Below are 57,671 nucleotides of genomic sequence, written 5' to 3'. Positions count from 1 at the left end.
GGATGTGTTCCACCAGGCCACCTCATGGCTGGATGGCATCCACCGGCAGCTCACCCACGGTGGCGATGTGCATGTGGCGATGCAGACGTTGCATCGAGGGCTCTTCCTCCTGCGCCGCCAATGGAGCCGGAAGGACTGGCGCCACTTTTGCCTGGAGCACGCGCGGATTCACCCCCTGCGCGAGCTGCTGCACCAATGTCCCTTCACCCGCCACGGCTATGAGCGCCCGCGAGGCTATGCGGGCGACGCGGCGTTGATCGACTACCTCTACGCGGAGTGCGTGGGGGCCGAAGGGCACATGCAGCCGGGCGGCCACATCTACCGCTTCATGTACCAGCAGCCGAGCCCCCGGAGCGTCCGGGAGCGGCGCGTGTTGCTGGCGCGGGAGATCGACGCGGCGGCCACGCGCACGCACATGCCCCGCCTCCTCTCGGTGGCCTGCGGACACCTGCGGGAGTCCGAGCTGTCACACGCAGTGAAGGAGCACCACATCGGGGACTTCATCGCCTTCGATCAGGATCCGATGAGCCTGACGGAGGTGACGCGCCAGCACCCCAACAACGCCATCCGGCCCGTCTGCGGCTCGGTGCGCGCGCTGCTGACGGGGCGCACGGTGTTCGGCCACCTGGACCTCGCCTACTCGGCAGGCCTGTATGATTACCTGTCGGACAACACGGCCCGGCGCCTCACGCAGATCCTCTTCAACATGCTCAACCCGGGCGGGCGCCTGATGGTGGCCAACTTCGCCACCTGCCCCGAGGCCGGCTACCTGGAGGCCTTCATGGACTGGTGGCTCATCTACCGCGATGAGGACCAGATGCAGGCCCTCACCCTGGACATTGATCCCAACGAGATCGCCGCCACGAACATGTTCCGCGACAGCGAGCAGAACGTCATTTACCTGACGCTGGACCGGCGCTGAGCTCCGGGGGGCGCCGGGGGAGCGTCACGGTGAAGGTGGCGCCCTCACCGGGGACGCTCCGCACCTCCACGCGCCCGCCGAGCGCCTGGACGATTTCCCGCACCAGCCACAGGCCAATGCCGAACCCGCCGTAGTGGCGCACCGAGACGGCGCGCTCGAAGCGCTCGAAGATGCGGTGCGCGTCCTCGGGGGCGATGCCGATGCCCTCGTCCCGGACCTTGAGCACCGCCTGGCCCTCGTGCTCCTCGAGCACCACCTCGATGGGCTTGCCCGCCCCGTACTTCATGGCGTTGGTGAGCAGGTTGCCCACCACCTGCTCCAGCCGCATCGCGTCCCAGTGGCCCACCAGCCGGTCCACGGCGCGCAGCTCCACGGGGCACTCCGCGCGGGCCAGCGCCTCGCGCGAGCGCTCCAGCACCCCGCGCACCAGGGAGACCAGGTCCACGTCCTCGACCTTGCCGAGCAGCTGCCCCTGGGCCACGCGCGAGATGTCGAGCAGCTCGTTCACGAGCCGGCCCATGCGCTGGGTCTGCAGGTTGGCCGACTCCAGCTTGGTGCCCAGCCGCTCCGGGGACATCTGCGCGGTGCCCTGGCGCAGCTGAATCATCATCCCCTGGAGGTGGAGCTGGAGCGAGGTGAGCGGCGTCTTCAGCTCGTGGGCGGCGATGGACAGGAAGTCATCCCGGCGCCGCACGGCCTCCTGCTCCTCAAGGTAGAGCCGGCCCCGCTCCTCCGAGAGGGCCGCCATGCGCTCGAAGCCCTCCGCGTTCTCCAGCGCCACGCTGGCCAGCGTGGTGATGAAGCCCGTGAGCCGCTCCTCGTCCTCGCCGAACAGCTCGCCCACCCGCCGGTGGCTGGCGCACACGCACGCCACCGTCTTGCCGCGAATCTGCAAGGGGGCGCAGATGAGCGAGCGCACGCCCAGGAGCTCCATGCTCTCGCTCACGCCGCCCGGCAGCCCCTGGTCGAGGACGGCGGGGCGGCCCGTCTCCAGGGCCCGGGCAATGGCGGTGCGGCTCACGCCCGCGGTGAGCCGCACGTCCTCGGGCAGCACGGCGGTAGGGTCCAACACCACGCAATGCTCGGCGCGCAGCAGCTCCAGCATGGACTGGCGCACCGCCTCGAACACCGCCTCGCGCGTGAGCGCGGAGGCGATGCGCCGGCCCGCCTCCAGCACGCGCGGGAAGCGGTCCACGAGCGACAGCGTCTCCGGACGCTCGGGGGCGGCGCCCGGGGTGAGCGCCTCCTCCGTGAGCCCCTGCTCCATCTCCTGGAGCTCACGCGTGGCGAGCTTGAGGTCCTCGGTGGCGCTCGGCCAGCCCAGGGCCTTGCCCACCTGGCCCCGCGCCAGCAGCGTCTGCGCGCGCTCGTGGCGCATCTTCAGCTCCCGGGCCACCTCCAGGCTCTGCTCGAACCACTTCCGGGCGCGCTGGGGCTGGCCGGCCATGGCCGCGAGCAGGGCGCGCTCGCGCAGGGCGTGGGGCAGGTTGTTGCGGTAGGTGCGCGCGAGCGTGTGGGCGTGCCGGGCCACGCGCCCGGCGTAGCGCAGCAGCGAGGCGCGCCGCTGGGGGGCGAAGGCGGAGAGGCTCTCCACGTGCTTTCGCAGCGCGGTGGCCAGCAGCCCCGGCACGGGGGCCACGTACTCCGAGCGCAGGTGGGCGTTCTCGACGACCCGGCTGGCCTGCTCCAGGGTCATCACCGCGCCCTCCGGGTCGCCCTCGTGGAGCTGGCGCAGGGCCTCGGCCATGAGGGTGCCCGCGCGCGACTGAGGGTCCGCGCTGGGGTTGAGCAGCTCCTCCTCCAGCACGCCGCGCGGGATGCGGCCCCCCGAGGCCTTGCTCCAGGCCTCCAGGGCGAGCCGCACCGCGTACCGGTCCCCGATGGACTGGGCCGCCCGGTGCAGCTGCTGGGCGGAGCTGAGCGCCTCCTTCATCCGGCCCAGCCGGTAGAGCGCCATGGCCACCTGGAAGTGGGCGTTGTTCACCTCCCACCGGTCCCCGGTGCGCTCCAGCAGGCGGATGGCCTCGCTGCACCGCTCGATGCACTCCTCGAAGCGGCCGGAGCAGTAGAAGGCCAGGCCGTAGAAGTGCAGGGACTGGCCCTGGCCCCACACATCGCCCATCTGCTGGCGCATGCGCAGGGACTTGTCCACGTAGGCGATGGCGCGGCGGAACCAGGGCAGCACCGTGGCCACGGGCGAGTGCTCGGAGTAGGCCTGGGCCAGCTCGGGCGTGGGCGGGTAGCGCTCGGCGATGTTCAGCCCGCGCAGGTGCGCCCAGAGCACCGCCATGCGTCCGCGCTGGTACCAGTAGCCGTAGGCCATGCGGCTGTAGATGTGGACGGCGAGCAGGTCCTTGGCGCTGGCGGTGTCCTCCAGCGGGCGGCGGGCCAGCCACAGCCCGGGCACCAGGGTGTGTCCCGCCTGGACGCCCAGCTCCCACGCCGCGCCCAGGCCCAGCATGGCCTCGCTCTCGGGCACCCACCGCCCCAGCAGCCGCAGGCCCTTCTCCAGGGCCGCGTTGCCCTCGTCGGTGATGCCCCGCTTGAAGGCGAGCTCGCCCAGCTTGGACCACATGCGGGCCTGCTCCACGGGCTCGCCGGCCAGCTGCTGGGCCCGCTCCAGCTGCTGCTGGGCGGCGTCATACCGGCCGCGCAACATCATCACGTCGCCCAGCCCGGAGGCGATGCGGTAGCGGGTGTCCGCGCCGGCGCCCTCCGCGCCGCGCTCGGCGATGCGGTAGTTGATCTCCGCGGCCTCCAGGGCGAACTGCTGCCGGGCGCGCTCGGCGGCCACCAGTGCGTGGGGCAGGGCCAGGGCGCTCTCGCCCGCGGCGTCGAAGTGGTAGGCCAGCTCGAACGGGTCGGCCTGCTCGCTGGCGGCGATGGTGCGCGCCGTCAGCCGGTGCAGCGCCTGGCGCTCCTCGGGGCCCAGCAGCCCCAGCAGCGCCTCGCGCAGCTTGTCGTGGACGAAGGTGTACCTGCCCCGGTTCTCCTCCCAGAGCATGTGCCGGCGCCGGGGCTCGTCCAGCGCGGCGATGATGGGCTCGCGCGCCGAGCCCGACAGCGCCTCCAGCCGGTCCAGGCCGAAGCTCTTGCCCAGCACCGCGCCCACCGACAGCAGGCGCAGGGACTCCTCCGGCAGGAGCTTCAGCCGGCGCACCAGGAACGCGGCGGCCTGGCGCGAGGAGCGCACGTGCGCCATGGCGTCCGGGTTCACCTGCCAGCCCTCGGGGCCCGCCACGAGCGCGCCGTCCTCCACCAGCCCGTGGAGCACCGCGGAGGCCATGAACGGGTTGCCCTCGGACAGCCGGGCCACCAGCTCGGTGGCCTCCGGCGGCAGGGCCCCCGCCATGGACTCCGCCATGTGCGTCACCTCGGCGGCGCCGAAGGTGGCCAGGCGCAGGTGGGCACTGGGTTTGAGCCGCCGCAGCACGTGGCCCGCGTCCACCTCCTCGCTCCGGAAGGACACCACGAGCAGGATGTGGCTGCGGTTCTGCGGGAGCGACTGCTGCCAGTTGTCGAGCGCGCGCAGGGTCAGCTCATCGGCCCACTGCGCATCGTCGAGCAGCACGAGCGCGGGCTCGTCCGCGGTGCCCAGCGCGCCCAGCAGCGAGGTGAGGGCGCGGATGCCGCGGCTCTCGCCGAACGAATCCGGGCCCAGGTTCTGTTGGACTTGGGGGCCCAGGATGGGCTCGAGCTGGGGCAGGGCGGTGCGCAGCGCGGCCTCCTGGCCCGCGAGCCGCTGGCGCAGGGCGCTCACCAGCGCGGGGCGCTCCTGGGCCGCCGCGGCGATGCCCGCCGCCACCCCCGAGAAGAGCTGGAAGGGGTGCATGGCGGACTGGTCCACCGCCTGGCCCTGGAGGACCCAGGCCCGGTGGTTCACGGCGCGCGCGGCGAACTCCTCCAGCAGCCAGCTCTTGCCGCCGCCGGACTCGGCCTCGACGATGACCAGCCGCCCGGGCTCCGCGCGCGTGCGCTCCAGCTCGCGCTCCAGCACCGCCAGCTCCTCGTGGCGGCCCACGAAGGAGGGCTCGGTGAGGCTGCGGCGCTGGTCGTGGACGCCGGTGACGAGCTCGGGCTCCGCCTCGCCCTGCGAGAGCGCCTCATCCAGCGCGCGCAGGTCCGCCAGCGCGGACTCGGCGGACTGGTAGCGGTCCGAGGGGTCCGTCTGGAGCAGCCGCCCCACCAGCTCCTCCAGCGCGCGCGGCACCTCCACCCCGCCGCTGCGCAGCTTGGGGCGCGCGCCCAGGTGCTGGCGCAGCACATCGCCCACGGACGTGCCGTCGAACGCCGGGCGGCCCGAGAGCGCCTCGAAGAGGACGATGCCCACGGAGTACAAGTCCGAGGTGGTCTCCACCGAGCGGTTGAGCAGCCCGGCCTGCTCCGGCGAGAGGTAGCGCGCGGTGCCCACGGGCAAGTCCCTCAGCGACGGGTCCAACCGCTCGCTGCGCGCCAGGCCAAAGTCCACCAGCGTGGCGCGGTCCAGGGGGCTGCCCTCGACGATGATGTTGGAGGGCTTCACGTCCCGGTGAATCACCCCGTGGCGGTGCGCCTCGGCGAGCCCCGCGAGCAGACACTGGCCCAGCGTGAGCACCTCCGCGGGCGTGAGGCTGCCATGCTCCAGCCGCTCCTGGAGCGTCTCGCCGGGAAGGTAGGGCGTCACCCGGTAGATGAGGTCTCCGGAGGAGCCCAGGTGCAGCACGGGGGGGAGAAAGGGGCTGTGCAGCTCGCTCAGCACGGCGGACTCGTGCTCCAGCCGCACCCGGGCGGTGGAGACGAGCGAGGCCCGGGATGTCATCTTGATGACAACCTGCTCGCCGGTCCGGTGATCATTGCCCAGCCAGGTGGACACACCCCGGCCCGTCTTCAATCGCCGCAGCAGCTCGAAGCGATTGCCCAGGCGCCTGCCCGGGAGGGGCTCTCCGGGGACGGCGCCGGCCTGTGGAAAGCCCTCTGCCATGTAGTGCCCTCGCCCTCCCTCCGCCCTGCCGGGAGCAAAGCGGTCATGCCGTAAGCTTGGTTCCAGGACAGGCCCTGCCAAGGGGGCAGCGGCCGCTTCAGGGACCGGCTGCTCTGGCCTTCAACAATGCCAGGGGGTCTGACTCCCATTCCTGCGCACATCGCCCCATGGGCTGGCTGGGCAGCAGGCTTGCAGGCAGGCATGACGCGGCGCGTGCGGAGGAAAAGATGCGTCCGCCGGGCCAAACGCGCAATGCATGGAGGGAATTGCGGACGTGGGACAAGCAGGCGGCTTGACACCCTTGGGGGCCCCGTCCGAAAAGCCCGGCCCAAGGTGGCCCGCTGTTTTCCTTCCCCGCCGCCCGGGAGCCTGAGAGTGAAGCTCGCGACCCTCAAGGATGGAACCCGTGACGGGCGGCTCATCGCCGTCAAACGGGACAACTCGGTGTATGCGCTGGCCACCCACGTGGCCCCCACGCTCCAGGCCGCGCTCGATGACTGGGAGGCCCGGGAGCCGCAGCTGCGCGAGCTGGCCGCGCGGCTCGAGGCGGGCACGGTGGAGAGCCACCCCCTGGACGTCCGCGCGCTGCTGGCGCCGCTGCCCCGGGCCTACGAGTGGCTGGATGGCAGCGCGTTCCTCAACCACGTCCTCCTCGTGCGAAAGGCGCGCGGCGCCGAGCCCCCCGCCACGCTGAAGACGGATCCGCTCGTGTACCAGGGCGGCTCGGGGGAGTTCCTGGCGCCCACCGCGGACATCCCCCTGGCGGATGAGGCCTGGGGCATGGATTTCGAGAGCGAGGTCTGCGTCATCCTCGGGGACACGCCGCAGGGGACGAAGGCGGCGCAGGCGGGCCGGCACATCCGGCTGCTGATGATCTGCAACGACGTCTCGCTGCGCAACCTCATCCCGGACGAGCTGGCCAAGGGCTTTGGCTTCGTCCAGAGCAAGCCCGCCACGGCGTTCGGCCCCTTCGCCCTCACGCCGGATGAGCTGGGGCCCGCGTGGAAGGAGGGCCGGGTGCACCTGCGCCTGCGCTCCACGCTCAACGGCCAGCTCGTGGGCGACACCGAGGCGGGGGAGATGCACTTCTCCTTCCACGAGCTCATCCAGCACCTGTGCAAGACGCGGGGCTTCACCGCGGGCACCATCCTGGGCAGCGGCACGGTGTCCAACGAGGACCGGGCCCGGGGCATCTCCTGCCTGGCCGAGCGCCGGATGATCGAAGCCATCGACGAGGGCAAGCCCCGCACGCCCTTCATGAAGCCCGGGGACACCATCGACATCGAGATGCTGAACGCGGAGGGCCAGAGCCTCTTTGGCCGCATCTCGCAGAAGGTGGTGAAGCGGTGAAGCTCTACGGCTACTGGCGCTCGTCCTGCTCGTGGCGGGTGCGCATCGCCCTGAACTTCAAGGGGCTGCCCTACACCTACGAGGCGGTCCACCTGCTCAAGGACGGGGGCCAGCAGCACACGGAGGCGTACCGCGCCGTGAACCCCTTGCGCACGGTGCCCACGCTCGAGCTCCAGGAGGACGGGCAGGTGCGAAGGCTGGCCCAGTCCATGGCCATCCTCGAATACCTGGAGGAGCGCTACCCCACGCCCGCGCTGTTGCCCCAGGAGCCCTGGGCCCGGGCCCGCTGCCGGATGCTGGCCGAGAGCGTGAATTCGGGCATCCAGCCCCTGCAGAACACGGCGGTGATGCAGTTCGTCAAAGGCGAGCTGAAGGCGGACGAGCGGGCCTTCGCGGCGCACTGGAATGTCCGGGGGCTGACGGCCCTGGAGGCGCTGGTGAAGGAGACGGCGGGGACTTATTGCATCGGTGAGCAAGTGTCGTTGGCCGATCTCTTCCTCGTGCCGCAACTCTACGGCTCGCGCCGTTATGGGGTAGATCTCTCGCCGTACCCCACGCTCACCCGCATCGAGGCGGCGTGCGGACACCTTCCCGCCTTTCAGGCGGCCCATGCAGACCGGCAGCCCGACGCGGTACCTGCCTGAACGTTCTCTTCTTCTCTTCCAAGGAGCCGACCATGGCCAAGATCGAATCGCTGGGCATCAAGACCATCGAGAGCGTGCATTGGTATGTGCACGACCTGGAGCGCAGCCGCCGCTTCTACACGCAGGGGCTGGACTTCGCGGAGCTGGGCGTGTCCTCGCCCGAACTGGAGAAGGCAGGCAAGCAGAAGTCGGCCGTCTTCCAGGCCGGGGATGTCGTGCTCGTCGTCAGCCAGCCGGTGGGCGAGGGCGGCCGGGCCTGGCGCTACCTGCGCAAGCACCCGGACGGCATTGGCACCGTCACCTACGAGGTGGAGGACGTGGAGAAGGCGTTCCGCCTGCTGGAGGAGCGTGGGGGCACCTTCATCACGGAGATCCAGCGCTTCAATGACGAGCACGGCGGCCGGCTCGCCATGTTCTCCATCACCACGCCGTTCGGTGACACCACCTTCCGCTTCGTGCAGCGCGACGGCTACCGCGCGCTCTTCCCGGGCTTCGTGGCGCACCCCACGGCGAAGGGCGGCAAGAACCGCTTCGGCTTTGGCCACATCGACCACATGACGGCCAACTTCCAGACGATGCGGCCCATGCTCCTGTGGATGGAGCACGTGATGGGCTTCGAGTCCTTCTGGGGCATCGAGTTCCACACGGAGAAGGAGGGCACCGTCAAGAAGGACCACGGCTCGGGCCTGCGCTCCGCGGTGGTGTGGGATCCGAAGAGCGGGGTGAAGTTCGCCAACAACGAGCCGCTGCGGCCGTTCTTCAAGGCCTCGCAGATCAACGTCTTCAACGAGGACCACCGCGGCGATGGCGTGCAGCACCTGGCGCTCACGGTGAAGGACATCATCAGCTCCGTGAAGGAGATGCGCGATGCGGCGGGCATCCAGTTCATGCCCACGCCGGGCTCGTATTACGATCTGCTGCCCGAGCGCATCCAGCGCATGGGCATCAAGAAGATCGACGAGGACATCAACACGCTGCGCGACCTGGAGATCCTCATCGACGGGGACAAGGAGCACAGCTACCTCCTGCAGATCTTCATGAAGGAGGCGGCGGGCCTCTACAAGGACCCCGCGGCGGGCCCGTTCTTCTACGAGATCATCCAGCGCAAGGGTGACAAGGGCTTTGGCGGCGGCAACTTCCGCGCCCTGTTCGAGAGCATCGAGCGCCAGCACAAGGCCGAGGGGCGGATCTAAGCCATGTTCGAGCGCCGCGTTGCTGGGAAGGTGCCCCGCAAGCACCACATCCAGTTCCGGGATGAGCAGGGGGCGCTCCTGTTCGAGGAGTGCTTCACGCGCGACGGGTTCGAGGGGCCGTACACCATCGCCTACCACCAGAAGGCGCCGCACACGCAGAGCCTGGCGGCGGCGGCGCACGGGTGGAAGGTGCCGGAGGCCGTCCCCGGACGGCACCTGGCCAAGAGGCACTACAAGTCCCAGGAGATGAAGCGGGTGGGGGGCGCGCCGATCAATGCGCGCGTGCCCCTGCTCTTCAACGCCGACGTGACGCTCGGGGTGCTGCACCCCACGGAGCCGGACCCCGTTTACTTCAGCAACGCGGACGGGGACGAGCTCTTCTACATCCACGAGGGCAGCGGGCGGGTGCGCTCGCCGCTGGGGGACCTGCGCTTCAACGCGGAGGACTACGTCTTCATCCCCCGGGGCATGGTGCACCGCATCCTGCCGGATGCGGGCGTGGCGCAGTACTGGCTCTCCATGGAGCTGAAGGGCGGCCTGCACCTGCCGAGGCAGTGGCGCAACGAGGTGGGGCAGCTGCGCATGGACGCGCCGTACTCCCACCGGGACTTCCGGTGCGTGGAGTTCACCGGGCCCCAGGACGAGGGGCTGCGGGAGCTGGTGGTGAAGCGGGGCGAGGCGTTCCACGGCTTTGCCTACCAGCACTCGCCGCTGGATGTGGTGGGGTGGGACGGCACGGTGTACCCGTGGGCGTTTCCCATCCTCAACTTCCAGCCGCGCGCGGGGCTGGTGCACCTGCCGCCCACGTGGCACGGCACCTTCGCGGCGCGCGGGGCGCTCATCTGCTCGTTCGTGCCGCGCGTGGTGGACTTCCACCCGGAAGCCATTCCGTGCCCCTATCCGCACACCTCGGTCGACTGTGACGAGTTCCTCTTCTACTGCCGGGGGAACTTCATCAGCCGGCGCGGGGTGGGGCCCGGCAGCATCAGCCACCACCCCATCGGCATGACGCACGGGCCGCACCCGGGCGCCTACGAGGCCAGCATCGGCCACCGCACCACGGAGGAACTGGCGGTGATGCTCGACACGGTGCTGCCGCTGCACCCCACGGCCGCGGCGCTCAACATCGAGGATCCCGGCTACCAGAACAGCTTCATTCCCTGAGGCGGCGCCCCCCCTTCGCACCGGGAGGGGGGCATCTTCGCTTTTCAGGGGAAAGTGTTTGCGCTCCGGGCCTGTTTTTCCCCGCGGGGGGAGGGGCCATCATGGGAACACTTCTTCCCTGGAGCACCTGCCATGAAAGCCATTGGGTTCTACAAGCCGCTGCCCGTCGACCACCCCGAGGCGCTGCTGGACATCGAGCTTCCCGAGCCGGTGCCGGGGCCGCATGACCTGCTGGTCGATGTCCGGGCCGTCTCGGTCAACCCGGTCGACACCAAGATTCGCCGGGGCGCCGCCCCGAAGGCGGGCGAGGCGCGGGTGCCGGGCTGGGATGCGGCGGGCATCGTCCGCGCGGTGGGCAGCCAGGTCACCCTGTTCAAGGCGGGGGACCGCGTGTGGTACGCGGGCGACCTCACCCGGCCGGGCAGCTACAGCGAGCGCCACCTGGTGGATGAGCGCATCACCGGCCGCATGCCCAAGAGCCTGGATTTCGCCCACGCCGCCGCCCTGCCCCTGACGGCCATCACCGCCTGGGAGATGCTCTTCGACCGGCTGCGTGTGCAGGATGCTGACCCCACGCAGAACAACGGGCTGCTGGTGATTGGCGCGGCCGGCGGGGTGGGCTCCATCCTCGTCCAGCTGGCGCGGCAGCTCACCGGGCTCACGGTGATTGGCACGGCCTCGCGCCCCGAGACGGGCGAGTGGGTGCGGAGCCTCGGCGCGCACCACGTCATCGACCATGGCAAGCCGCTCGCGGAGGAGCTCAAGCGCGCGGGACTGGGCGAGGTGCCCTACGTGGCCGGCCTCACCCACACCCATCAGCACTTCGCGCAGATCGTCGAGGCCCTCGCGCCCCAGGGCAAGGTGGTGCTGATCGATGACCCCGAGTCCATCGACGTGCGCCAGCTCAAGCGCAAGAGCGCGTCGCTGCACTGGGAGCTGATGTTCACGCGGTCGATGTACCAGACGGCGGACATGAAGCGGCAGCACGACCTGCTCAACCGGGTGGCGGACCTGGTCGATGCGGGGACGATCAAGACGACGTTCTCGGAGCACTTCGGGCCCCTCAACGCCAAGAACCTCTTGCGCGCCCATGCGCTGATCGAGAGCAACAAGGCGCGCGGCAAGGTCGTCCTGGAAGGGTTCTGACGCGGCTCAAATCTGGGCCGCGCCCCCGTCGACGAAGAGCTCGGCCCCGTTGACGAAGCTGCTGGCGTCCGAGGCGAGGAACACCGCGGCCTTGGCGACCTCGTCCGGGTCCCCCAGCCGGCCCAGGGGAATGGTGGAGGCCATGTGGCTGAACATCGCCCGGGCCTCCTCCTCGCTCTTGGCGAGGCCGTGCAGGCCGGGCGTCTTGATGGGGCCGGGGCTGATCGCGTTGACGCGGATGTGGCGGTCCTTCAGGTCCAGCACCCAGCTCCGGGCGAAGTTCCGGATGGCGGCCTTGCTCGCCCCGTAGACGCTGAAGGCCGCGCTGCCCTGGATGCCCGCCGTCGAGCTGGTGAGGAGGATGGAGGCGCCGTCGCGCAGCAGCGGCAGGGCCTTCTGCACCGTGAACAGCACGCCCTTGACGTTGGTGGCGAAGGTGTCGTCGAAGTGCTTCTCGGTGATGGTGCCCAGCGGGGCGAACTCGCCGCCGCCCGCGTTGGCGAAGAGGATGTCGATGGGGGCCTGCTGCTGCTTCACCACCTCATAGAGGCGGTCAATGTCGTCCAGGTTCGACATGTCGGCCCGGACGCCCGTGACGTTCGGTCCCCCGGCCTTCACCGCCGCGTCCAGCTCCGCCTGGCGGCGGCCCGTGATGAAGACGGTGGCGCCCTCGGCGGCGAACCGCTTGGCCGTGGCCAGGCCAATCCCCGACGTTCCCCCCGTCACTACCGCCACCTTGCCCTGAAGTGTGTTGCCCATGGTGCTGCTCCCTGTTGCGTGGCGAAGGAGTTCGCCGTCCATGAGGGAGATCTAGATTTGGAACGCTGAGCCCGGTAGATGGGCTTTTCAGGAACCTGCGTTCCGATTTCAGAACGATGAGGGGGCCATGCACGACCTGAACGACTTGTTCTTCTTCTCCGAGGTCGTCGCGAACGGTGGGTTCGCCCCGGCCGGCCGGGCGCTGCGGCAACCCAAGTCGAAGCTCAGCCGCCGGGTCGCACAGCTCGAGGAGCGGCTGGGCGTCCGGCTCATCGAACGCTCCTCGCGGCGCTTCCGCGTCACCGACGTGGGGCAGGCCTTCTACGAGCACTGCCAGAACGTGATGACCGAGGTGCGGCGGGCGGAGGAAGCGGTGGCGGCGACCCAGGGCGAGCCCCACGGGACGGTCCGGTTCAGCAGCCCGCTGGGCATGATGGAGCCGCTGGCGGCCATTCTGGTGCGGTTCATGGCGCGCTACCCCCGGGTGAACCTGCAGGTGGTGGCCACCAACCGGCCCGTGGACCTCATCGCCGAGCGCATCGACGTGGCGCTCCGGGTGCGCACCTCGCTCGACACCGACGCGGCGTTCACCGTGCGCACGCTCACCCGGAGCCGCCGCATCCTCGTGGCGGGCCCCCCGTGGGCAAATGACTTGAAGTCCGCGACGGCCCTGGAGGCCCTCCGCGAGGTGCCGGCGCTGAGCTCCGCCGAACAGGCGGGCGAGGACGTCTGGGAACTCCAGGGGCCGGGGGAGCGGATGGACACCTTTCGCCATGTGCCCCGGCTGGCGTGCGGGGACTTTCACGCCGTGCGGGAGGCGGCGATCGCCGGGTTGGGGGTGGCGCTGTTGCCCGCCCACTCCTGCGAGGCGGCCCTGCGCTCTGGCCAGCTCGTCCAGGTGTTGCCGGACTGGCACGGGCCGGATGGAATGGTTCACCTCGTCTTCACCCGGCGCCGGGGGCTGCCGCTTCCGGTGGCCGCGTTGATTGACCACCTCGCCGAACATGTGCGCGGTCCGATGTAACGGGTAACCTGCGCCGCGCCATGCGGAACATGAGCCTTCCCCTCTTCGAACTCGCCCATGCCATCGTCTGGCTCGATGTCCTCGGCATCGCGGTGTTCGCGGCCTCCGGGGCGCTCGCGGCGGCTCGCCGGAAGCTGAACCTCGTCACCTTCTGCTTCTTCGCCGCGGTGACCAGCACGGGCGGTGGCACCGTGCGGGATCTGCTCATTGGCGCCCCGGTCTTCTGGATGCGGGACTCGCGGGTGATCGCCGTCAGCCTCAGCGTGGCGCTCCTCGTCTGGGTCACGCCCGCGCGGTTCTGGCGGGGCAAGGCACTCGACTGGTTCGACGCGATTGGACTGGCCGCCTATGCCGTCTATGGGGCCGCCAAGGCGCAGAGCTTCGGCATTCCGGCGTTGCCCGCCACGGTGATGGGCGTGGTGACCGGGTGCGTGGGCGGCGTCATCCGCGACGTGCTGGCCGGCGAGCCGTCGATCCTCTTGCGGCCGGAGATCTACGTCACCGCCGCGGCGCTGGCCGCCGCGCTGTTCGTGGGCCTCCGCGCGCTGGGCGCTCCCGAGTCACTCGCCGCGGGAGTCGCGGCCACGGCGGGCTTCGTCCTTCGGGCGCTGGCCATCGCGAAGGGACTCGCCCTGCCTGCCTACCGGGGCTGACGGGCCCGCTTGGGGACGTGCACGCGTGGCTTGGAAGGTGTTCCCGTTCAGCGGAGTGAGAGGGAGGACAGGACGACGGTGAAGGTGGCGCCCTGTCCGGGCGTGCTCATGACGTGCACGGAGCCGCCGTGCATGTCGACAAGCTCGCGCACGATGAACAGTCCCAGCCCGAGTCCGCTCACCTCGTTGCCGTTCACGGCCCGCTCGAATTTGTGAAAGATGCGCTCCTGGTCGGCCGGGGCGATGCCACGGCCATGGTCTTTCACCCGCAGCTCGGCCAGGTGCTCACGCCGGCGCACGCTGACCTCGACCGGAGTTCCCGCCCCGTAACGCGCCGCGTTCGTGAGCAGGTTGGTGAGAATCTGCTCGAGCCGGTGCCGGTCCCACGTGCCGATGACGGGCCCCTCGGCTTGCACCGACACCTCGCACCGCGCCTCGGCCAATTGGAGCGCCAGCTTCGCCACGACCTCGTTGGCCAGCGCCGCCAGGTCGAAGGTCTCCTTCTCGAGGTCGAGCTTGCCGGTGGTGATGCGAGAGATGTCGAGCATGTCGTTGACCAGCCGCGCCAGGCGCTGGGTCTGCCGGGCGGTCTGGTCCAACAGCTTGCCCGCGGCCTCGGGCGTCAGGGCCTGCTCCCGCTGGAGCTTGCGCTGAAGCACCTGGGTCTGGAGCATCAACGAGGTGAGCGGCGTCTTCAGCTCGTGGGAGGCCAGCGAGAGAAACTCGTCCCGCGCCCGGATGGCCTGTTCCAGCTCCTGCCGGGCGGATTGCTCTTCCTGCGCGTGCTGGCGCAGGCGCCCGGCCGAGATGGCGAGCGACTCGCCCAGCCGGTGGACCTCCGCGATGGAGGAGGGCCCGAGCTGGGGCTGGCCCCCCGAGGCCAGGGCCTCGGCGGCCGTGGCCGCGGCGTGGATGTCCCGGGCGAAGCGGCGGGCGAAGGTGATGGCGCCGGCCGCGCTCAGCATGAGGGCCAGCACCCCGGAGGCCCCCACGGCCAGGAGCGAGCGCCGGAAAGGACCGTCGAGGGCCTCGATGGGGACGGCCACCGCGGAAATCCAGTCCCAGGTGGCGGAGCGGCTGAAGGCCACGTACGCGGGCCTGCCCTCCATCGTGTCGAGGCGGAACACGCCTTCGGTCCGGGCCTCCGTGATGGAAAGGAAGCCGGTGTGGGCCCGGGTTCCGATGAAGCGCTCGGGGCTCCTCGTGCGGAAGACGATGATGCCCTGGTGATCGATGAGGGTGCGGGTGAACTCGTCGTCCTCCACGGGTTTCTGATGGCTCACGGCCTCCTGAAGGGCCTGGGGGGTGATGACGGCCGTGAGCACATAGCGAAGCTGATCGTCTCGCGTGACGGGGATCCGGAGCGGGAAGGCCCATTGCCCCGTGGATTGACCGGGCGCGAGGGCTCCGGCCGTGGGCTGGCGCGTCTCCAGGGTGCGCAGGAGGCTCTCGGGCTCGGTCACGCGGAGCGGAGGCGTTCCTTTCGGGCGCCTCAGGTTGACGAGCTGCTCTCCCTGCGGCGTCAGCAGGATCACCGTCAGCCAGGACGGCTGCGTCCGCGCCACGCGCTGGGCCTCGGCGCGAAAGCCCTCGATGTCACCGTGGTCGAGCGCCGCGGACTGGGCCAGCGCCTGGAGCGTGCGGAGGCTCGCGGACATCTCGCGCTCGAAGGCAAAGGTGATCATCTGTGCCGAGCGCTGCAGGCTGCGCTCGGCCACCTCCTGCATCTGGCTGGCCCGCTGCATCACGACGAGCCCGGAGAACGCCACGACCGGGAGCACCGCGCCCGCGGTCAGCAGGGCGAGGTGCCAGCGCAACGGCCGGGGGCGGCTCACCGGGTGCTCTTCCGGCCCCTTCATCACGAGCAGTGGCCCACTTCGCGCCGCGGAGGGAGGCGGCGCGCGCGGTGACGCTCCTGTTGGGAAGGGTCTCGGTCAAACGGGCACATGGGGGGAAGCCTACCATCCAGCCCGCCGTGGAGACGGAATGAGCGGCCCTTGCCCGGCCGGCTGGTCATGTCCGAGGCCGGCCGGCCCAGGGCTGGTCCCCGCCCGCCAGCAGGCTTATCCACATGGAGTATGGCCTCCCAGGAAACTCCAACAGGAACAGATCAGGAGGCTCCCGAGCGCCGGATCTCAGGCGGAACTCCAGCGAACCCAGGCGCAGCTCGCTCGCCGGAACCGGCAACTCGAGCCGTCAGAGCCCGGACATCATGCGGAGGCTCGTCTGGCTGGCCATGGGGCTGGTGGATGCGGCCGAAGGCGTCTGGGGACGGTTGATCGACGGGCGCAGGGTCATCGTGGAATCCCTGTGGCGAGAGGGAAAGGCCATTGAACCCCGCCACGTCGTCTTCGCGCCCAACGAGGGGGTTCCCGGCCATGTGATGGTCACCCGCGAGCCCTACATCTCGAACGATGCCGCCCAGGATGCGCATGTCCTGTCGCATCTCCAGCAGAGCCGCGGGTTCTACAACCTCATCGACCTGCCGCTCTTTGCCCGCTCCGGGGAATTGCTGGGGTGCTTCGAGCTCCACAACAAGAAGGACCACCAGTCCTTTACCGAGGAGGATCTGGAGCTCCTCAAGGCGCTGAGGTCCCTGGCCGGCGTGGCCCTGGAGAACGCGCACCTTGCCGGCACGGTCCAGTTCGAGCGCAGGACCCTGGAGATGATCGTGCAGCAGATGCCCGCGGGCTTCACCCTCGCGGAGGCTCCGTCGGGACGCATCCTCTACTCCAATGCGGAGGCGGACCGGCTCCTGGGGCATCCGGCGCTGCTGCTCAAGAGCGAGGCGTACGCCCCGTGGGCCGCCGTTCATCCGGACCTCACCCCCTACCGCCCCGAGGAGTACCCGCTGGCCCGGGCCCTCCACGAAGGCAAGACCCTCCAGGATGAGGAGGTGCTGCTGCGCAGGGGCGACGGAACCCTCGTCTACCTCTCCGTCATGGCGGCGCCGATCCGCGACGCGGAGGGCCGGATCTCCGAGGCCGTCAGTGTCTTCATCGACACCTCGGGACGCAAACAGGCCGAGCGGCAGCTCGAGGAGAGCCTCGCCAGTGAGCAGATGGCCCGGCAGGAGGCGGAGGCGGCCCTGGCGCAGCTCCGGGTCGAGCGGGCGCTGCGCGAACAGGTGGTGCTGGCCCTCAGCCATGATCTCCGCACGCCCCTGACCGCAGCGAAGATGAGCGCCCAGCTCATTCCCCGCCAGCCGGACCTGCCCGACAAGATCTACTCCCTGGCCGCCCGGGTGAGGCACAACATCGACCGGGCGGACCAGATGATCACCGACCTCCTGGATGTGAACCGCATCCGGGCCGGGCAGGGACTGCCCATCGAGCGGGCCCCCGTGGAGCTCCGGCAGGTGGTGGCTGGCGCGCTGGAGGAACTCTCGACCCTTCACGGGGAGCGCTTCCTCCTCCGGGGCGAGGAGCGGGTCCAGGGCACCTGGGATGCGCGGGCCCTGCGCCGGGCCGTCGAGAACCTCTGTGGCAATGCCATCAAGTACGGAGACCCGGCGGAGCAGGTGACCGTGAGCCTGAAACAGGAGGGCGGCAGGGTGGAGCTGGCCGTCCACAACTGGGGCATGCCCATTTCCCCCGAGGAGCAGGCGCACCTCTTCCAGTCCTTCCACCGCACGAAGAGCGCGGAGGCCAGCGGCAAGAAGGGCTGGGGCATCGGGCTGACGCTCGTGAGGGGCGTTGCCGAGGCGCATGGGGGGAGCGTCTCGGTGGAGAGCACGGAGGAGGCAGGGACCACCTTCCGCATGCGCCTGCCCACGATGCCGCCGGGCTGACGCGGGCGGACGGCGCCCTCCACATTTCCGATTTTATTTCGAGGAAATATGGCTCAATGGGAGAGAACACCCAAAGCCGTAAAATCGGATTTTAAAAGAGAGAGCTTTCATGAACCTGCGGCTCCTGCCGTTGCTGGCCATTCCCCTGGTCCTGGCGTTCGCCCCCGGCGCCTCCGCCCTCACCCCCACGGAGAAGAACCTGGCGTTCGACTCCTACAACAATGCCTTCTACGTCGCGAACGGCGGCAACGGCTACTACGTGCTCAACACGAACCGGGCCGTGCCGGGGCGGCTCGACTTCTGGCGGGTCTGCGAGCAGATCGAGGCGGCCGAGGACGCCTACGAGCGGACCCGGAATCCGGTCCACCGGGACATCGTGTTCTCCCTTCTCAACGGGCTGAACAACGTCATCAGCCGGACCACGGACTTCGCGTCGTGGAATGAGTACAACGACGACATCATGTGGGCGGTCATCGCCCTGACCCGTGGCTACGAAATCACCGGCCACCGGCCGTTCCTCGATCAGGCGCAGTGGCAGTTCAACGCCGTGTGGAGCCGCGCGTGGGACAACCAGCTCGGCGGCGGCTTCTGGTGGCGCGCGGACAAGCAGACCAAGAACGCGTGCGTGGCGGGCCCGGCCACCATCGCCGCGATGTTGCTGGCCCGCAATACCGTCAACACCGGCTATCGGGCGCAAGCCGATCAGATCTACAACTGGCTGCGCTCGACCCTGTACAACGCCTCGACCGGCCAGGTCGCCGACCACATCAAGCTCAACGGAGAGAAGGTCTGGTGGGCGTTCACCTACAACCAGGGCACCTTCGCGGGCGCGTCGGCCCTGCTTTACCAGGCGACCGGAAACGCCAGCTACCTCAACGCGGGCGGCCTGGCGGTGAACTGGACCCGCAACAACCTGACGGGCCAGCACCTCCCCGGCATCCTCAACGACGAGTACGACTCGGGCGGCGGCCAGGGCGACACCGCCGGGTTCAAGGGCGTCTTCGTCCGCTGGGCGAGCAAGTGGGCCGGGGTGGCCAACGATGCGTCCATCAAGAGCTGGCTGGTCACCAACGCCAACACCGCGTGGCAGTACCGGAACTCCTCCGGGTTGATGTGGGGCCAGTGGTGGCAGCGGACCCCGGACAACTTCGTCACGTCCTGGGAGTCGAGCCCCGGCCTCGCGGTCTCGCAGGTTCCTTACTAAGACGCCGCCGCCGCGGTCCTGAAGCGGAAGGACCGCGGCGGCAACGGGTTCCGGCGGCTCGCCCGTGCTCACGGACGCTGGGTATCAGGGAGTGTACAGCTCCACCGAGGTGGTGAGCGCGCTGCTCCCGGCCAAGCCTCCGGCGATGAACACCCTGCCATTGGGCAGCCGCACCGCCGTGTGCTCCAAGCGGGCCGTGCTGGGGATGCTGGCGGCGCTCCAGGTCCCCGTGCTGGGATCATACACCTCCGCCGCCAGGGCGGTGGTGGTTCCCCCCGTGACGAACACCTTGCCGTTGGACAACAGCGTCGCCGTGTGTCCGAAGCGAGTCCGGGCCATGGTGCCCGCCGGGCTCCAGCTTCCCGTGGCTGGGTCATACACCTCCGCCGTCGCGAGGTGGGTGCTCCACGAGACGGCCCCTCCTGTGACGAGCACCTGGCCATTGGGCAGCACCGTCATCGTGTGGTTGCTGTGCGCCTGGGCCATGGCGCCCGCCGGGCTCCAGCTTCCCGTGGCCGGGTCGTAGAGCTCCGCCGTCGCGAGGTACTTCTCCGGGGGGGCGATGCCTCCCGTGACGAGCACCTTGCCATTGGGCAGCACGGCCATCGTATGGCCCATGCGCTCCTCGGCCATGGAGCCGGTCGCGCTCCAGGTTCCCGTGGCCGGGTCGTACACCTCCGCCGACGCGAGGATGCTGCCATTGGCGCCCAAGCCTCCCGCGACGAGCACCTTGCCGTTGGGCAACAGCACCGCCTGATGGCTGCCGCGCCGCGAGGCCATGGAGCCGGTCAGGGCCGAGGTGCTCGTGGAATCGCACAGCTCCGCCGACGCGAGTTCGCCCGTCGTATTGTTTCCTCCCGCGATGAGCACCTTGCCGTTGGGCAACAGCGTCGCCGTGTGGTTGGCGCGGCTTGCGTTCATGTTGCTGGCACTGCTCGTGGTCCCCGAAGCCGGGTTGTACACTTCCATCGTCGAGTTGTAGGTGCCCCCGTTGTTCCCCCCGGAGGAGAGCACCCTGCCGTTGGGCAGCAGCACGGACGTGTGGTAGGCGCGCGCCGTGGCCAGGTTGCCCGTCGAGGCCCAGCCCGAGGGGCAGACCGGCAGTCCGGTGACCGTGAGGTTCCGGGTGGCCGTCAGCTGGAAGGCATTCGTGACGGTGGCGGTGATGACGGTGGGCGTCCCCGTGACGGCACAAGCGGGCGCGGTCCAGGGGATGCGGCTCTGGGTGGTGCCGGTGACGGGCGAGCCCAGGGTGCCGGTGCTGGCGCTCCAGGCGAAGGTGAGCGTGCTGGCCTCCGGATCGGTGGCGGCCACCTCGAAGGTGAGCACCTGGCCCGCGGTGGCCGTCTCCGAGGACTGGTAGGCGCTGGCGATGCGGGGAGGGAAGTGGTTGATGCGCGGGGCGTTGCTCACGCACAGGTTCACGCTGCCCGTGGTGCTGCCGCCGCGCCCATCCGCCACGGCGACCGTGAGGCGGCAGTTGTTGCAAGTGCCCGTGGGCAGGACCGAGGGCTTGAACTGGGCAGAGGCCCCGGAGGGCGTGGTCCACGTCCCGGCGCACGAGGCGGTCCACGCGTAGGTGAGGGCGTCCGAGTCCGGATCCGAGGCGGTGGCGGAGACCGAGGTGGCCTGCCCCACGGCGAGCAGCGTGGGCGAGGCGGCCATGGCGGTGACAGACGGGAAGCGGTTGAAGGTGACGGATAACTGCGCGCTGCCCTGCTGCTCGTCCTGCATGACGTGGATGGCCACGGCGGCGGTGGACGACAGGCCGCCGGAGTCCGTCACGGTGAGGGTGAGCGTCTGGATGCCGCTGGAGGCGGGGGCCGTCCAGGACGTGGAGGCCGCGGAGGCCGCGGAGAAGGTGCCCCCGGTGGCGGTCCAGGCATAGGTGAGCGTGTCGCCGGCGTTGGGATCCTGGGCCGTGACGGTCAGCGTCAGCGAGCCGTTCACGGGGACGGAGGTGGTGGAGGCCACCAGCGAGCTGATGAGGGGCGCCTCGTTCTGGAACGGAGGAACAGGGTTGACCTCCTGCAGCAGGATGGCGACGAGCGCGGTCTGTCCGGCGGTGATGGTGATGCCCGAGACGGAACCCTCGAAGAGCAGGGTGCCGCCGTCGCCGAAGGCCTGGGCGCGGAAGGTGCGCAGGGCGCCCGCCGGGATGTTGCCCAGGGTGCCACTCCAGGTACCGCCGCCGGCGGTGAGCTCGGTGGAGAGGGGCTCGAAGTCGGAGGCGCTGGCGGAGACGGTGACCCGCGTGATGGTGGCGGCGAGGCCCTGGGGCACCGAGACGGTGAGCTGCGCGGAGCCCGTGTCAGAGGACACGGAAGGAGAACAGCCGGAGACCAGCGCCAGCGCGAGCGCCAGCAGCAGGTAGGAAAGACTTGGTTTCATGCGGGATGGGATGGGCGAAGGAATGGTGCCGGCGGAAGATAACCTTTCTGCTGTAAGGATTTAAAGATGGGGGGCTGACGCCAAGGGTGTGAAAGCGTTCACAGGCCCTTGGGCCACGCAAAAAAAACCGCCTGCGTCCTCCGCCGCCGAAGCGAGCAGGACACAGGCGGAGATTGGGGCGCGTGGCCGCCGTGCGGCGGGAACTACATCGTGGGCATGAAGATCTTCAGCCCGGAGCGGCCCCCGGCGCCCAGCGTGTTGCGCTCGATGAAGTCGCTCACGGACGAGCGGCCGTCGCCGGTGGTGATGGCGGTGTGGCCGTAGATGCTGCCAGCCTTCGACGACGTCTTCTCCCAGGTGAGCACGAGGCCCGGAATCTTCAGCGCCTCGGACAGCGGCATGTCGACCTGCTTGAACTTGTCGCGCGGCAGGTTGTTGTCGATCTGGTTGCCGTTGCCCCAGACCTTGAAGCCGAAGGCGTTCTGGATGGCCCGGCTCACGCCGGTGGCGCACAGGCCCTGGCTGTTGTACCCGCCCATGCCCATCGCCGCGGCGCGGCCCGCGTTGGCCAGCTTGCGCATCGCAGGCGTCGCCCCGCCAGGTGCCCCGGCGCCCGCGCCGCCCTCGACCTTGCCGCCGCCCTTCGTACCGCCCGTGCTGCCGCCGCCGCGCGTGCCACCGCCCTTGGCGGGCTCGAAGCTGTCGGTCCGGCCGGGAATGCGCAGGTTCTTGCCCGCGATGATGAGGTTCGGGTTGGCGATGTTGTTGGCACGCGCCAGCGCGGACACGCTGGTGTTGAAGCGGCCAGCCAGTGCGGAAAGGGTGTCACCCGGACGAATGCGGTAGTTGGACATGTAAAAATCTCCTGGACCCATTCTCTTGGGGACCAGGAAGAAGTTGCGTCCGGGTTTCTTATTTTTTTGGAATTCGCGGGCTTACTCGGCCTTCTTGGGCACATCCCCCCCGCTCACCACGCGGTGGACGGGGTAGAGCTCGCCTGCCCGGATGAGGCCGTCGAGGAACTGCCAGCGGCAGAAGCCGTCATCCGAGTGCGGCTCGAGCAGGTACACCGCCAGCGTGCCCGCGCGCTGCGCCGTGGGCACGTACAGCAGGCCTGCGGGGAACTCGCGCGTGGTGCGCTCCGGGGCCACCGTGAGCACCGTCTCGAAGCGCACGGGCTTGGGCTTCTGGCTGAGCGGCACCTCGGCCTCGCCCGGCGGCGGCACGTTCGCGGCCACATCGGGGCTGAAGGTCTCCTCGCGCCGGGCCACCCGGTAGCTGTCCACCGTGAGGCGCCGCGGGGCGCTCAGGCGCTCGAAGCGGATGCCGTGGCCCTCCAGCCGGGGCGCCAATTCCTCCGGCACGAGGTACGCCAGGGGCGTGCTCACTGCCTGGGTGGGGACGAACGTGCGGTAGTGTGGGGCCCGGTACTCGCGCCGCCGCTTGCCCGGGTAGTGGCGCGCGGTGATGCTGGCCTCGTCGAAGGACAGGAGGTGCGCCTGGTCCCCCGGCCTCGCATGGGCGGGGTACTCGAAGGCGAGCGCGCCCTGGTCCGTGCGCGTGGCCACCCCGTAGTTGATGCCCACGAGCGTCTCCACGTCCGGCGTGCGGCCCCGCGCGATGATGCGCTCCTGCTCGGCCTCGGTGAGGGCGCGGTACGCGGCGGCGTTCTTCGCCGCGTCCCGGAACAGCTCCAGCAGCCACGCCCGCATCACCTCGCAGCGGCGCGGAAAGCTGATGTAGCTGTAGGTCTCCAGCAGCACGTCGAGCCGGCCGAGCAGGCCCCGGTAGTGGCTGCCGAAGCGGGGCAGGGCGGGGTAGGTGTGCCAGCCCGAGCGGGGCTCGCCCTCGGTGCGGTAGTTGCCGTACCAGAAGCTGTCGAAGCCATGGCGCTTCTTCACCGCCTGGGCCACGCGCTCCAGCATCTCCCGGTTGAAGTGGCGCAGCTCCGCGAAGAGCGGCTCGTTGGAGTGGGAGGTGTCGAAGGTGAGATCAAACGCGTGGATGCTGCCATCGGTGGTGTGGCAGTCGATGAAGAGGTGCGGCCACCACGTCTGGTAGAGCGAGGCGAGGCAGCGCGTCTCGGGGGCCTCCTGCTTCGTGTTGTCCCGGTTGAGGTTCCAGCCCTCGCCCGTGTAGCGCGTGCCCACGCCCCCCGCGGGGTTGAGCTGGCCTTCGAGGTTCTTCAGGTCCAGCCGGCGGTTGGAGGTGCTGATGCGGTCGTTGCCGTCCGGGTTGAAGTCCGGAATCAGCACGAGGCAGAGTGTGTCGAGCAGCTTCTTGCCGAGCGGGGTGAGCGTCAGGTCGCGCGCGAGCGCCAGCACGGCCTCCTTGCCCTCCACCTCGCCGGCGTGGATGTTGGCCTCCACCATCACCACGGTCTTCTTCTGCTTGCGCGCGAGCTCGGGCGTGAAGCAGTTCCGGTCACTGAGGACGAGCGCCACCATGGGCTGGCCCTCGCCGCTCCGGCCGAAGTCCACCCGCCGCGCGAGCTTCGTGCGGCGGCACAGTTCATCCACGAAGGCCACCACGTCAGCGTGGCGGGAGGTTTCCGTATAGTTCGAGGCTTCAGCCCGGGTGAGCAGCTCGGTCATGGGCCTGCATCCGAGCGCTCCCCCCGGGCAGCGTCAAGCCTTTGCTCAGCGGGCCCGGAGGCCGGCGGTGGGGTCCTTCAGGGGCTCGGGCAGCTTCCACACCGAGGCGGGCTGGAGGTACACGCCGTTGAAGGCGTGCATGATGCCCGCCCAGCGGTCCGGGAAGTGCGCCCAGCTGTACTCCGTGGCGGGCGCGGTGAAGGGGTTGCCATCCCGGTCCGGCTGGGTGTCCGCGAACGCCGCGTAGGTCCACACGAAGGTGCCAAACTCCGTGCGCAGCGCGGGGGTGATGACCTCCAGCAGCTTGGCGCGGGAGGACTCATCGGCCCGGGGGCTCGCCGGGTTGAAGACGGGGTTGGCCTGGTCGTGCTGCTCGCGCCAGGCGATGTAGTTAGTGCCCATGGCGATGAGCGCATCCCGGTCCGCGGGCGTGGGGGCCACCCGGGCGTCCTCGTAGAGGGCGAAGGCCGCCAGCAGCAGGCTCTTCCAGCCCATGCCCGGGAAGAGCTGGTCCATCTGGGAGGGGCGGGGCGTGTCGTGCGCGTGGGCGCGCGCATAGGTGTAGGCGAGCCGGGCCTCCGCCGCGTTCGCGCCGGGAATCGAGAAGCTTGTCAGCACGCGCTCGGCCGTCACCGCGCCGGTCTGTGCCTGGCGCCACGTGAGGTAGAGCCGGCCCGCGCCACCGATGTCCGAGAAGATGGCCAGGTTGCTCTCGTGCAGGGTGCGCTCCAGGGTGCGGATGATGGCTTTGGCCTTGTCGAGCGGCCAGAACCCGGGCGCGTTCCAATAAATCCACACGAAGCGGGAGGCGGTGGACATCAGCACCCGGGGATCGGCCATCACCTGCACGTTCACGGCCGACAGCAGCACCGCGAAGGAGGCGGCCACGTCGGTGGGAAGCCCCTGCAGGGTGAGCTCCTGGGCGAGGCTCAAGATGGGCGCGCGCGTGGGCCCCGTGATGCCCGCCCGGTCCAGGGCATGGCCTACCGTGAACGAGGGCCACGTCTGGGCCGCCTCGATGATGTGCAGCGCGATGGCGGCGCCGAGCATGCCCTTGCCGCCCGCGTGCGCGGCATGGGGTGCGAAGCCGTACCACGTGGGCCGCACCTGGCTGCTGCCACCGGGCTGGAAGGCCGGATCCAGCAAGGACTGCATCTCGTTGGCGAGCTGGATGTAGCCCTCGATGATGAGGCCGTTGTCCTCCAGCGGCGTCGCGCCTTGCGCCGGGCGGACGGGAAACAGCAGCAACCCCGAGGCCAGCAGCCACACCACGGGGGACAGGGAACGGAAGGCGGAACGCCGGGAAACGGGCAGGGGGCGAAGCACAGGACTCTCCACGGGCAAAGGCTCCAACACAGGGGGTGAAACGGCGGAGCAAGCTAGCCGTCTGGGAAAGGGCCTCCGGCCGTCCTCCCGGGGACAGGCCGCCAGGAGTGTCAGAAGGCCAACACCTTCCCCAGCGGGTGCATCGACGTAGACTTCGCCGGGTTCCCCGGGACGGTGTTCCCCGTGCACCGGTCCTGGCGCGCTCCGGAGGCCCTGGGATGAAGACCCGGTACGATTTGCTGTCGCCCGAAGTGAAAGCCAATCCCTATCCCACGTATGCGGAGATGCGCCGTCACTCGCCCGTGTGCCAGGTGGACCCCGGCGGCATGTGGGCCGTGTCCCGCTATGCCGATGTGATGCGCGTGCTGAAGGACCCGGGACTGTTCTCCTCCCGGGGCTTCGGGGTGGCCACCAACCCGCCGTGGCTTGGCGGCAATCCCCTCTCCGAGTCGATGCTGGCGATGGATCCGCCCGAGCATGGGCGGCTGCGGACGCTCATCACCCGTGCGTTTGGCCGCGCCGCCATGGAGCGGCTGGAGCCGCGCGTGCGGGCGTTCGCGGCGCGGGCCGTGGCCGAGCTCCCCCTGGGAGTGCCCGTGGACGTCATGGCTCCCTATGCCCTGCGGATTCCGGCCTTCGTCATTGGGGACATGCTGGGGGTGGACCCCGCGCTGCATGCGCGGCTCAAGCGCTGGGCGGACCTCATCACCGGCGGCGTCACCACCGTGCGTCCCGAGGAGGAGGAGCGCAAACAGTTGGCCCGGGACGCCGTGGCGGAGCTGAAGGGCGCCTTCGGCGAGCTGCTGGAGAAGCGCCGGCAGACGCCTGGCGAGGACCTGCTGAGCGAGCTGCTCCGGGCGCGCGTGGAGGGCGAGGCCCTGACGCCCTCCGAGCTGATGGCCTTCTGCGCGCTGCTGCTGGTGGGCGGTATCGAGACGGCGGTGAACATGCTGGCCGTCTCCCTGGTGGTCCTGCTGGAGCAGCCCGCGCTCTGGACCCGGCTGCGCGAGGACCGCTCCGCCATCCCCGCCTTCATCGAGGAGGTGCTGCGCTACGAGCCTCCCGTACAGGCCGCCCCACGGTTGACCACCGCGGAGGTGGAGCTGGGCGGGGTGCGCCTGCCGACAGGCACGCCGCTGCTCGTGCTGCTGGGCTCCGCCTGCCATGACGAGGCCCAGTTTCCTCAGGCGGACCGCTTCGACATGGACCGGCCCGGCCCCCAGAACCTGCCCTTCGGGCATGGCATCCACTTCTGCCTGGGCGCGCAGCTGGCGCGCATGGAAGGGCGGCTGGCGCTGGAGGCGCTGCTGGACCGGTGTGCCCGGCTGGAGCGGGGACCGGAGCCCGTGCGCTGGCACCGCACACTGGTGGTCCGGGGGCCCGCGAGTCTGCCCGTGGTGCTGCACCCCGCGGGTGGCCCCTAAGCTCTGCGGCTCCGTGTTCCTACCAGGGGCAGTTGACGACATCCACGGTGCGGGTCACCGGCACCGCGGCGTTGTTCCCGCTGTCCGTCAGCGTGTAGGTCAGCGTGTAGGAGCCCGCGCTCCATCCATTGACATACCCCGAGACCTTCACGTCGGCCGCCACGTTGCCGTAGCACGCGTCCGTGGCTTCCACGCCGGGGTCCACCCACCCGGTGCCGCACGTATGGGTGAGCTGGGCGGCCCCCTTGAGCTTCAGCGCCGGGGGAAGCCGGTCCTCCACGTGCACCGAGCGGATGGCGCTCACCAGGTCTCCCACCGAGGTCCTCGCGGCGTACTGCACCGAGTACGTGCCCTCCGCCGCCGTGTTGGGGCCGGGCCCGTAGTCATCCGGATCCTGGGCGCCCGGCACGCCGTCTCCGTCGTCATCTCCGGAGTTGTACTTGAGCACCTCCAGGGGGCCGCACGCATCCGCGGCCTGCGCGCCGGGGTCCAGCCAGGTGTCCACGCCGCACTCCAGGGTCATCTCGCTGGGGCCTTGGAGCGTCAGCGAGGGCACTCCCGGCGCTTCCGAGCACGAACCCCCGGCCTCGGTGACGCTCACCGCATCGATGTACCCACCCACGGAGTCGTTGAGGCTGGCATCCGCGAAGGTGAGGCGGGTGCTGCTTCCCTGCGCCGTCACCGGCACGGTGACATGCTGCCAGTGCGTATCCGTCCTGCCTGAACCGCTGGCGTTCAGTTCCGCGACCAGCAGCCCATCCCAGTACACGCGAATCAGGTTGTCGCTGACGCCGGGCCGGGGGGAATAACCAAAGGAGAGCAGGTAGGAGTGGCCTGCCTGGGTATTGAAGTTCTGGAAGAGGGTGGTGGGGCAGAAAGAGTCGAGCTCCAGGTGCTGCGCGCCTTCCATCGGCGAGCCGGCCACATGGTTCTGGATCTCGATGCTGCAGCCGCTCTGCCTCGACCAACCCGGGATGGACGGGAGGTATTGCACGGAGCCGTGTCCCAGCGCGGGTGCCTCGAAGCCGCCATTCACCACCAGGTTGGGGGTGGATTGGGCGTGGGCCGGGAGGGCCACGGGCAGAGAGAGCAGTACCGCCGGGATAATTCCAACAGAGGGTTTCATGCGGACTCCTGGAAGGACGACGCGCTTTGCGGCGCGAAGGAAGGCTAGCAGGGCCGTGTGACTTGGGACGCTACGGCTGGCAGGAATTCGTAACCTGGGAGGACTCACGGCGACGGCCTCTGGGTGACGCGTTGCATCTCTTGAGAGAAGGGATTCCACCGGGGGCTGTCATGGCATGAGGGGTGCACCGCGCCCGGCCGGGTCCCCAGGCACAAGTCCCCGAACGTCTGGTGCCCGTTTCCCTCAACCTGGAGGCATGTGATGTCCCTGTCCAAGAGCGCGGCGAGGAAATGGTTGTTGTTGTGCGGCATGTTGGGTGGCCCCTCGATGTGGGGGAGCGCCTGCGGCATGCCCGAGGCCGAGGTCGAGCCGCGCGAGCAGCAGCGCTCCCCGCTCGCCACCTGTGCTCCCGTCCAGGGCGCCACCACCGTCTGCGGCGTGGCCGTCAACACCGCGGGCGCGGCCATTGGCGGAGCGGAGGTGGTCTTCCAGGGAGTGCGGACGACGACGGCCGCGGACGGCTCGTTCTCCGTCTCCGTCGCGTCGCTGCAGCCGGGCGCGCCGCTGACCCTCACCGCGCAGGGCTATATGCCGCATGTCGGCGCCATCACGCGCAACGTGATGGGAGCACGCTTCGTGTTGCACACCTTGTACCGGCAGACCTTTGCGGAAGGGATTCCCACCGTCACGGATCCCCGCAGCGGCGCGGCCATCCGTGTGGATCTCGCGAAGCTGCGAACCCTCAATGGGACCACACCCGTCAAGCCCTTCACGGTAGGCGTGCGCTTCATCGACACGGGCCTGCTGGCGATGCCGGGGGCCGACGGCGCCGTCAACCTAGCCGGCCAGCCCGTTTTCCTGGAGACACGTGGCGCCATCTATGCCGAGGTTCGTGATGCGCGGGGCACCCAGCTCCAGCTTTCCGCAGGCACGACGGCCCAGGTGTTCATCCCCATCGCTGGAAACATGTCCGCGCCGCAGAGCATCGCCCTGTGGTCCATGCCCGTGGGTGCCAACCAGTGGAGCCAGCAGCAAGGGGCGGCCTCGAAGACGAGCAACCCTGTCCGGTGCGCGGTCAAGGAAGTGGTCTCCTGTGACGCGGATGCGTGTGCTCAACCCTCCCAGGGCCGGTACGTGGGCAATACAAATCAAATTGGCTTCATCAACGCGGATATCGAGAAGACCAACCCCGCCTGCCTGCGCGTCGAGCTGAACGCCGCCGCCCTGCCGCCCGGCACCTCGTTGCCCATCTGCCTGGACGTCGAGATCGCCATTCCTGGCGGCGGCACCCAGACGCGCAACCTGTGCACGGACGGCGGCACGGACGTCATCTTCAACCTGCCCCCCTACGCCAACCTCACCGTGCGCCAGGCGGCGGGCTTCGGCTGTCCGGCTCCGCCCAGCACCAGCGTGATCGTCAACACGGGGGCGCCGTGGGGCGGCACCGGCGTTCCCAATCCCAGCCAGTGTAACGGGGTGCTGACGCTTCCTCCGCTGCCTTGAGCCGGCGGCGAGCCCCGGGCCGCACGCCCGGGGCTTGTCAGGCGCTTGGTGCCCAGCGGCCGTTCCCGCCCGCCGGCTGACGTGCCGAGGCGGAATCAGCCAGTGTGGGCGACCGCGCGGATTTCGACCAGCTGGTGGGGAAATGCCAGGCTTGTGACGCCGATGAGCGTCGCAGCGGGCCGGTGCTTCCCCACATACGCCTTGTACAGGGCGACGAAGGGCTCGAAGTGTTCCTTCGGATTCGTCAGGTAGGCGACCACCTCCGCGAGGTTGTCACGCGTGGCGCCAAAGCCTGCGAGCACGCGGTCGAGGTTCTCCAGCGTCTGCTTCGCCTGGGCCTCGAAATCACCTTCCCCCACGAAGGCGCCCGTCATGTCGTGGGAGAACTGCCCCGAGATGTAGACGGTGCCGTTGATGCTGTAGCCTTGGCTGACGCCGAAGCCCTCTTCCCATGAGACGCCGTGCGTGTACGTGGTGGCCTTGCCTGTCATGTGCGTTCCTGAGGATGGTTCCCCGCGCGATTCCGGCGAGGTGCTGTGGAACGATAGCGGGCCGATTGACGAACGGTTTTCTACACAGATGCGCTTCCGCCCCAGGGAGCCGTGGTCCTGGCTATAGTCCGGGGCTCGTGCGCACGAACTTGAACGACATTCTCGCCTTCATGGCGGTCGTGGATGCAGGCAGCTTCGTGGCCGGAGGCCAGGCGCTGGGGCTAACCCGGTCGGCCGCGGGCAAGGCCGTTGCGCGCCTGGAGGACAGGCTTGGCGCGCGCCTCCTGAACCGCACGACGCGGACGTTGAGCCTCACCGACGAGGGCCGGGTGCTCTATGAGCGCGGCTTGCAGGTCCTCTCGGCGGTCGATGAGGCCGAGGCCAGCGTGGCGGGGCCCGCCGGCACCCCGCGCGGACTGCTGCGGCTCACCGTTCCGGATGCCTTCGGGCGGCTCAAGGTGCTTCCCATTCTGAAGAAGTATCTCGCGGCCTGGCCCGACGTTCAGGTCGAGGTGAGCTTCACGGATCGCCGGGCCGACATCATCGAGGAAGGGTTCGACCTGGCGGTCCGGATTGGCGGCATGAGCGAGGATACCCGCCTGGTGTCGCGGGTCGTTGCCCGGTACAAGGCGCTGCTGTGTGCCGCGCCGTCCTATCTCGCCGCGCGGGGGGAGCCGCGCAATGCCGATGCGCTGGCAGCCCATGACTGCCTGATCTTCAGCAGCCGCACCCGCAGGCAGAGCTGGCGGTTTCGCGCCGGCGATGGCTCCTGGGTCAAGGCACAGGGGCGGAGCCGCTTGAGGATGGACAGCGGAGAGGCGCTCCGCGATGCCGCCGTGGCCGGGCTCGGCATCGCGTTTCTTCCGGACTTCCTGGTGGCGGAGGACGTGGCCGCGGGACGTTTGCGGCAGGTGCTGCCCAAGCTCGATGCAGGCGACGTAGAAATCCTGGCCATCTACCCGACCCGGCGTCTCCTGGAGCCGCGCGTCAGGCGCTTCATCGATCTCATGGTCGACGAGCTTGGGGGCTCAGGGGCTCATCGGCGGAAAAACGAAACCGCTTAGGTGGGGTTCAGCCCTGGCCCTTGGGGAGGACCGAGAAGCGCCGAAGCTGCGTGTGCGGCTCCTGCCACCCGGGCTTGAGCGCCGCGGCCTGGCGGTAGTCGTTGAAGGCGGCGCGGTCGTTGCCGAGCATCTCGTGGGCGATGGCGCGCGTGTAGTAGGCGATCTCGGGCCGTGTGGTGTTCAGCTCCAGCGCCCGGTTGACCGCCGCTACCGCCTCGGCGTCCCGGCCCAGGTTCACCAGCGCGATGCCCTGGTTCACGTAGGCCTCGGCCTGAGCCGGATCCACCCTCAGTGCCTGCTCGTAGCTGGCGAGCGCGAGCGCGTGCGCCTTGGCATACATGTGGAGAATCCCGCGGTTGACGAGGGTCGCGGCGCGATCGCCTGGAGCCAGGTTCTGCTCGGCGAGCGCCTGGTTGCAGGCCTCCAGGCCTGTGTCCGAGGCATGTCCGGCCCGGGCGTACTCGTAGCAGATGCGGCCGAACCCAGGGCCGATCACCTTGGCCGCGGCTTCCGCGGCCCCTGGTCCCAGTGCCGCCCCCACGAGTGCGGCCCCACCGAGTAGCAGCTTGAACATCCGCATGACAGACCCCCCTTTTCATCAGAGGGACTCATTTTACCAGGAGGGCGCCTCCACCAGGAGGCCCCCGGCAGGGCGCCGGCGACGGTTGAACGGTTGCTGGGCGCTTCGAGGGCGCTGACCGGTGCCCGGAAACTGGCCAAACGATGAAGTCAAGTTGGAATTTAAAATCCAGTATTGGCCGAACACTGAGAGTAACCTGTCGATTCCCATGACCCGAATTCAGCCGCTTGGGTCTCTGTAGGCGCTAAGACCGGCTTCAACCTTCGCCCTCTCAACAAGGCAGGATTCATGCTCCAGTTCAAACGTTCCAAGCAGTTCCTTCGTGCCTCGTGGTCGGCGCTGTTGCTCGCGGGCGCGTGCGCTCCGGTGGACAGTTCTCCTGACGGGCAGGACGACGTCACGGAGACCGCCTCGAGTCCGTTGCTCTTCTCCGGCGTGAGCTTCAAGACGGTGCTCGGCGGCCGGTACGTGGGCGCGCAGAACAACGGCGGCGGCGCCGTCACCGCGACGGCGACGGCCGCGCAGGCGTGGGAGAAGTTCACGATCGACGACATCAACGGCGGGTCGCTCGTGAGCGGGGACTCGGTCTTCATCACCGCGGGCACGGGGCAGTACCTCCAGGCCGCCAACGGCGGTGGCTCCACGCTGAACGCCGCGAGCTGGAACCGGCAGGGCTGGGAGACGTTCCGCATCGTCAAGAAGAGCGGCAGCGGGACGATCGTCAACGGGGACATCGTCGGCCTGCAGACGGTGACGACGGGCCACTGGGTGTCCGCGGAGAACGGCGGCGGCAGCACAGTGTTCGCGTATGGCGGCGCGTTCAGCTCGTGGGAGGAGTTGACGATCTCGGGCTTGTCCGGAGGCACGACGCCGCCTCCTACCGGTACGGGCTGTGACGCTCCCGGCCTCGTCTGGAAGACGGCCAACAAGACCAACTACACGTCGTATCCGGATCCGGGCAGCGAGGAGTGCATCAAATACAACGGCTGCACGTGGGCAGGGCAGTTCGCGGCGTGCTCAGGAAAGAAGCCGGAGGCGTGGGTGGCGGCGCACAACATCGCCGCGGTGTTCCCCAACATGAACGCGCTCAAGCTCCATGACCTTTGCTTGAAGTCCGGCTCGAAGACCATCGTGGTCACCGTGCTCGACACGTGCGCCGACTCGGACTGCAGTGGTTGCTGCACCCAGAACAAGGGAGACGCCGACGCGCTGATCGACCTCGAGAGCTATACCAATGCGCGCTGGGGCGTCCCCGACGGCAGGATCCAATGGGCGGACCTCGGTCCGACCAAGGGCAGCGGCTGCAACTGATTCCCACGCGGGTTGAAGCCGCTGGTTGCCGAGCAGCCCTCCCTGGTGCTCGGCGGCCCACCCTCTCTCCGCGCTGAGCCAGCGAGAACAGCCTTCGCTGCAGGGAGGCCGGTGAGTCCTGGAGGGGTGGGGGAGGGCATCGGCTTACTCCGGGACGGCCCCCAGTAACGGCGTCAAATCCGGATCGGCCTTCTGCATCGCTCGGCGATAAGCAGGCCGCGCACCGATGCGTTGCAGATAGGCCAGGATGTTCGGCCAGGGCGAGAGATCATACGGCTTGAACAGCCGCATCGTGGTCAACGAGAACACGGTCATGATATCCGCCGCCGTCAGCTCTTCGCCGGCCAGATAGGGCTCCTCCCCCAGCCGCGTCTCCAAGGTCGAGAAGACCAGCCCGAACCGGTCCTTGGCCGCCTGCAGCAGCACGTTCTTGTCCGAAGGATCGGCGCGCTCCAGATACCTCACCTGCAAGACGGCCGGTTGCAGCGTCCCGTTGGCGAAGTGGAACCAGTAGAGGTAGCTGGCGAAACCGGGTTCGCCGCGCTTCACGGCGAGCCGGCCATCGCCATAGGTCTGGATGAGATACTCGCAGATCGCCCCGGACTCCCCGAGGACGAGGCCGCCGTCGGTGAGGATCGGCGCCGTGCCCATCGGGTGAAGCGCCTTGTATTCCGGCGGGGCCAGCCGGTTGTCGGCCCGGCGCTGATAGCGCTTCAGCTCATAGTCGAGCCCGAGCTCCTCACAGAGCCAGACGATCCGCTCCGATTGCGAACGTCCGAGATGATGCACCGTCAGCATATGAACTCCGTTCTGAGCTCTCTTGCCCGAAGCATTGTCCGGGTCATGCGCGAACCGTAAGCTGCGCGAGTCAGCTGGAAAAGGCGTGCCCGCATACCGGTATGGCGACTACCACCCTCCCCGAATTTCTCCGCGCTCGCCGCGAGCGGCTTCACCCCGAATCGGCCGGGCGGCGCCGCACTCCCGGACTTCGGCGCGAGGAAGTCGCGGCACGCGCCGGCGTGAGCGTCACCTGGTACACGTGGCTCGAACAAGGCCGAGGCGGCGTGCCATCCGACGACGTGCTCGAACGCCTCGCTCGTGCACTCGAACTCGACGATACGAATCGCGAGATGCTGTTCCTGCTCGCTCACGAGCGCCCGCCACCGCGCCGCCACAGACCGCCCGCCGAGGTCACGCCGGCGCTGCAGCGCGTGCTCGACAACCTGCACGTGCCCGCGTTCGTGAAGACACCGGTGTTTCAGATCGTCGCGTGGAATCGCGCCGCCGTGGCAGTGCTCGGCGATTACGCCGCGATTCCCGAGCACAGCCGCAACATGCTGCGCCGGGTCTTTCATCCCGAAGCGGCCACGTTCCTGCCGCATGCCGATGACATGCGCCGCACGTGCCTCGCCGCGTTTCGCGTCGACATCGCACGTGCGGGAGCATCGGAAGAAGCTGCCGCGCTCGTCGACGAGTTGATGGAGACGAGCGAGGAGTTTCGCCGGCTGTGGGCCGAGAATGAGCTGCATACGCACGGCGTGAGGTACAGGCGGCTTGTCCGGCCGAATGTCGGCGAACTCGTGTTCGAGACGTCGGTGTTTTCCGTCGACGACAGCGACGGCCTCAGCATGTTTGTCCTCTCACCGGCGGACGACGCCTCCGCGCGTGGGGTCGAACAGCTGATCCGCGAGCTTGCCAAGTAGCGCCGGGAGTTGCTCGCGATCGGCTTTCGCGGCTACCGGCTCACGCCTTGAGTTCACGCCGGTTCGTTCCGCCCTGCTTCCCGCTGGAGGGGCACACTGTCAGTGCCCGCGAGCCAGTTGCGGTAAGCGCCTTGTCCGAAGCGCATCCAGGAGAAATGCTTGCCGTGTTATGTAACGAATTCAAAGAAAAGTGGCAGTTGAGAGAACAAGTCCCTGGTTCCAGAGTGTCGGAATGTGTCACCCCAGGTGTTGGGATTGTGGTTTTTGATCTCCCAGAAAGGGTGAAGCCATGAATGACTTCACTCTCGAAGAGTGCGTCCGTGTGGCCCATGCTTATTTTCCCGTGGGCTTCCCGGTAGAGACTGACGCCCCTGCTCAACCGCTCCATCCTTATCAACGCACGGCAGAATACCAGCGTTGGACAGACGCGTGGGACCAAGCGTTGGGCTGGGAGAAGTGGGATGAGTTGCTCGATGAACTCCGAGGTGTGTTCTCCCGGCACAAAGCAGGGGATGTGACTCAGCCGAGGATGGCGTCCTGCCTTCGCTGTTGCGTGTATTTCGAGGAGCCTCTCCCAGGAGGAGGGCGGTTCATGACCCGGGTTGCCGCTGCCGTCAGCGTGCTGATGCCTTCGTACCTTGTCTATTCAACGACCCAGACCCTCTGGAACCGCAGGAGCGCGACGCTCCCGCAACTCTTCATCGAGCCCTTGAGTGGGGCGCGGCAGCCAGCCTCCACCCTCGCAAGCCTTCTTGAGCAGGTTTTGGGCTACAAGCCCTTCCCGCTTCAACTGGCGGAGGTGCCTTTGCCGGGAATTCGTGTCCCCTATCTCTTCAAGGCTCAGCCCACACTGCTCACGGCTTTGTTCTCCGACCACTTGGAGAATCTGCCCTGAGCATCTCCAGGCGGTGGTGAGATCGCCGCGCAACGCCTCCTCTTCCTGCTTGTCCTCTTGCGGACGTCGCACCACACCGCCGAGGAGGTGATGCGGGAACAGGCGGCTGCTTGCCTGCGGTGAGTTCCTGCTGGGGCACCCCATCAGCGAGAACCTGGCCCTCACTTCAGGTGCTGCTGCGACAGCCCGCGGCGTGTAGCCGGGGAGGGTACTTCCCGGAAGGAGCGCTCCTTGGAAGGCTGTGGCCCAGACAGGCGGGCTGGCTCCTCCTTATGGCCGCGTGCTTCTTGGCAGGAGGGGACAGGCCGTCCTCTCGCTCTAACCCCCGCCTCGGGTTGCAACGGCTTCCTTCCGTCCTCATGACGGAGGGTGACGCCCAGTACTGGAGCGATCCCGGGAGGCGGGATGCGGCAGCGGATTGACGACTATGCGTTGCTGGGCGATTGCCACTCCGCGGCGCTCGTGGGGCGCGACGGCTCCATCGACTGGGCGTGTTTCCCCCGGTTCGACTCGCCCGCTGTGTTCTGTCGCATCCTCGATGTGCGTCGCGGGGGCTCCTTCCAGGTCTGTCCCGAGCGCCCCTTTCAGTCCACGCGCCGGTACATCGATGACACCAACGTTCTTGTCACCATCTTCACCACGCCGTCCGGCGTGTTGGAGGTGACGGACTGCATGCCCGTCCGCCTCGGCAGGGAGCGAGGCCCAGGTGTCGGGACGAGGTACGCGTTGCTGCGGAGGCTGCGTTGCGTCGGTGGCGAAGTGGAGACGCGCGTGGTGGTGGCCCCTCGCTTTGAGTACGGGGCCTTCGTCCCAAACATCCGTCTGACCTCGGCGCATACGGCGGAATTGGTGGGGGGCGCGGACGCGCTGTGGGTGACGGCCACGCGCCCGCTGGTGGCGTACGAGCGTGCCCTGCGCGCCCGCTGGCGCCTGTGTGCGGGGGACGAAGCCTGGGTGGAGGCGGCCTGGACCTCCTCGCTCGTGGAGCGCCGCCCAGAGGCGATGCCGGACCTCGCCACGCTGCGGCAGCGGCTGGAGGACACGGTGGCCTACTGGCGCGAGTGGATCTCCCACTGCGCCTACGAGGGCGAGTACGCACCGCAGGTGCGCCGCTCGGCGCTGGTGCTGAAGGCGCTCACGTATGTGCCCTCGGGGGCCATCATCGCGGCCCCCACGACCTCCCTGCCCGAGGAGCCCGGAGGCGTGCGCAACTGGGACTACCGCTACACCTGGCTGAGGGATACGACGCTCACGCTCATCTCGCTGATGTTGCTGGGGTACCAGGAGGAAGCGCTCGCTTTCCGGCACTGGTTGGCGCGCACCAGCGCGGGGCGTGTCGAGGACATTCAGATCATGTACGACATCCGGGGCCACCGGCTGCTGCCGGAGATGGAGCTGGCCCACCTCGAGGGCCACCGGGGCTCGAGACCGGTGCGCATCGGCAACGGGGCGGTGAAGCAGCTTCAGCTCGACGTCTTCGGGGAGATGCTGGAGGCGGTGTGGCTGTACTCGAAGATGGGCGGGCCGGTCTCGGTGAAGACCTGGGACTTCCTGTGCAAGCTGGTGGAGCACGTGTGCCAGCGGTGGCACGAGCCGGACCAGGGACTGTGGGAGATACGCGACGAGCCCCGGCACTTCATCCACTCGAAGCTGCTGTGCTGGGTGGCGTTGGATCGGGCGGTGCGCGTTGCGCGGGCGCGGCGGTTTCCTGCTCCTGTGGGACGCTGGGTTCGCGAGCGTGAGCGGGTCAGGGAGTACCTCCTGAGGGAGGGCCGGCGCGTGGGGTGGTTCCCTCAGGCGGTGGGCTCGGAGAGGGCGGATGCTTCGGTTCTGCAGATGCCCGCGCTGGGCTTCCTCCCGGCTGCCCACCCGTTGATGCGCCGCACGGTGGAGAGGGTGCGCCAGCGGCTGGAGAAGGAGGGGCTCCTCTATCGCTACCACGCTCCGGATGGTGTGGGCGGGGGAGAGGGGGCTTTCCTGCTGTGCTCCTTCTGGTTGCATGACGTGCTGGTGCACTCGGGGAAGACGCAGGAGGCGGAGGCGCTGCTGCGGCACCTGCTGCGGATGGCCAATGACGTGGGCCTCTACGCGGAGGAGGCGGTGCCTGGGACGGGCGAGGCGCTGGGTAACTTCCCGCAGGCCTTCACGCACATGGCGCTGGTGGCCTCGTGCGCGCAGCTCTCCGCGGCCCGGAGCTTTCAGCTCCCGCGGCCCGGTGCGTACGACTTCGCGGACTTCGCGCTCACTTACCACCTCGGCAGGCGCTCCATCCTCATGTCCCACTTCTCGGTGGAACCGGTGCAGTGAGTGGAACACAGGCTCAATGGGGCAGCGCCGGACGCTGACACCTCAAGCCAGGCACTCAAGCCGTCGGCCAGGGCTGCAACGGCCGCAGCAGCCCGGCCCGGTCCAGCAGTTCGTGGACGCGAGCGGCCAGCGCGACGTGCTCTGGGTTGGAAGCGGTGAACCGCTCGGGTGTGAGAATGATGAGGGTGCCCTTGTCCGCCACCTGTTCAATGCGCACAGGAGCAGGCAGGGGAGGCACTGTGCCGCGCAGCCGCGAGAAGTACATCACCCAGCCTACGAAGGTGCCCGGCTTCGCTTTCTCCGTCACGCTGTCCCGGTGCTCGTGAGATGTAGCCACTCCCCACTCCGGGTCCCAGGCCTGGGCCATGGCGCGCAGCGCCTCGGCCATAACAGGAGCGGTCAGCACCCGCTCCGCATTAAGTCCTCGGGTATAGGGCTCGAGTACACAGGAGGATGAAACTCGGAGGGAGGATGAACCACACGCCCCGTCAACGCCGGATGTTTCGTGCAGGTTTTCGCCCGTCCACAGATGGAAAGAGAAGCCATCACCGATCTGATGCTCCTCCTGTGCGAACAGCTTTTGGAAGCTCGACGCATCCGTGCGGAACTGGAGATTGCGCGCTTCCGCGAAGGAGTCAGCTGTCTTATGCCAGCGGGTCCACGCCGGGTCGCAGCGCCCCAGGAGGTGGAAGAAATGCTCGGCGCGTCGCGCGCAAGCCTCGGCGGATTCGGGCCGGGCGAGCCAGTAGGAGCCAGCGTAATATGTTTCTCTCATCGGACGGCTATTTTCCTCACGGGGTGGGGGGAGTTGGGGGAATATGAACAACCTCGATGTCTCCGAGATCGTTAGCCTTGAACAGCTTCTTGAGTGCACCTGCGAGTTTCTCTTCAGCGACGATCCACCGAATGGGCGTTCCATTGGCTGCGTCTAACTGGCGTCTTGCCTGATCAAGCATCTGGTCGCGCCCCCTGAAGATCCTGTAGAAGTTCAGGCCGTCGTCGACCCACTTCGCGTAGCCTGTACCCTTGGCCTCAAGCAGGACTCCCTGGTCGAAGCCGTCGAAGTCCACGTCCTTCTCACTCCACTTGACGCGGTAAGCAGTGCCTTCGGGTGCACCTGTCACCTGCGCCTGATAGCGGCGCGGCTGCTCGGGCATGTACTCATTCGCCTGTACCCATTTCCCTGGGCCACTGGCACTGGGCAGCGCAGCCTTCGCGCCGGTCTTGTCACCTGAGCTGCCACGGGCCGCCGTGGCTACTGCGTTGGGGGCTAACGCAATGGTGAGACCTTCGGAAGTGATGGCGACCGATTCCACCTGAGTCAGAGCTGGGGCCGTAAAGCGGATGTTCAGCTGCGTCTCGGCCACCACCGCCGCCTGCACGGCCCCCGGCAACTTCGGCAGCGTCGTCGCCATGCCCGCCGCTGTGTTCCCCAGCGCCACCGTGCCCAGCATGACGAAGGCGCGTGCCGCCTTCTCCCCAATCGTCTCACCAAACTTCTCTCCAGAGGCGTAGATGCCATCGAAGGTGGTGGCCTTATCCACCTCCTTCATCAGCACCAGCCACCCATCCATCAGCCGCCACACTGTGTCCCAGCCCAGGTAGGCCATAGCCCCCAGCGTCATCAGCGTGGCGATGCCCTTGCTCACCGGCTCGGGCAGTGCGAGCAAAATGGCATACATGGTCAGGCCGCCCACGACTGTGGCCACCACCGCCTGGGGGCTCACCATCCTGGTGAGCTCCTCCTTCATGGCTCCCAGCACCTTGCTGTGAGCAATCGCCATGGCCAGCGCGTACTTGGCATCCCCATCCAGGAAGGACTTGTCCACCAGCAGGCGCAGGCAATCTCCGCCTCCCCAGCCTTGCTCACACCACAGCAGGTAGCGGCGCTTGAACTCCTCGTCCTCGGGCAACAGGCGCATGTTCCTGGTACTCCCCGGCTCCGAGACCATGAGGCGTTGGCTCCTTCCCTCATACCGGTACCAGCCGCTCCTCTCGGGCAGTCCGAACACCTGCCGGGCATGCTCCAGGGGCCGCTCCACTACAGGCACAGCGGGGGTATGTTGTGCGACGGCCTTCTTGAACTCCTTGTCGCTCACCGCTGCTGGCTCCTCGTCGCGGCGCGGAGTGTGGACAAGGGGCTCGCCATGGCCTGTGTCCAAGCGGACGACGCCCCTGGTTGAGGCGCTGCACCCTGATAGGAACAAGAACAGCAGCAGGGCTACCGAGCGCAGCATGAGGAGCCTCCTGGCCATGGCTCCCGGGGGCCGGGAGCACAACCAGAGATTACAGGAGCGCCAGGACGGGCCCGTCAATGACGAGACTCCGCGTGCCGCCTCTGTCCCAGAGCTTGAGCGCGAAAGTCCCCTGCGCCTCGCGAGAGGGCTGCCACTCGCGCCCGCTGGGTGGCCGCCGAACTCGACGCCGAGGTGGGCCACCGCACTGTCCCCGAGCCTCTCCGGCCTTCGGCCAAAGAGCAGTCGTCGTCTCGCTGAGCGGGTTGCGTTCACCCCCTCAGCTTGCCCTGCTCTCCCTCTTCTGCGGAACATGGGGTTCGTGCTGCGGATACACACGGCTTCCCTCGCAGCGGACTCATGGGGCATGGCCGGAAAAACGGGTCTGGCACATTAAACATTTTTTTGCGCGCAGGCTCCCGATAGTGTCCCGAGGAGCAGTTGTGACTCCGCTCTCACGAGGCGTCTCAGAACGTCGAGCGGAGAGTTCCTCGCATCGGATGAAATGGGAGCTCGTATGCACTTGGCGATACGTAGGCGCTTCATGGTGAACCTGGCAGTGCTCGGGATTATCGCAACAACGCTCGCCGGCGCGTTGCCGGCCCAAGCCGACGATGCGGCGATGATCCAGCCGGCTTCGGGGAGGGTCTCGTATGTCGTCGGCGGCTGCCCCTCTGACCCCAGGCCGACGCACATGGGGATCGACATCGCGGGCTCCGCGGGCACGCCCATCGTGGCCGCGTACGACGGGGTCGTCACCACTCGCGTCGTCAACTTTGGCACGACAGGCTATGGGAACCATGTCGTCCTCTCACACGCGTCCGGCTATACGACGCTCTACGCGCACATGCAGCAAGCGCCGGCCGTCGCATTGAGCCAGACCGTGACGAAGGGCCAGACCATCGGCCTCATTGGCAACACCGGAAACTCCTTCGGAGCGCACCTGCATTTCGAGCTCAAGCGGAACGGGGCGAACATCGCGAACCAGGGGTACGCGTGCGGCCAGACGGTGACGCGGGGTTATCCGATCCCCATGGACTTTCCCGGGCTCCAGTCCAACACGCCCAAGACGATCCACGAGACGGCCGTACACGGCACTTCGTGGAAGAAGATGTCCACGGGGCAGCAGATCTCGTCGAGGGTCTTCACGGCCGTGAACATGGGGACGGGATGGGGTGACATCCTCAGCAGTTCCGGCGGCTACCTCGTGCACTCGTTCGTGAACGGTGGACGGTGGATCACCCTCAACTCCGGGCTCGCATTGAACGCCACGAGCATGTCCGCCGTGCATGTCGGGCAAGCGTCGCCGCAGATTCTCGCGGTGGAGGATGGCAAACTCATGCACGTCTGGGGCGGCTCGAACGGCTGGCAGAAGGGTTGGACCGGCATCCACACGACGGGCAAGGTCTCCGCTGTCGTGATGGCGGACAACTCGATCCAGGCGATGATCAATCAGGGTGGAACGCTGTACCAGGTGTGGGCCGACGGCGGCGGCTGGCACATCGCGTCCACTGGACGGCCGGTCGGCGACGCGTTCGAGGCGGTGTACATGGGGGGCAGCGCACCCCAGGTGATGACCGTGCTGAACGGGCAGCTCCATCAAATCTGGGCCACGAGCACGGAGTGGGTGCTGATGTCGACGGGGATTGCGATTGCGCCCGGTGCGGCCTTGAGTGCCCTGAACATGGGCGGAGGGTGGCCGCAGGTGTTCACGGCTGAAGCCGGGAACCTGTACCAGACCGCCGTCATGAATGGTGGTTGGACGAGGATGGCGACCGGAACTCCGGCATCCGGGCCGATCGACGCCGTCTACCTGGGGGGCGGTCAACAGCCCCGCGTGTATACCGCGGACTGACGCCTTCCCGGCCGCCTGCCCATGGGCTGGTGGGTCACGGGCGATGGTAGGTAAATCCCCGAAATAGCTGGGGCTTTTCGCGTTTTGCGTCTCCAACGGTGAGCCCGAGGTACAAGCGCCCCGTCATACCGTCACCATCTACAGGGGGCTCCCAGCATGTCGAAGAGCATTCGTTCCGCGGCCGTAGCGTTCACCGTCTGCTTCGCGATGGCGGCAGGCGCGCAAGACACCGTCCAGATCGGCAAGGACGGGAACGTCAAGGTCAACTCGGTTGGCAGCAAGGTGGACATTCGGGGCGGCAACGTGAAGGTCGAGAGTGAAGGCACCCGCACCACGGTCGAGACGAAGCAGGACGACGACGACAAAGAAGACTCCAATGACGACTCCAACTCGGAGATCGACATCACTGGCGCGGGCCGCAAGGAAACACTCGCCTGCAATGGCACGACCGAGGTGTCGATCGGCGGCTCCTCGAACGAGCTGACGTTCACGGGAGCGTGCAAGCGCGTCGATGTGACGGGCAGCTCGAACAAGGTCACGCTGGATGCCGTGGAGCAGATCGACGTCACGGGCACAGGCAATACCGTGACCTGGAAGAAGGCCGCTGGCGGACGGAAGAAGCCCAAGGTGAGCGCCACGGGCACCGACAACAGGGTGTCCCAGCGGTAGCCGAACCACGGCTCACCACGCCCCATGGAAGCGGCGGCTTTCGAACCCGCCGCTTCCAGCGCGGGTCTGTTGTAGCTTGCTCTCATCGGCCCCGATCCCCTCAAGCAGGCAGGGACTCCACGGGGCCCGTGGGAGGCGGACGGTAGCGTGTGCCCTGGCGAGGTGTGGCTGGGGAGGGGCAGGAGGGAACGCACGGGTGGGCGTACCGGAGAAGGCAGCCGGAGGGGAAGGTGCTGTACGAGGCGGTGAGGGAGAACCTGGCCACATTGCTGGCGGAAGCCAGCGAGGGAGGGCGCGGCCTGCCCCGGTACGTGGAGCGGGCCTGCGGGGTGGGCTGGCCGGGGCCGTGTCGTTCATCCCGTTCTTCGGCTCTGCCTTGCAGGTAACGCCGCACTTCCACTCGCTGGTGCCGGATGGCGTCTTCGTGCCGCGGGAGGGTGGCATGCGCTTCGAGCCGTTGCCGCCGCCCACGCAAGGTGAGGTGGAGCAGTTGCTGAGGGTGGTGCGTCATCGGGTGCTGCGCCTGCTGGAGAAAAGAGGGGCCCTGCCCGCGCAAGGTCCCGAGGATGCGCTGCAGGCGTACCAGGCGCACTCCCTGCTGCAACGGCTGCGCTTGCCGGAGGTGGACGTCCGGCCCCCTCCCCGAAAGCAGCCCCGGTGCGCCTTGCTGGAAGGCTTCTCCCTGCATGCCAATACGCACCTCCATGCCAACGACAGGCAGGAGCTGGAGCGGCTGTGCCGCTTCGACGTGTTCGCCTGCGTGGATTGTCGAAATGGTAGGTGCTGAGCACCATCACCTCGATCGGGGCCGGCTCGGCGGCAAGGGCTGACGTCGACACGGCAAGGGCAGCAGCAGCGATGCTCAGGGGCCTCATGCGCGCCTCTCTGGCGGGGGGAGCGAGCCATGAACGCACACCCCTGGCGTGCGGGAGAACCCGGTTCGCCTCAGTGGGAGAGCGGCCAGGCCTCTGCTTGAAACCACTCGGGATGGTGAAGGGTGACGTCCCCGCGGGAGCCGGGCGCGCCCGGTAGCTCGTGCCCAGGGAACAGGGTGACGTCAGGCCGAGCCGCGAGCAGTGCACGCACTTGATTGCGCACGTCCGCCGCACGCTGGGGGTCCACCGCGACACGCTCCACGTTGTCAGAATGCAGCCATTCCCGGTGAACAACGGCATCGCCCGTGAGGAGCACCGGCCCTCCCGGCAGGGCGAGGAGCGCCATGACGTCCTCCCGCGCATGGCCACCGCCACGCAGCAGCACGACGCTGCCATCTCCGAACACGTCGAGCGAGGCATCGAAAGGCGAGAGGGCGCGCGCGTCGTGGAAGTCCACTTCGCGCCAACGCGGCGCCGACAGGCCCAGCACCTTGCCGGCCGTCCCCTGCCCACCGATGAAGGTCGCGCCCTCGAAGGACGCGGCGGTGCCCAGGTGATCGTCGTGCAGGTGCGAGAGGATGACCCATCGGGCGCGGGCTGGCTCCAGTCCGGCCTCTCGCATCTGTGCATCGAGCGTCCTTCCCTCGCGTCCGCGGCTCTCGAAGAGCCAGCGCATCGGCAACGGCAGAGCGGACTCACCCTCTCGGGCGACGGCCATGGAGAGCCCGCAGTCGAACACAATGAGCCCCTCTCGCGGATGCTCGATCACGAAGGCAGGAGCCGGCCGCCATGGGCGGTGCTCACCGACCAGGAGCGCCGACATGCGGTTCATTCCCGTGTTGAAGACGTGGAGCCGAAGACCGGCCACCGCCGCGGGCATCGCATAGGGACCGGGAGGAGGCTGGGCCCCGCTCACGATCACGGGACGGTAAGGGAGCAGGACGGCTCCGAGCGTGACGAGCGCCCCCGCACTCAGCAGGCCCAGCGCCGCGAGACGGCGACGTCGAAGACTCACGGGCATGCTCCCACCGTGCGGGAGATTGACATGGAAGTGCTCCGGGTGAAGCGGGTCAGCGGGGCGTGCGCTCCTGCTGAGGTATATCCCTGCTCCCGGAACAGGACCACGCCAGGCGCAGGTCCGCCCAAGAGGCGGCCTGGAATCAAAGCCTTCCGGGGAATCTCTGCTAGGAGGCGCCCCGCCCGTCTGAAGATTCAGCGAACGGGGTTCTCTGCCTGAAGGGCGGAGTGCTACGAGCAGTGCTGCCGCACACCCTGACGGGGGAAGAGGGGGTGCCAAGGAGGCGTTGTCGCGTGAAGACACTTCGTCCGGCCATTCCTGCTCCGTACCCAGCGCTGATTCTGGTGCTGCTCTGGGTCATTCCAACTGTCGTGCGTGCGGAGGGATCCGCGGAAGTACAGACCCACCTCCTCTCGATTCAACGCCTGTTCGATGACCTCGAATACGAGCGCGCGCTCAGTCAGATCCAGCGCGCCCGGCAAGTGCCGCATGGGACGGAAGAAGAAGTCATCCTCACGCTCTACGAGGGGGTCCTCCAGTGCGAGCTGGGTCAGCAGGAGCAGGGCAAGGCGGCCTTCAAGTCAGCGCTCTTGCTGAAGCCGGAGGCGAAGCTGCCCGTGCAGGTGGCGCCCAAGGTGAACAGTCTCTTCGAGTCCGTGAGGCAGCAGGTGAAGCAGGAGAAGGCGGCCCTGTTTGCACAGCGCGAGGCCGAGCGCCTGAAAGCGGAAGCCGTTTCCCCTGGTGTGCAGACCTCGGCCCTCCCGGCAGCAGCGGTCTCGGAGCGTGCGTCCTCGAGGGGAGACCTGCGGAGATACTCCCTGGTCCCAGCGATTGCGGGAGGGGCGCTCGCGGTCGCCGGGGGTGTTGCCTGGGGAGTCTCCCGAGGCCAGTTGAATCAACTGCGCAACGACGACCCCAAGCTGGCGACGATGGAGGACGTGCAGCAGAGCATCTCCCGGGGGCGCACGTGGCAGACGGTGGGCGTGAGCTTGCTGAGCGTTGGCGCCGCGGGCCTGGCAGCGGCCGCCGGGATGTACGTGTGGGGTGCGCCCGACAAGCCCGTCGCGCTGAGCGTGGGCACGGATGGGACCTCCGCGGTCATTCAGGGGAGGTGGCCGTGATAAAGCCTAGGAAGACCTGGAGGTTCCACGGTGTGCTGGCCACGGTGCTGCTGGTCAGTGTGTGGGGCTGTGCGGACTTCGACCAGGAAGGTGCATCTTTCTGCCAGCGCAATCCCAGACGCTGTGGAGTGGACACGACAGCGCCGGTCATCACCCAGAGTGCTCAATCGGCTCTGGGCGTGCAGGTCCAGGGTCCGGTCACCCTGAGCGTGACGGCCCAGGATGAAGAAACACCCCAGCTGACCTTCTCGTGGACGGCGAACGTCGGAACGGTGGGCGTTCCCACCAGCACGAGTAACACCAGCGAGGTGGTCTGGACGTCCCCGTCCTGTGTGCCCGCGGAGACGGTGGCCACAGTCACGGTCACGGTGACCAACAGTGTCAACGTTTCCGTCTCCAAGACCTTCACGCTCATCGCCAATGCGTGCCCTACCCCGGCAGTCAGTGCGGCAGGTGTCCATACGTTGTCGCTGCGAGGCGATGGGACCGTGTGGGCTTGGGGCTTCAACGGTTCGGGTCAACTGGGCGATGGGACGACCACCGATCGGGCAACGCCGGTGCAGGTGCCCGGGTTGACGAGCGTCATGGCGCTGGCGGCAAGCGAGGCCCATGCGTTGGTGCTGAGAAGCGATGGGACCGTGTGGGCCTGGGGTGACAACGGCTATGGCCAACTGGGGGATGGGACGAGGGCTCAGCGGCCAACGCCGGTGCAGGTGCTGGGGTTGACGAGCGTCACGGCGCTGGCTGCAGGGGGAAATGGCACGACGGGTGCCATCAGTGCCCACTCGCTCGCGCTGAGAAGTGATGGGACTGTGTGGGCTTGGGGGGACAACAGTGACGGCCAGCTGGGGGATGGGACGACCATCGAACGTGTAACGCCCGTACAGGTGCTTGGATTGACGGGCGTCACAGCCCTGGCGGCGGGTGTTTCCCACTCCTTGGCGCTGAGAGACGATGGGACTGTGTGGGCTTGGGGCAACAACAATTCTGGCCAGCTCGGGGATGGGACGACCACTGCCCGGCCAACGCCGGTGCAGGTGCCTGGGTTGACAAGCGTCATCGCACTGGCAGCGGGGGAAGGGACCGGCGGTCTGGGGCAGGGCGGAGCCCACTCGTTGGCGGTGAAGAGCGATGGGACTGTATGGGCTTGGGGCTACAATCTGTCCAGCCAGTTGGGGGATGGGATGCCCTCGACGCGGACAACGCCGGTGCAAGTGTCTGGGCTGACGGGGATCACTGCTCTGGTGGCGGGCGATCTCCACGCTTTGGTGCTCAAGAGCGATGGAACCGTGTGGGCGTGGGGCAGCAACAGCTCTGGCCAACTCGGGGAGGGGACGACTCCCGCGCGGACAAAGCCGGTGCAGGTGTCCGGGCTGGCGGCGATCACGGCCTTGGCAACAGGCGATGGCCACTCTGTGGCCGTGAGCAGCGATGGGGGGATTTGGGCTTGGGGTGACAACAGCTGCGGTCAGATCGGGATTGGGACCACCTCCACCCGTGCTATCCCCGTTCAGACAACTGGGCTGGCGAACATCAGTGCCTTGGCGGCAGGTGATTCGCACTCATTGGCTTTGCGCAACAATGGGACCGTGTGGACTTGGGGCTCCAACCTTTACGGCCAGCTGGGGGATGGGACGGCCACCGAGCGGGCGACGGCAGCGCAGGTGCCTGGGCTGACGGGTATCACCGCCGTGGCTGCGGGCAATGGTCACTCATTGGCGCTGCGCGACGATGGCACTGTGTGGGTTTGGGGGAACAACGATTTCGGCCAACTGGGGGATGGGACTTACACCGCGCGAGCAACGCCGGTGCAGGTGCCTGGGCTGACGGGCGTGACCGCTGTGGCCGCGGGCGTGTATCATTCATTGGCGCTGCGCAACGATGGCACCCTTTGGGCGTGGGGTTCCAACAGTGTCGGCCAACTCGGGAGTGGAGCTTCGGGTATCCAGTTGACACCAGTTCAGGTGCCTGGGTTGACGGGGGTCACCGCTCTGGCCTCAGGCAATGGACACTCGTTGGCGCTGCGCAACGATGGGACGGTATGGACCTGGGGGGGCAATAATTTTGGACAACTGGGGGATGGCACCACCACCTCCCGGTCAACGCCGACGCAGGTGCCTGAATTGAAGAACGTCACAGCCTTGAACGCGGGTGCTTTCTATTCTGTGGCGCTGCGCAGCGATAGAGCCGTCTGGGCCTGGGGTTCCAACAGTGCCGGCCAACTGGGGGACGGGACGGACATTCAGAAGACCACACCGGTGCAGGTGTCCGGGCTGACGGACGTCACCGTCTTGGCCGCAGGCAACACCCATGCATTGGCGCTGCGCGCCGATCGCTCGGTTTGGGCCTGGGGAGGGAATCGATATGGGCAGATTGGAGATGGAACTGCTGCGATCATTCCTGCTCCTGTCAATGTCCTGTTTCCTTGAGTATCCCGGCAGGTGAACGACGGTTGCTTCTTCCCCCTCCTGCCTGGCGGGGGGCTCTCTGGGGGGGGCAGAAACGCGGGAGCGGAGGAGACGAGCGTGGCGCCCCAGGCAGTGGCCAGCAAGGAGCCGATGAAGGAGAAGGCGCCGCGAGGAGACTGGGCCGAGTTGCTCAGCAGGACGTTCGACTTCGACGTGTTCGCCTGCGTGAGGTGTGGAGGCAGACGGCGCGTGCTGGCGTACGTGAACGAGGCGGGAGGAGTGCGAGCGATTCTGGAGCACCTGGGTCTGCCCACGGCAGGCGCGAGGCTGGCCCCGGCGTGCGAGCCGCCTCAGGCCGCGGGGTGTTGAGGATCAAGCCGCCAGGGCCAAGAGAGCCAAGCCCCTGCAGCGCACCTCATGGGAGGGCGGCCAGGGTCGGCGTGTACTCCAAGGGGCTGCGCGGCTTCTCCACCCGCTTGGCGCACTGCTCGGGCGGCCCCCGTCAGTGGCCCTCCTCGGCTCCTCCGCTCCAGCCCTCACCCTCCACATGGCCTCTCTCCCGCCTAGACGCTTCCACTCGCCGATCCACGTCTCGAATGAAGATACTAATTGTAGAAAAAAGGTGTTGTTGTTGAGTAAGGCTTAGAACTCATCCCTCCAGCTGTACAGCGTAAACCATCCACATTGGGCGCACTTGAGCTCGCTGCATTCGTTGACACCGTCCAATCCTGCGCACTCGTCCATGAAGATTTTGACGTTGCCTTCAACGTTGCCGCAGCCGTCGCGTGCGCAGGGCGACTGAGTAGGCTCGCCCGCGCTCACCCAGCGGCTGCCGTACGCGTGTGTCTGGTCGACGCGATTCGGACCCATGGACGCGTAATTTGCTGGCGCCCTCTGCGGCTTCTCCGACGCACTCGCCGATCCGCGGTGGTAATAGCTCTTCGGGGCATGTGCCACGCCGCACGCATGGCACATCGAGATCTCGGCAGCGTTGCTCTGTGACATGAGGAACTCTTTCCGGCGTTACTCCCCGGCAGAGGCGGCGAGAGCGGGCCCGGCGCGGCGTTCCCGCCGGTACGCTCCCGGTGCGATGCCTTCCCAGCGCTTGAAGGCCCGGTTGAACGAGGCCTCGCTCTGGTAGCCGGTGTGCCCGGCGACCTCGCTCAGCGACAGCGTGCTCTCCCGGAGGAGCTGGGCCGCCTTCGTCATCCGCCACCGGGCGAGGTACTCCAGCGGCGGATCTCCGACCTGGGCACTGAAGCGGGCGGCGAAGCCGGAGCGGGAGAGCGCCACCGCCGCCGCGAGGCTCTCGACCGTCCAGGGCTCGGCGGGCCGCTCGTGGATGAGCGCCAGGGCCTTGGCGATGGGCGGATCCGCCAGCGCGCACAGCCCGTGCTTCTGGCACCCGCCCTCTTCGATATAGGTGCGGATGGCTTGCACCAGCAGGATGTCCGCCAGGCGGCTCATGACGACCGTGGCGCCGGGCCGGGTCGAGGTGCTCTCCGCGATGAGCAATTGCAGGGCGGAGGCCAGTGAAGGCGATGCCTGGGGCGAGCCCGCAACCACGTGGATGACCTGGGGCAGCTTCTCGAACAGCAGCGAGCGGGGCGTGACGCCGAACTGGAAGGCCCCGGTGACGAGGGTGGTCTGGGGCCCGTCCCCGCCCATCCGGATGGGGGTGCCCAGGGCCCGCGCCCGGTGGCAGCTTCCTGTCTCCAGGGAATGCACCGGGCTCCCCTCGGCATCCCGGACGGAATAGCCCCCCCCATGGGGCAGCAGGGCCAGGTCTCCCGCCGAGAGCGTCAGGGGCGTGCTGGCACCTTCGACGCTCAGGAGGGCACTGCCTCGCACGGCGACGACGATCTGCGCCGCCTCGGTGTCTGGAAACTGGAGGCCCCAGGGCGCATACAGCTCCAGGCGCCCATAAATGAGGGTCGACAGGCGCATCGCGTCCAGCACGTCCGCCAGGACGTCGGTTGCGTGTCCGTCCGCCGTTTCTGGACGCCCGGTCAATTCTTTTGGACCCATTGGCATGGAACGTCCATAGCCGCTTGGACATTTTACGTCCACACCGGTTGAGCCGGAACCCTTTCCGAGGACACGACCATGCAAGACACGCCGAGCCTTTTCTCTCCTTTCCGTCTGGGCAGCCTCGAACTGAAGAACCGGCTGGTGATGGCCCCCATGACGCGCAGCCGGGCGCTCGAGGGCAACGTTCCCAACCCCCTGGCCTCCACCTATTACGTCCAGCGGGCCTCCGCGGGGCTCATCATCACCGAGGCCACGCAGGTGAGCCCGCAGGGCGTGGGCTACATCCGCACGCCGGGCATCCACTCCGCGGAGCAGGTGGCGGGCTGGAAGCGGATCGTCGAGGCGGTTCACGCCGCAGGCGGAACGATTTTCGCGCAGCTCTGGCACGTGGGCCGCATGTCGCACCCCGATTTCCATGACGGCGCGCTTCCGGTCGCCCCCTCGGCCATCGCCGCCGAGGGCGAGGTGTTCACCCTGCGCGGGCGGACCCCGATGGTGACGCCCCGGGCGCTGGAGCTGAGCGAGATTCCCGGCATCGTCGAGCAGTTCCGGCTCGGCGCCGCGAACGCGAAGGTGGCGGGGTTCGACGGGGTGGAGATCCACGGCGCCAACGGCTACCTGCTGGATCAATTCCTGCGCGATGGGTCCAACCATCGCACCGACGCCTACGGGGGCAGCATCGAGAAGCGCGCGCGCCTGCCCCTGGAGGTCGCCGAGGCCGTGGCCAGCGTGTGGGGCGCCCAGCGGGTGGGCTACAGGATCTCCCCGTACTTCTCCATGTACTCCATGTCGGACCGGCAGCCGGCCGAGACCTTCACCTACTTCACGGAGCAGCTGGCCCGGCTGCGCCTCGGGTATCTCCACGTCACGGAGCCCATCGGCGGCCTGCTCCCCTCCGAGGGCACGGTGCGCCTCACGCCCCTGCTGCGGCAGAAGTTCCAGGGCGCCCTCATCGCCAACGGGGGCTATGACTCGCGCACCGGGCAGGAGGTGGTGGCCCGGGGCGAGGCGGATCTGGTCGCCTATGGCGTGCCGTTCCTGGCGAATCCCGACCTGCCGCAGCGCTACCAGCAGGGCAGCGTGCTCAACGCGCCGGACCGGGCGACCTTCTTCGCGGGCGAGGAGAAGGGCTACATCGACTACCCCGCGCTCCGGTAAGGGGCGGCCTCAGGCGACTTCCGCGGCGGGCCCTTCCTCCTTCAGGCGGGGCACGCAGTCCAGCTCCGGGTACTTGCCGCGCATCTCCCGGTAGAAGCCGCGGATGCGCTCCATGTCGGCGCGGATGTCCCCCGTGGGGGTAATCAACGGGCCGAGGCCCGCCCGCTTCTGTCCCCAGTCCAGATAGGACAGGAGGATGGGCACCTCGGCGCTGCGGGCGATGTGGTAGAAGCCCGACTTCCAGTACTCCACCTTCTTGCGCGTGCCGTTGGGGGGCACCGCCAGGTAGAGCGACTCGGACTGATTGAAGCGGTCCACCACCTGCTGCACCAGCCCCTGCGGGGAGCGCCGGTCCACGGGGATGCCGCCGAGCCCCCGCATGAACCAGCCGAAGGGGCCCTCGAACAGCGTGTGCTTGCCCATCCAGGAGATGTTGATCCCCAGGATGTAGGCCGACGCCAGCATGAAGGGCAGATCCCAGTTCGAGGTGTGTGGCGCGGCGATGAGGACGAATTTCTTCGTCTTGGGCAGCTCCCCCTCGAACTGCCACCCAAAGACCTTCATCCACGTCCTGCCCATGCCGTACTTGATACGCCGCCACATGCCGCGGAATCCTTCCCACTGAAGCTGCCCGTTGAAGCCCCAGGCTACCGTTTCCAGGAAACCGGGGATATCAATTCAGACTCCGGGCCGCGCCGCCGCAAGGAAGGCGCCGCGATCATGACGCGGTGCAGTGCGAGCGCATCCCCCTTGTGGCAAGCTCGCCCGCCGCATGGAGACCTCCTCTCCGCTCCTTCGGCTCGCGGACATCACCAAGCGTTTCCCCGGGACCGTCGCCAATGACGGCGTGAGCGTGGACTTCCATGCCGGTGAGGTCCACGCCCTGCTCGGCGAGAACGGGGCGGGGAAGACCACGCTGATGAACATCCTCTACGGCGTGCACCCGCCCGATGCGGGGCAGCTCTTCTGGGAGGGACGGCCGGTGCGCATCGGCTCCCCGGCCCAGGCGCTGCGGCGGGGCATTGCCCTGGTGCCCCAGCACCCGCTGCTCGTGGAGCGCCACACCGTGGCGGAGAACCTGGTGCTCGGGCTGCCCGGGGGCTTCTTTCTGTCCCGGCGCCGACTGCTGGCGAGGCTTCGCGAGCGGCTGGCGGGCCATCCGCTCCAGGTGGATCTGGAGGCCCGGGTGGACCGGCTCTCCGCCGGGGAGAAGCAGCGGCTGGAGATTCTCCGGGCCCTGCTCCGGGGCTCCCGGGTGCTCATCCTGGACGAGCCCACCAGCGTGCTCACCCCCCAGGAGGTGGCGCCGCTCTTCGCGCAGCTTGCCCAGCTCAAGGCCCAGGGGCTGGCCATCCTCTTCATCAGCCACAAGCTGGACGAGGTGCTCGCCCACGCGGACCGCATCACCGTGCTGCGGGGCGGGAAGAAGGTGGGCGCGCTGGCCGCGCGCGAGGCCACCCAGGCCGGGCTGGTGCGGCTGATGCTGGGGCGCGAGGTGGCCCCGCGTCCCGCGCTCGCCCCGCCCCAGCCCGGGGTGCGGCTGGAGGTGAAGGGGCTGGAGGTGCGCTCCGGCCGGGGCTTGCCCGCCGTGAAGCGCGCGTCCTTCCACGTGGCGCCGGGGGAGATTGTCGGCATCGCCGGGGTGGCCGGCAGCGGCCAGCGCGAGCTGGTGGAGGCGCTCACGGGGCTGCGGCCCTTCCAGGGGCAGCTCACCCTGAATGGCCAATCGCTGGCGGGGCTGTCTCCGGCGCGGCTCTTCTCGCTGGGCGTGGCCCACGTTCCCGAGGAGCGGGCGGCGGGCACCGTCCCCTCCCTGAGCGTGGCGGAGAACCTGGCCCTGCGCACCTATGACACGGCCCTGCGCGAGGGGCCCTGGCTGGTGCCCGCGAGGCTGGAGCGGGAGGCCGTCGAGCCCCTCCGGGCCTATCAGGTCTCCCCGCCCCAACCGCGCACGCCGCTCCGGCTGCTGTCCGGGGGCAACATCCAGCGCGTGGTGCTGGCCCGGGAGCTGGCTGGCGCGCCGCAGCTGCTGATCGCCGTGCACCCCACCTATGGGGTGGACGTGGGGGCCACCGAGCACGTGCACCGGCTCCTCATCCAGCGGGCCCAGGAGGGGCTGTCGGTGGTGCTGGTGACGGAGGACCTGGACGAGCTGATGGCGCTCTCGCACCGGGTGGCCGCGCTCTACCAGGGAGAGCTGCGGGGGCCTTACCCCGTGGGCGAGGTGAGCCTGGAGCGGCTCGGGCGGATGATGACCGGGGCAGGGGAGGACGCGGCGTGATTCGCTTCGAGGAGGATCCCCACCCGCGGCGGCTCAAGCTGCTCGGGGTGTACGGGGCGGTGCTGGCGCTCGCGTTCGCCCTGGCCGGCGCGGTCTTCGCCGCCTACGGCGTGGGGCCCGGGGAGGCCTACGGCACGCTGCTGGAGGGGACGCTGGGCGACGCGCAGGGCCTGGCCGAGGTGCTGCGCCGCACCTTGCCGCTGCTGCTCATCGGCAGCGGCCTCACGCTGGCCTTCCGGGTGCGCTTCTTCAACATCGGCGCGGAGGGGCAGTTGCTGCTGGGCGCGGTGGCCAGCGGCGCGGTGGCCCTCTTTCTGCCCCCGGGCGTCTGGAGCCTGCCCCTCATGTTCCTCGCGGGGGCGGTGGCCGGAGGGCTGTGGGCGTTGCCGGCCGCGTGGCTGCGCTCGCGCCTGAATGTGAACGAGATTCTCACCACGCTGATGCTGAACCCGGTGGCGGCCTCCCTCGTCATCTATCTGGTCAGCGGCCCTTGGCGCGGGGAGAACGTCCAGGGCTACACCTATACGGACGCGTTCGCCGAGGCCGCGCGCCTCCCCCTGCTGGACGGGACGCTGGTGCACTGGCCCACGCTGCTGGTGGGGGCGGGGTTGGCGCTGGCGCTGCAAGTGCTGCTCACCCGCACCCCGCTGGGCTACGCGCTGCGGGTGGTGGGCGAGAGCCCCCGGGCCGCGCGCTACGCGGGCATGCCCCTGTCCCGGGTGGTGCTGCTCACCGGGCTGCTGTCGGGCGGCGCCGCGGGGCTCGCGGGGGCCGGCGAGGTGGCGGGCATCCACCACCGCCTGCTGGAGCCCGGGCAGCTCTCCACCGGCTACGGCTTCACCGCCATCATCGTGGCGTGGCTGGCCCGGGGACACCCGGCGTGGGTGCTGCTCACCGCGCCGCTCATGGGGCTCATCCTGGCCGGGGGCGATCTGCTGAAGATCAGCCTCAACATGCCCTTCCGGGTCATCGACGTCTTCAGTGGGCTCATGCTGCTGTGTCTAATTGCCGGCGAGGCGCTGTCGCGCTACCGCGTGAGGTGGGTGGCATGACCGAGGAGGTGCTTCAGGCGTTGCTCCGGGCGCTCTCGTTCGGCACGCCGCTGCTGCTGGCGACCCTGGGCGGCATCGTCAACGAGCGGGCCGGCGTGGTGAACCTGGGCGTGGAGGGCATGATGGCGGTGGGGGCGCTGGCCGCCTTCGGCCTGGCCTCGGATGCGGGCTCCTGGGGGCTGGCGGTGGGGCTCGCGGCCCTGGTGGGCATGCTGGCGGCCCTGCTGCACGGCTTCGTCACCCTCACGCTGCGGGCCAACACCTATGTGTCCGGGCTGGCGCTGTCCATGTTGGGGCTGGGCGTGTCGGGGCTGCTGGGCAAGCCCTACGAGGGCGGCTTCCTGCTCGACGCCGCCCCCGAGCTGCCCTTCACCCTGGCGGCGGGTGGGCTGGCGGTAGGGCTCTGGGGGTTCCTCTTCTTCACCCGGCCGGGGCTGGTGCTGCGCTCGGTGGGGGAGAACCCGGCGGCGGCGGACGCGCTGGGCATCCCCGTGGGGGCGGTGCGCTACGGGGCAGTGGCCTTCGGTGGGGCGCTGGCGGGGGTGGCCGGGGCCTTCCTGTCGCTGGCCTACCAGCCCTCGTGGTCCGATGGCATGACGGGCGGGATGGGGTGGATCGCCGTGGCGCTCGTCATCTTCACGGGCTGGCATCCCCTGCGCGCCGTGCTGGGCGCCGTGTTCTTCGGGCTGCTGTACTACTTGCAGTTCCGGCTCCAGTCGCAGGACGGGGTGCCCACGGAGCTGTTCGCGGCCATGCCCTATGTGCTGGTGGTGGCCGTGCTGGCCCTGGCGGGGATGCGCCGCTCGCGCGGGGCGGCCCCGGCGGCGCTGGGCACTTCTTACCAACGCGGTGCGAGATGAACGAGGAGCGGGGACGATGACCGGACGTGGGTGGTGGCTGGCGCTGTGGGTGCTGGGCGTGGCCAGCGCGGCACAGGCCGAGGAGAAGAAGTTCAAGGCGTGCTTCATTTATGTGGGGCCCGTCGGCGACATCGGCTGGAGCCACGCGCACGACGAGGCGCGCAAGCTGACCCTGAAGGAGCTGCCCTGGCTGGAGACGCAGCACGTGGAGGCCGTGCCCGAGGGGCAGGCGCTGCCGGTGATCGACCGGCTGGTGAAGGGCGGCTGCAAGGCCGTCTTCGCCACCAGCTTCGGCTTCATGGACCAGACGCTGGAGGCGGCGAAGAAGTACCCGGACGTGGTGTTCGCTCACGCCACGGGCTTCAAGCGCGCGCCGAACCTGGCCACGTACATGGCGGACTTCTATCAGGTCTACTACCTCAACGGGCTGATGGCCGGGGCGCTCACGAAGACGGGCAAGGTGGGCTACGTGGCCGCCTTTCCCATTCCCGAGCTCAAGCGCCACATCTCCGCCTTCGCGCTGGGCGTGCGCGCCGTCAACCCGAAGGCCACGGTGAACCTCAAGTGGCTCAACGCCTGGGTCCACCCTGGCAAGGCGCGCGAGGCGGCCGAGGCGCTCATGGCCGAGGGCAATGACGTGCTGGCCTTCACCGAGGACACCGCCACGGTGGCGCAGGTGGCGGGCCGCAAGAAGGTGCCCGTCTTCGCGCACTACTCGCCCATGCACCGGTTCTCGCCGGACTTCGTGGTGTCCGGGCAGCTCGTGCACTGGGAGAAGATCTACATCGACTTCCTGAAGAAGGTGCGTGACGGCAGCTACGCCCCGGGCAAGCTCCAGGACGTGGACTACTGGTGGCTGCTGCGCGAGGGCGCGGTGGAGCTGGGCGCGCAGCCCGGCATGCCCATCAACCCCAAGTGGGTGGACGCGCTGAAGCAGGCCCAGATGACGGTGGAGGGCAAGCCCGTGTCCGTGCATGACCGGGTCATGGCGCTGCTCAAGGACATGTCCTCGGCCACGCCGGCGTTTGAGCCCTTCCAGGGCCCGCTGGTGGACCGCCAGGGCAAGGAGCGGGTGCCCGCGGGCAAGCGGATGTCCATTGCCGAGCTGAACCAGATGCAGTGGGTGGTGCCAGGCGTGGTGGGGCCCGTGGCGGACGAGCCCCGGTAAGCCCTCAGGCGGGGCGGCTCACACGAGCCGCCTTCCCTGGACGAGATCCAAGCCCACCAGGTTGCCCCGGTAGTGGACGGGGTCCAGCAGCACCGCGCGGATGCGCCACCCCTCGGCGGTCTTCTCCACCTGGTGGGTGTAGCGGGCGATGATGGTCCACTCCTGCTGGACGCCGCCCAGCAGGAAGTAGTGGGCCACCTCCGCGTAGGCCATCACCTCGGCCTGCGTGGGGCCCTTGAACTGGATGCGCACGCTCGTGGCGGTGGCGTGCTGGACCCGGGTGAAGCCCCGCAGGGACTGCTTGGCGAACTCCACGAGCTGCTCCCGGGCGACGGTGAAGGGCTGCTCTCCGGGCCGGAAGCGCGTGTAGTCGGCCGTCACCTGGGGCGTGAAGACGTTGATCCAACGGCTCCAGTCCCCCGTGTCATGGCCCGCGTCGATGGTCTGGCCGTACTCGGCCGTCAAATCCTGAAGCGCCATCCAGTCCAGGACGGATTGCAGGTCCTTCGCTCTTGTTTCCATGGTCACTCTCCCGGCAAGGGCGTAAGGGGGGGGCCATCCCCCCTTCGGGACAGGATGACATGACCATCGGGAAGAAGATCGCGGCAGGGTTCGGTTTGTGCCTCTTGGTGCTGCTGGCCGTGGCCCTTGTGGCGTTCCAGGGCGCCGAGCAGCTCTTGCGGACGGCGAATGACGTCGTGACGAGCCGCGAACAGGCCCGCTACCTGCGCGAGGTGCGCACCATGCTCCTGGACGCGGAGACGGCCCAGCGCGGGTTTCTGCTCACCGGGCAGGAGCGCTACCTGGACCCGTACGTGCGCGCCCTGCCGAACATCGAGACCGGCCTGGTGCAGCTCAAGCGGGCCTTTCAGAACGAGCCCGAGCAGGGCGTGCGGTTGGCCCGGCTGGAGCAGCAGGTCCGCGAGAAGCTGGCCGAGCTGGCGGACACCATCCGCCTGCGCCGGGAGCGGGGCTTCGATCCCGCATTGGCGGCCGTCCTCACGGACAAGGGCAAGCTGCTCATGCAGGAGATCCGCCAGAACATCGACGAGATGCTGGTGGTGGGGGATGAGCGCTGGATGCAGGCGGCCGACAATGCGCAGCGCAATGCCCAGCGCAGCATCCTGTTCCTGAGCATGGGCACCGTGCTGGGGATCCTCATCGTCAGCGTGGGCAGCTTCCTCATCACCCGGGGCATCACCGGCCCCCTGGGGCGGCTGATGGCCGGCGTGGAGCACTTCGCGCGCGGCAATCTCGCCCACCGCATCGAGGTCCACAACGAGGACGAGACGGGCAAGCTCGCCCGGGCCTTCAACGTCATGGCCGAGCGGCGCCAGGAGTCCGAGGCCCAGGTGGCCCGCCAGTCCGAGCAGCGCGAGCAGACGCTTCGCACCGTGGCCGAGTTCGTCAACCAGCT

Annotated in this window: 46 protein-coding genes (1 of these 46 running past the window's edge); 29 read left to right on the top strand and 17 right to left on the bottom strand. The window is 68.6% G+C overall.

Going from position 1 to position 57,671, the window contains the following annotated elements:
* Positions 1-922, top strand: the 3' portion of a protein-coding gene (locus KY661_RS11070; RefSeq protein ID WP_225410176.1) for a class I SAM-dependent methyltransferase. It extends 77 nt beyond the left edge of the window; 922 of the gene's 999 nt are visible here — the last part of the coding sequence; its start codon lies off the left edge, out of view; it ends in the stop codon at positions 920-922.
* Here the strand turns inward: KY661_RS11070 and KY661_RS11065 are convergent.
* Entirely contained in the window at positions 894-5,882 is a 4,989-nt protein-coding gene (locus KY661_RS11065; RefSeq protein WP_225410175.1) for a protein kinase domain-containing protein, read from the bottom strand. The genes KY661_RS11070 and KY661_RS11065 overlap by 29 nt on opposite strands.
* A gap of 375 nt (positions 5,883-6,257) precedes the next feature.
* Here KY661_RS11065 and KY661_RS11060 point away from each other — a divergent pair, with 375 nt between their 5' ends.
* The 5 genes from KY661_RS11060 to KY661_RS11040 all read left to right on the top strand — a co-directional run bounded on the left by KY661_RS11060 (position 6,258) and on the right by KY661_RS11040 (position 11,379).
* Positions 6,258-7,232: a fumarylacetoacetate hydrolase family protein gene (locus KY661_RS11060; RefSeq protein WP_225410174.1), complete on the top strand. Its 975-nt coding sequence runs from the start codon at positions 6,258-6,260 to the stop codon at positions 7,230-7,232.
* Positions 7,229-7,876: a maleylacetoacetate isomerase gene (gene maiA, locus KY661_RS11055; protein ID WP_225410173.1), complete on the top strand. Its 648-nt coding sequence runs from the start codon at positions 7,229-7,231 to the stop codon at positions 7,874-7,876. The genes KY661_RS11060 and maiA overlap by 4 nt, the downstream gene beginning before the upstream one ends.
* 32 nt (positions 7,877-7,908) lie before the next feature.
* Positions 7,909-9,069, top strand: a complete 1,161-nt coding sequence (gene hppD / locus KY661_RS11050) for a 4-hydroxyphenylpyruvate dioxygenase (RefSeq protein ID WP_225410172.1) — start codon at positions 7,909-7,911, stop codon at positions 9,067-9,069.
* Positions 9,070-9,072: 3 nt separating this feature from the next.
* Complete coding sequence (locus KY661_RS11045; protein ID WP_225410171.1) at positions 9,073-10,233, top strand: homogentisate 1,2-dioxygenase; 1,161 nt, start codon at positions 9,073-9,075, stop codon at positions 10,231-10,233.
* A gap of 132 nt (positions 10,234-10,365) precedes the next feature.
* Positions 10,366-11,379, top strand: a complete 1,014-nt coding sequence (locus tag KY661_RS11040) for a zinc-binding alcohol dehydrogenase family protein (RefSeq protein WP_225410170.1) — start codon at positions 10,366-10,368, stop codon at positions 11,377-11,379.
* A 6-nt stretch (positions 11,380-11,385) separates the two neighbouring features.
* On the opposite strand, the gene KY661_RS11035 is transcribed toward KY661_RS11040, so the two are convergent.
* Complete coding sequence (locus KY661_RS11035; RefSeq protein ID WP_225410169.1) at positions 11,386-12,138, bottom strand: SDR family NAD(P)-dependent oxidoreductase; 753 nt, start codon at positions 12,136-12,138, stop codon at positions 11,386-11,388.
* Between the two features lie 127 nt (positions 12,139-12,265).
* Here KY661_RS11035 and KY661_RS11030 point away from each other — a divergent pair, with 127 nt between their 5' ends.
* Positions 12,266-13,162 (top strand): LysR substrate-binding domain-containing protein, encoded by an 897-nt coding sequence (locus tag KY661_RS11030; RefSeq protein ID WP_225410168.1) that lies wholly within the window; start codon positions 12,266-12,268, stop codon positions 13,160-13,162.
* Positions 13,163-13,191: 29 nt separating this feature from the next.
* The gene (locus KY661_RS11025; protein WP_225410167.1) at positions 13,192-13,815 is read left to right on the top strand and encodes a trimeric intracellular cation channel family protein; all 624 of its coding nucleotides are present in this window, start codon (positions 13,192-13,194) and stop codon (positions 13,813-13,815) included.
* 47 nt (positions 13,816-13,862) lie between these two features.
* On the opposite strand, the gene KY661_RS37540 is transcribed toward KY661_RS11025, so the two are convergent.
* A complete protein-coding gene (locus tag KY661_RS37540; RefSeq protein WP_225410166.1) occupies positions 13,863-15,650 on the bottom strand; it encodes a sensor histidine kinase in 1,788 nt (595 codons plus the stop codon).
* A 377-nt stretch (positions 15,651-16,027) separates the two neighbouring features.
* Here KY661_RS37540 and KY661_RS11015 point away from each other — a divergent pair, with 377 nt between their 5' ends.
* Both KY661_RS11015 and KY661_RS11010 read left to right on the top strand, forming a co-directional pair.
* Positions 16,028-17,605 carry a sensor histidine kinase gene (locus KY661_RS11015; protein WP_263436909.1) on the top strand — a complete coding sequence of 526 codons (1,578 nt, stop codon included), beginning with the start codon at positions 16,028-16,030 and terminating at the stop codon, positions 17,603-17,605.
* Between the two features lie 109 nt (positions 17,606-17,714).
* Positions 17,715-18,809, top strand: coding sequence for a glycoside hydrolase family 76 protein (locus KY661_RS11010; protein WP_225410164.1), 1,095 nt, complete (start codon positions 17,715-17,717; stop codon positions 18,807-18,809).
* A gap of 84 nt (positions 18,810-18,893) precedes the next feature.
* On the opposite strand, the gene KY661_RS11005 is transcribed toward KY661_RS11010, so the two are convergent.
* The 4 genes from KY661_RS11005 to KY661_RS10990 all read right to left on the bottom strand — a co-directional run bounded on the left by KY661_RS11005 (position 18,894) and on the right by KY661_RS10990 (position 25,120).
* Positions 18,894-21,200: a kelch repeat-containing protein gene (locus tag KY661_RS11005; protein WP_225410163.1), complete on the bottom strand. Its 2,307-nt coding sequence runs from the start codon at positions 21,198-21,200 to the stop codon at positions 18,894-18,896.
* A 203-nt stretch (positions 21,201-21,403) separates the two neighbouring features.
* Positions 21,404-22,054, bottom strand: a complete 651-nt coding sequence (locus tag KY661_RS11000) for a LysM peptidoglycan-binding domain-containing protein (RefSeq protein WP_225410162.1) — start codon at positions 22,052-22,054, stop codon at positions 21,404-21,406.
* A gap of 81 nt (positions 22,055-22,135) precedes the next feature.
* Complete coding sequence (locus tag KY661_RS10995) at positions 22,136-23,794, bottom strand: M14 family zinc carboxypeptidase (protein WP_225410161.1); 1,659 nt, start codon at positions 23,792-23,794, stop codon at positions 22,136-22,138.
* A gap of 45 nt (positions 23,795-23,839) precedes the next feature.
* Positions 23,840-25,120 carry a hypothetical protein gene (locus KY661_RS10990; protein ID WP_225410160.1) on the bottom strand — a complete coding sequence of 427 codons (1,281 nt, stop codon included), beginning with the start codon at positions 25,118-25,120 and terminating at the stop codon, positions 23,840-23,842.
* 218 nt (positions 25,121-25,338) lie between these two features.
* On the opposite strand from KY661_RS10990, the gene KY661_RS10985 reads away from it, so the two are divergent.
* The gene (locus KY661_RS10985; RefSeq protein WP_225410159.1) at positions 25,339-26,544 is read left to right on the top strand and encodes a cytochrome P450; all 1,206 of its coding nucleotides are present in this window, start codon (positions 25,339-25,341) and stop codon (positions 26,542-26,544) included.
* 19 nt (positions 26,545-26,563) lie between these two features.
* Here KY661_RS10985 and KY661_RS10980 read toward each other — a convergent pair whose 3' ends face one another.
* Positions 26,564-27,670, bottom strand: coding sequence for a DUF5011 domain-containing protein (locus KY661_RS10980; RefSeq protein ID WP_225410158.1), 1,107 nt, complete (start codon positions 27,668-27,670; stop codon positions 26,564-26,566).
* Between the two features lie 261 nt (positions 27,671-27,931).
* Between KY661_RS10980 and KY661_RS10975 the strand changes: the two genes are divergently transcribed.
* Entirely contained in the window at positions 27,932-29,173 is a 1,242-nt protein-coding gene (locus KY661_RS10975) for a carboxypeptidase regulatory-like domain-containing protein (RefSeq protein ID WP_225410157.1), read from the top strand.
* A 95-nt stretch (positions 29,174-29,268) separates the two neighbouring features.
* On the opposite strand, the gene KY661_RS10970 is transcribed toward KY661_RS10975, so the two are convergent.
* Positions 29,269-29,664: a RidA family protein gene (locus KY661_RS10970; protein ID WP_225410156.1), complete on the bottom strand. Its 396-nt coding sequence runs from the start codon at positions 29,662-29,664 to the stop codon at positions 29,269-29,271.
* 149 nt (positions 29,665-29,813) lie between these two features.
* Here KY661_RS10970 and KY661_RS10965 point away from each other — a divergent pair, with 149 nt between their 5' ends.
* On the top strand, positions 29,814-30,728 hold the full coding sequence (locus tag KY661_RS10965; protein ID WP_225410155.1) for a LysR family transcriptional regulator: 915 nt from the start codon (positions 29,814-29,816) through the stop codon (positions 30,726-30,728).
* A gap of 7 nt (positions 30,729-30,735) precedes the next feature.
* Here the strand turns inward: KY661_RS10965 and KY661_RS10960 are convergent, their stop codons facing one another.
* The gene (locus KY661_RS10960; RefSeq protein ID WP_225410154.1) at positions 30,736-31,308 is read right to left on the bottom strand and encodes a tetratricopeptide repeat protein; all 573 of its coding nucleotides are present in this window, start codon (positions 31,306-31,308) and stop codon (positions 30,736-30,738) included.
* A gap of 288 nt (positions 31,309-31,596) precedes the next feature.
* On the opposite strand from KY661_RS10960, the gene KY661_RS10955 reads away from it, so the two are divergent.
* Positions 31,597-32,619 carry a fascin domain-containing protein gene (locus tag KY661_RS10955; RefSeq protein WP_225410153.1) on the top strand — a complete coding sequence of 341 codons (1,023 nt, stop codon included), beginning with the start codon at positions 31,597-31,599 and terminating at the stop codon, positions 32,617-32,619.
* 144 nt (positions 32,620-32,763) lie between these two features.
* Here KY661_RS10955 and KY661_RS10950 read toward each other — a convergent pair whose 3' ends face one another.
* Positions 32,764-33,417, bottom strand: a complete 654-nt coding sequence (locus tag KY661_RS10950; RefSeq protein WP_225410152.1) for a glutathione S-transferase family protein — start codon at positions 33,415-33,417, stop codon at positions 32,764-32,766.
* Positions 33,418-33,518: 101 nt separating this feature from the next.
* On the opposite strand from KY661_RS10950, the gene KY661_RS10945 reads away from it, so the two are divergent.
* From KY661_RS10945 to KY661_RS10935, 3 genes are all read left to right on the top strand, one after another.
* Positions 33,519-34,322, top strand: a complete 804-nt coding sequence (locus KY661_RS10945) for a helix-turn-helix transcriptional regulator (protein ID WP_225410151.1) — start codon at positions 33,519-33,521, stop codon at positions 34,320-34,322.
* A 592-nt stretch (positions 34,323-34,914) separates the two neighbouring features.
* Positions 34,915-35,217 carry a hypothetical protein gene (locus KY661_RS10940; protein ID WP_225410150.1) on the top strand — a complete coding sequence of 101 codons (303 nt, stop codon included), beginning with the start codon at positions 34,915-34,917 and terminating at the stop codon, positions 35,215-35,217.
* Between the two features lie 405 nt (positions 35,218-35,622).
* Positions 35,623-37,524, top strand: coding sequence for a glycoside hydrolase family 15 protein (locus KY661_RS10935; RefSeq protein ID WP_225410149.1), 1,902 nt, complete (start codon positions 35,623-35,625; stop codon positions 37,522-37,524).
* A 55-nt stretch (positions 37,525-37,579) separates the two neighbouring features.
* Here KY661_RS10935 and KY661_RS10930 read toward each other — a convergent pair whose 3' ends face one another.
* Together KY661_RS10930 and KY661_RS10925 are read right to left on the bottom strand one after the other, a co-directional pair.
* Positions 37,580-38,299 (bottom strand): immunity 52 family protein, encoded by a 720-nt coding sequence (locus KY661_RS10930; RefSeq protein WP_225410148.1) that lies wholly within the window; start codon positions 38,297-38,299, stop codon positions 37,580-37,582.
* A gap of 16 nt (positions 38,300-38,315) precedes the next feature.
* A complete protein-coding gene (locus KY661_RS10925) occupies positions 38,316-39,761 on the bottom strand; it encodes a restriction endonuclease fold toxin 5 domain-containing protein (RefSeq protein WP_263436907.1) in 1,446 nt (481 codons plus the stop codon).
* Positions 39,762-40,302: 541 nt separating this feature from the next.
* On the opposite strand from KY661_RS10925, the gene KY661_RS10920 reads away from it, so the two are divergent.
* The 3 genes from KY661_RS10920 to KY661_RS10910 all read left to right on the top strand — a co-directional run bounded on the left by KY661_RS10920 (position 40,303) and on the right by KY661_RS10910 (position 43,069).
* Positions 40,303-41,613: a M23 family metallopeptidase gene (locus tag KY661_RS10920; RefSeq protein ID WP_225410146.1), complete on the top strand. Its 1,311-nt coding sequence runs from the start codon at positions 40,303-40,305 to the stop codon at positions 41,611-41,613.
* Between the two features lie 156 nt (positions 41,614-41,769).
* Complete coding sequence (locus KY661_RS10915) at positions 41,770-42,282, top strand: DUF3060 domain-containing protein (RefSeq protein WP_225410145.1); 513 nt, start codon at positions 41,770-41,772, stop codon at positions 42,280-42,282.
* A gap of 346 nt (positions 42,283-42,628) precedes the next feature.
* Positions 42,629-43,069, top strand: coding sequence for a transposase (locus KY661_RS10910; RefSeq protein ID WP_317987248.1), 441 nt, complete (start codon positions 42,629-42,631; stop codon positions 43,067-43,069).
* Between the two features lie 158 nt (positions 43,070-43,227).
* Here the strand turns inward: KY661_RS10910 and KY661_RS10905 are convergent, their stop codons facing one another.
* Positions 43,228-44,172 (bottom strand): MBL fold metallo-hydrolase, encoded by a 945-nt coding sequence (locus KY661_RS10905; RefSeq protein WP_225410143.1) that lies wholly within the window; start codon positions 44,170-44,172, stop codon positions 43,228-43,230.
* Positions 44,173-44,468: 296 nt separating this feature from the next.
* Between KY661_RS10905 and KY661_RS10900 the strand changes: the two genes are divergently transcribed.
* From KY661_RS10900 to KY661_RS10890, 3 genes are all read left to right on the top strand, one after another.
* Positions 44,469-45,296 (top strand): hypothetical protein, encoded by an 828-nt coding sequence (locus KY661_RS10900; protein WP_225410142.1) that lies wholly within the window; start codon positions 44,469-44,471, stop codon positions 45,294-45,296.
* 32 nt (positions 45,297-45,328) lie between these two features.
* On the top strand, positions 45,329-47,725 hold the full coding sequence (locus tag KY661_RS10895) for an RCC1 domain-containing protein (RefSeq protein ID WP_225410141.1): 2,397 nt from the start codon (positions 45,329-45,331) through the stop codon (positions 47,723-47,725).
* 96 nt (positions 47,726-47,821) lie between these two features.
* Positions 47,822-48,073, top strand: a complete 252-nt coding sequence (locus KY661_RS10890) for an ATP-dependent helicase HrpA (RefSeq protein ID WP_225410140.1) — start codon at positions 47,822-47,824, stop codon at positions 48,071-48,073.
* 654 nt (positions 48,074-48,727) lie between these two features.
* Here the strand turns inward: KY661_RS10890 and KY661_RS10885 are convergent.
* Positions 48,728-49,732: an AraC family transcriptional regulator gene (locus tag KY661_RS10885; RefSeq protein ID WP_225410433.1), complete on the bottom strand. Its 1,005-nt coding sequence runs from the start codon at positions 49,730-49,732 to the stop codon at positions 48,728-48,730.
* Between the two features lie 78 nt (positions 49,733-49,810).
* Here KY661_RS10885 and KY661_RS10880 point away from each other — a divergent pair, with 78 nt between their 5' ends.
* A complete protein-coding gene (locus KY661_RS10880) occupies positions 49,811-50,893 on the top strand; it encodes an alkene reductase (RefSeq protein WP_225410139.1) in 1,083 nt (360 codons plus the stop codon).
* Positions 50,894-50,902: 9 nt separating this feature from the next.
* Here KY661_RS10880 and KY661_RS10875 read toward each other — a convergent pair whose 3' ends face one another.
* A complete protein-coding gene (locus KY661_RS10875) occupies positions 50,903-51,496 on the bottom strand; it encodes a lysophospholipid acyltransferase family protein (protein ID WP_225410138.1) in 594 nt (197 codons plus the stop codon).
* A gap of 169 nt (positions 51,497-51,665) precedes the next feature.
* On the opposite strand from KY661_RS10875, the gene KY661_RS10870 reads away from it, so the two are divergent.
* Genes KY661_RS10870 through KY661_RS10855 form a run of 4 tightly spaced genes read left to right on the top strand, consistent with a single transcriptional unit; the run spans position 51,666 to position 56,254 of the window.
* On the top strand, positions 51,666-53,174 hold the full coding sequence (locus tag KY661_RS10870; RefSeq protein WP_225410137.1) for an ABC transporter ATP-binding protein: 1,509 nt from the start codon (positions 51,666-51,668) through the stop codon (positions 53,172-53,174).
* On the top strand, positions 53,171-54,226 hold the full coding sequence (locus tag KY661_RS10865; RefSeq protein ID WP_225410136.1) for an ABC transporter permease: 1,056 nt from the start codon (positions 53,171-53,173) through the stop codon (positions 54,224-54,226). Before KY661_RS10870 ends, KY661_RS10865 begins: the two co-directional genes overlap by 4 nt.
* A complete protein-coding gene (locus KY661_RS10860; RefSeq protein ID WP_225410135.1) occupies positions 54,223-55,086 on the top strand; it encodes an ABC transporter permease in 864 nt (287 codons plus the stop codon). The genes KY661_RS10865 and KY661_RS10860 overlap by 4 nt, the downstream gene beginning before the upstream one ends.
* 16 nt (positions 55,087-55,102) lie before the next feature.
* On the top strand, positions 55,103-56,254 hold the full coding sequence (locus KY661_RS10855) for a BMP family ABC transporter substrate-binding protein (protein ID WP_225410134.1): 1,152 nt from the start codon (positions 55,103-55,105) through the stop codon (positions 56,252-56,254).
* A gap of 18 nt (positions 56,255-56,272) precedes the next feature.
* Here KY661_RS10855 and KY661_RS10850 read toward each other — a convergent pair whose 3' ends face one another.
* Positions 56,273-56,776 (bottom strand): nuclear transport factor 2 family protein, encoded by a 504-nt coding sequence (locus KY661_RS10850; RefSeq protein WP_225410133.1) that lies wholly within the window; start codon positions 56,774-56,776, stop codon positions 56,273-56,275.
* A 59-nt stretch (positions 56,777-56,835) separates the two neighbouring features.
* Here KY661_RS10850 and KY661_RS10845 point away from each other — a divergent pair.
* The coding region (locus tag KY661_RS10845; RefSeq protein ID WP_225410132.1) for a CHASE3 domain-containing protein at positions 56,836-57,671 on the top strand (836 nt) is incomplete at its 3' end.

This window comes from Allostigmatella hybrida (genome assembly GCF_020103775.1).
GTDB lineage: Bacteria > Myxococcota > Myxococcia > Myxococcales > Myxococcaceae > Hyalangium > Hyalangium aurantiaca.
Note: the sequence above shows the minus strand (reverse complement) of the source record. Positions and strands in the feature narration are given on the sequence as shown.

Bases quoted from the DNA above. Each gene is read 5' to 3' on its own strand.
- KY661_RS10920 (WP_225410146.1), top strand. From the start codon at position 40,303: ATGGTGAACCTGGCAGTGCTCGGGATTATCGCAACAACGCTCGCCGGC.
- KY661_RS10980 (WP_225410158.1), bottom strand. From the start codon at position 27,670: ATGAAACCCTCTGTTGGAATTATCCCGGCGGTACTGCTCTCTCTGCCC.
- KY661_RS10970 (WP_225410156.1), bottom strand. From the start codon at position 29,664: ATGACAGGCAAGGCCACCACGTACACGCACGGCGTCTCATGGGAAGAG.
- KY661_RS10945 (WP_225410151.1), top strand. From the start codon at position 33,519: ATGGCGACTACCACCCTCCCCGAATTTCTCCGCGCTCGCCGCGAGCGG.
- KY661_RS10940 (WP_225410150.1), top strand. From the start codon at position 34,915: ATGACCCGGGTTGCCGCTGCCGTCAGCGTGCTGATGCCTTCGTACCTT.
- KY661_RS10930 (WP_225410148.1), bottom strand. From the start codon at position 38,299: ATGAGAGAAACATATTACGCTGGCTCCTACTGGCTCGCCCGGCCCGAA.
- KY661_RS11000 (WP_225410162.1), bottom strand. From the start codon at position 22,054: ATGTCCAACTACCGCATTCGTCCGGGTGACACCCTTTCCGCACTGGCT.
- KY661_RS10850 (WP_225410133.1), bottom strand. From the start codon at position 56,776: ATGGAAACAAGAGCGAAGGACCTGCAATCCGTCCTGGACTGGATGGCG.
- KY661_RS11045 (WP_225410171.1), top strand. From the start codon at position 9,073: ATGTTCGAGCGCCGCGTTGCTGGGAAGGTGCCCCGCAAGCACCACATC.
- KY661_RS10870 (WP_225410137.1), top strand. From the start codon at position 51,666: ATGGAGACCTCCTCTCCGCTCCTTCGGCTCGCGGACATCACCAAGCGT.
- KY661_RS10955 (WP_225410153.1), top strand. From the start codon at position 31,597: ATGCTCCAGTTCAAACGTTCCAAGCAGTTCCTTCGTGCCTCGTGGTCG.
- KY661_RS10935 (WP_225410149.1), top strand. From the start codon at position 35,623: ATGCGGCAGCGGATTGACGACTATGCGTTGCTGGGCGATTGCCACTCC.
- KY661_RS10880 (WP_225410139.1), top strand. From the start codon at position 49,811: ATGCAAGACACGCCGAGCCTTTTCTCTCCTTTCCGTCTGGGCAGCCTC.
- KY661_RS11030 (WP_225410168.1), top strand. From the start codon at position 12,266: ATGCACGACCTGAACGACTTGTTCTTCTTCTCCGAGGTCGTCGCGAAC.
- hppD (WP_225410172.1), top strand. From the start codon at position 7,909: ATGGCCAAGATCGAATCGCTGGGCATCAAGACCATCGAGAGCGTGCAT.
- KY661_RS10995 (WP_225410161.1), bottom strand. From the start codon at position 23,794: ATGACCGAGCTGCTCACCCGGGCTGAAGCCTCGAACTATACGGAAACC.
- KY661_RS11065 (WP_225410175.1), bottom strand. From the start codon at position 5,882: ATGGCAGAGGGCTTTCCACAGGCCGGCGCCGTCCCCGGAGAGCCCCTC.
- KY661_RS11005 (WP_225410163.1), bottom strand. From the start codon at position 21,200: ATGAAACCAAGTCTTTCCTACCTGCTGCTGGCGCTCGCGCTGGCGCTG.
- KY661_RS11025 (WP_225410167.1), top strand. From the start codon at position 13,192: ATGAGCCTTCCCCTCTTCGAACTCGCCCATGCCATCGTCTGGCTCGAT.
- KY661_RS10915 (WP_225410145.1), top strand. From the start codon at position 41,770: ATGTCGAAGAGCATTCGTTCCGCGGCCGTAGCGTTCACCGTCTGCTTC.
- KY661_RS10960 (WP_225410154.1), bottom strand. From the start codon at position 31,308: ATGCGGATGTTCAAGCTGCTACTCGGTGGGGCCGCACTCGTGGGGGCG.
- KY661_RS10875 (WP_225410138.1), bottom strand. From the start codon at position 51,496: ATGTGGCGGCGTATCAAGTACGGCATGGGCAGGACGTGGATGAAGGTC.
- KY661_RS11015 (WP_263436909.1), top strand. From the start codon at position 16,028: ATGCGGAGGCTCGTCTGGCTGGCCATGGGGCTGGTGGATGCGGCCGAA.
- KY661_RS11010 (WP_225410164.1), top strand. From the start codon at position 17,715: ATGAACCTGCGGCTCCTGCCGTTGCTGGCCATTCCCCTGGTCCTGGCG.
- KY661_RS11035 (WP_225410169.1), bottom strand. From the start codon at position 12,138: ATGGGCAACACACTTCAGGGCAAGGTGGCGGTAGTGACGGGGGGAACG.
- KY661_RS10925 (WP_263436907.1), bottom strand. From the start codon at position 39,761: ATGCTGCGCTCGGTAGCCCTGCTGCTGTTCTTGTTCCTATCAGGGTGC.
- KY661_RS10985 (WP_225410159.1), top strand. From the start codon at position 25,339: ATGAAGACCCGGTACGATTTGCTGTCGCCCGAAGTGAAAGCCAATCCC.
- KY661_RS10855 (WP_225410134.1), top strand. From the start codon at position 55,103: ATGACCGGACGTGGGTGGTGGCTGGCGCTGTGGGTGCTGGGCGTGGCC.
- KY661_RS10860 (WP_225410135.1), top strand. From the start codon at position 54,223: ATGACCGAGGAGGTGCTTCAGGCGTTGCTCCGGGCGCTCTCGTTCGGC.
- KY661_RS10950 (WP_225410152.1), bottom strand. From the start codon at position 33,417: ATGCTGACGGTGCATCATCTCGGACGTTCGCAATCGGAGCGGATCGTC.
- KY661_RS11040 (WP_225410170.1), top strand. From the start codon at position 10,366: ATGAAAGCCATTGGGTTCTACAAGCCGCTGCCCGTCGACCACCCCGAG.
- KY661_RS10975 (WP_225410157.1), top strand. From the start codon at position 27,932: ATGTCCCTGTCCAAGAGCGCGGCGAGGAAATGGTTGTTGTTGTGCGGC.
- KY661_RS10885 (WP_225410433.1), bottom strand. From the start codon at position 49,732: ATGGGTCCAAAAGAATTGACCGGGCGTCCAGAAACGGCGGACGGACAC.